This is a genomic window from Bradyrhizobium sp. Arg816, assembly GCF_029989365.1.
Classification (GTDB): domain Bacteria; phylum Pseudomonadota; class Alphaproteobacteria; order Rhizobiales; family Xanthobacteraceae; genus Bradyrhizobium.
Genome location: NZ_JAPRAQ010000017.1, coordinates 1 through 56,882, shown reverse-complemented (window position 1 = coordinate 56,882; position 56,882 = coordinate 1). Strand labels below are relative to the sequence as shown.

The following is a 56,882-nucleotide window of genomic DNA, read 5'->3' as shown; positions in this document are numbered from 1 at the left end:
CTCGGCATTCCCCTGGATACGAGAGCGGCTGTCGGCTCGCTGCCTTTCGCCTATCGTCAGATGACGGAGATCGCCAAGGCGCTGATGGGCGAGGTCCGGCTTCTGATCCTCGATGAGCCGACCTCCTCGCTGACATCGGATGAGGTCCGGATCCTGTTCGATGCGATCGGGAAGGCGACGCGCCGCGGAGTCGGCGTGATCTATGTGACCCATCGGCTCAATGAGGTGTTCGAGATCTCGCAGCGCGTCACGGTGCTGCGCGATGGCGCTAACGCAGGCACGTTTGTCACCGCCGAGACCGACATGAAGCGGCTGGTGAACGCGATCGTCGGAACCGATCGATCGGCGCCCACGGGCCCGCGCACCGAACCTGCCGCGAAGCGTGAATTGGATCCGTCGCCGGTTCTGTCGCTGTCCGATGTGTCCAACGACCGGCTTCGCGCCGTCGATCTGTCCGTGCTGAAGGGTGAGATCCACGGCCTCGCCGGATTGATCGGCAGCGGCCGCACGGAGATTTTGGAGACGGTGTTTGGCCTCCGGCCGCTCGACAGCGGCGCAATCCAGATCGAGGGCCGGCGATGGCTGCCGAGAGGGCCTGCCGATGCGATCGAGCAGGGTATCGCGCTGGTGCCGGAAGACCGGCATGTGCAGGGTCTGGTCCTGGACCATTCGATCGAGCGAAACGTCACCTTGCCGCGAATTCCCCATTTCTCGCGCTGGGGCTGGATGCAGCAACGCGCCGCCGCCAGGCGTGCGGAAACCGCGGTCGCCAGGCTTTCGGTGAAAGCGCCGGACGCGTTCAGCCTGGTCAGGACGCTCTCCGGCGGCAACCAGCAGAAGGTCGTATTCGGAAAATGGAATGATCCGCGGCCGCGCGTGCTGCTCCTGGATGAACCGACGGTCGGCGTCGACGTGGGCGCACGCGAGGAAATCTATGCCGTGATCCGGAATGCCGTCCGCGACGGCAGCGGGGTCCTGGTCGTCTCGTCCGATCTCGTCGAATTGATCGAGCTCTGCGACCGCATCTCCGTGATCGTCAACGGGCGTGTGGCTCGTACGCTGTCGCGGGGCGAGATCGATGATGCCGAAGAGCTGCATCATCTCCTCCAGATGTACCAGGCCTCCGGGCCGGGCCACTTGCAAGAGCTTCCCGCATGACCGAACTGACTGCTCCCAACGTGGTCGCCGCGTCGACCCGATCTGATCGCCGCCGCCAGATTCTCCAGAATTTGCTGCGGGGCGAGCGGCCGTACATGCTGTACATCGCCTTCGTGATCCTGCTGGTCGTGTTCAGCCTGTCTTCGCCCTGGTTTCTCTCGGTCGACAATTTCCTGAACATCGGGCGCCAGACCACGCTGGTGTCGATCATCGCAGTCGGCATGACCTTCGTTATCATCGCGCGTCAGATCGATCTGTCGGTTGCCTCGACGCTGGCGCTGTCGGGCATGGCGGCCGCTCTCGCGATGAGCCAGATCAACAACAGCTGGGTCGTGGGTGCCGTGGCTGGGCTCGGCACCGGTGCGCTGGTCGGGCTGCTCAATGGCATCCTGACCACGCAGCTATCGATCCCGTCGTTTCTGGTGACGCTGGGCTCGCTGAGCATGGCGCGGGGACTCGCGATGATGGTGACCAACACCAAGCCGGTGATCATCACCAACGAGACCTATTTCGCGATATTTGGCGAAGGCACGTTCCTCGGTATACCGGTTCCGATCGCCTGGACTTTGGCGGCGATGATCGTCGGCATCCTGCTGCTGCACTATAACGTGTTCGGCCGGCGCATCTATGCGGTCGGCGGCAACCCGACCGCGGCGCTCTATTCCGGCATCAACACCAAACGGATCACGACTGCGGCCTTTGTCCTGACCGGCACGCTGGCCGGATTGGCGGCGCTGGTGCTGTCGGCGCGTTCACATGCCGCGCGGCCGGATGTCGTGCAGGGCATGGAGCTCGACGTCATCGCCGCGGTCATCCTCGGCGGCTGCAGCCTGTTCGGCGGGCGCGGCTACATCCTGGGGACGCTGTTCGGCAGCTTGATCATTGGCACGCTCAACAACGGCCTTGTTCTGCTCGGCGTGAGCTCGCCGATGCAGCTCGTGATCAAGGGCGCGATCATCGTGGCCGCGGTTGCTTTCACGAAACGCTAGTCGAAGTCAGGCGCGGCGCATGAACAACAAGTTCATTGCGTTGCGTGGGTAGGGGCAAGGTCGCTGGCCCTCCGGTGAATCGGCGACCAAAAATGGAGGAAACAATGACACCAATTTTGCGACAAGCCTTGCCTTTGACTGCGTTGGTGGCCGCTGCCGCCCTCTCGACGATCCCGTCGGCTCGCGCCGAGGTGCCCGCGACCTGCGTCAAGGGTGTCGATCTCGTGAAGCTCGGGCCGAAGTCGATCGTCGGCCAGGGACCCCACGGCGAAAAGGCGGCCTCCCCCGAGGTGCTCGCGCTGTCGGAAGCCGACGCCGCCAAGATCAAGGAGAAAAACTTCAAAGTCGGCATCTCCATGCAGACGGTCAACCTCGATTGGTCGCAGCTCCAGATCCAGGGCATCACCGATACGCTGAAGAAGTACGGCGTGACGGTGACGGGCGTCGCGTCCGCCGAATATCAGGTGGACAAGCAGATCGCCGATATCGAGAACACGATCCAGCAGCATCCGGACGGCATCATTTCGATTCCGGTCGATTTCACCGCGACCGCGCCGACCTACAAGAAGATCGCCAAAGCCGGCATCAAGCTCGTGCTGATGGACAGCATCCCGACTGGTCTGAAGCATCCCGAGGAATATGCGACGATGGTCTCGGCCGATAGCCAGGGCAATGGCCAGATCGCGGCACAGATCCTGGCATCCTGCGTGGCGCAGGGTGGCACCATCGGTCTCGTCAATTTCGGCGTCGACTATTTCAGCACCAACGAGCGCACCAAGGGCGTGCGGGAGTGGATGAAGGCAAACCGCCCCGACATCAAGATGAAGCAGGTCGACTTCACCGATCCGCCGAAGGTCTCGCAGATCGCGGGCGACTTCCTGACCGGCAATCCCGACGTCAAGGGACTGTACGCGGTGTGGGATCAACCGGCGCTCGACACGCTGAGCTCGATGCGGGCTCAGGGCATCGATATTCCCATGACGACGGTCGACCTCGGTCTGCAATCGGCGATCGAGATTGCCAAGGGCGGGCCGCTCAAGGCGACCGGCTCGCAGCGTCCCTACGACCAGGGCGTCGCCGAGGCGATGGCGATGATGAACGCGCTGCTGGGTAAGGAAACGCCTGGCTGGATCGGTGTGCAGTCGCTGCCGGTGACGCAGTCGAATGTGCTGGAGTCCTACAAGACCGTATTCAAGAAGGACCCGCCGGCCGAGCTGACGGATGCCTGCAACAAGGCGAAGCCCGCCTGCAACTAGCCTGCAACAGCGATGCGCGATCCACCGAGACCGCGCATCGTTCAGGAGGCCTGATCCGGGCGAACCAGCCCCCGTCCGGATCAGGCTGTGCTGGTGACGTATTCGACGGGAAGACTGCGGAAGTGCTTGCGCGTGTCTGCCGGCACGGAGCCACCGACGATGATCCGCGAGAATGAGCCGACGTCGGAGAAGAACGCCGGCTTGAGGCTGCCGAGCTTGCTGGCGTCGACCACGAGGATGCTCTCCATCGCGGTAGCGATGACGGCCTGCTTGATGGCGACTTCGTGAAAGTTCGAGCAGCTGGCGCCGCGGGTCCAGTGCAGGCCGCCGGCCGAGATGAAAGCCTTGTTGACCCCGAGCCGTCGCAGGTAGGACAGGCCGTCATCCGACGAGAACGACTGCGAGGACGGATGGTAGAGCCCGCCCATCAACATCACCTGCGTCGCTGGCCGGTGGGTGACGATCGAGGCGACGTTCAGCGAATAGCAGATCACCGAAAGAGGCATGTCCTCAGGCAGACAATCCGCCAGCGACTGCATCGTGGTGCCGCAGTCGATGAAGATGGTGTCACCTTCCTTGATCGAGGCGGCTGCGGATCGGCAAGCGAGGCGCTTGCCCTGCGTGTGCTGGTCGATTTCCTGCTCGAATGTGTACTTGATCCCGGTCGGCGACGCCGCGTTGACGACGTAGCCGCCGAGCAGGGCGAGCGCCGCCTCGGGCCCGGCAAGATCGCGCCTGACCGTCATCTCCGACACCTTCAGCAGCTCTGCGGCGTCCTTCAGATGCAGTGCGCCGCTCGTCTCGACGGCGCGTCGCAGCCGTTGCAGCCGTTGGACGCGGGTCTCGCTGGGGCGTGCGGTCGGTGTTTCACTCATTTTCGTCACCGAGCTTGCTTATCCGGTTGACAATGATCTTACAATGATGTGAGTTTAGCAACGTCATTTTGTTACAATAATAACATCTGATCCGAAGAGCGTTTCGCTGTCAGCTTCGGCAGGCAGCAGAAGCTCCAGCGGGCAAGGGATGGGAGGATCGCATGTTGCAATCGGCACATTCAGTCTATCTGCCGTTTCTGCCGATTCGCTAGCATCGCACGGCGGACCGATGGCGCAGGGCGTCTTGATATCAAATCCATCCGCGGTGCCGGTGCAGCCGCATGCACGGGATCACAATCATCCGCATCCGATCGTGCGCAACAGCGGCCGCGCGCTCGAGATGGACTGGGTCGATGAGATCCGGATCAATCTGTCCGCCGCCGAGCGACGTGTTGCGAGCCTGCCGGGCCGACGCACCGTCAAGAAGGACGCGCAGGCGGCGTGGTTACTCAAGGCAATCACCTGCATCGACCTGACGACGCTCAACGGCGACGATACGGCCGAACGGGTGAAGCGCCTTTGTGCCAAGGCGAGGGCGCCATTACGGAGCGACCTCCTCGAAGCGCTCGGCTTTGCCGGTCGCGGGCTGCACACGGGCGCGATCTGCGTCTATCACCGTTTCGTCGCAACCGCGGTCGAGGCGCTCGATGGGTATGACATTCCAGTTGCTGCGGTTTCGACTGGATTTCCTGCGGGTCTCGTGCCGCACGATCTGAAACTCAAGGAGATCGAGGCGTCCGTCAGGGACGGTGCGCAGGAGATCGACATCGTCATCACGCGTGAGCATGTGCTGACCGGAGACTGGCGCGCTCTCTACGCCGAGGTCCGGGATTTCCGCGCAGCCTGCGGCGATGCGCATCTGAAGACGATCCTCGCAACCGGCGACCTCAAAACGCTGCGCAACGTCGCCAAGGCTTCGATGGTCTGCATGATGGCCGGCGCGGACTTCATCAAGACCTCCACCGGCAAGGAAGGCGTCAATGCCACGCTGCCGGTGACGCTGGCGATGCTGCGCATGATCAGGGTCTATGAAGAGCGGACCGGCTTCAAGATCGGCTTCAAGCCGGCCGGCGGAATCTCGACGGCGAAGGATGTGCTCAACTACCAGTTCCTGATGAAGGAGGAGTTGGGACGCGATTGGCTCGAGCCGGATCTGTTCCGCGTCGGCGCCTCGAGCCTGCTCGCCGACATCGAGCGTCAGCTTGAGCATCACGTCACCGGCCGCTATTCGGCCTTCAACCGTCATCCCGTGGGCTGAGCATGAGTATCGCACATTACTATGAGACCATGGATTATGGTCCCGCTCCCGAGGCGGACGGCGAGGCGCGCGCCTGGCTGAAGCGGCACGACGCGACGTTTGGGCATTTCATTGCCGGTAAATTCGTCGCGCCGGATTCGGGCAAGCATCTGACGACGATCGAGCCGGCCACCGGAAAGACGCTGGCCAAGATCGCGCAGGGCATCGCAGCGGATGTCGAGGCTGCCGTCGGCGCCGCGCGATCGGCGCAGTCGTCATGGGCAAAGCTCGGTGGTCACGGTCGTGCCCGTCATCTCTATGCGCTCGCGCGCATGCTGCAACGTCATGCTCGTCTGTTCGCGGTGCTGGAAGCGATCGACAATGGCAAGCCGATCAGGGAAACCCGCGATCTCGATGTGCCGCTCGCTGCGCGCCACTTCCTGTATCACGCCGGCTGGGCGCAATTGCAGGAGCGCGAATTCGTCGACCATGTCCCGGTCGGCGTGATCGGCCAGATCATCCCCTGGAACTTTCCGCTGCTGATGCTGGCCTGGAAGATCGCGCCCGCGCTGGCGACCGGCAACACCGTGGTGCTGAAGCCCGCGGAATTCACCTCGCTCACCGCGCTGCTGTTCGCCGAGCTCGCGGCGGAAGCCGGCCTGCCGCCCGGTGTGTTGAATGTGGTGACGGGTGATGGTGCTGCCGGCGCGTTGCTGGTCGAAAATCCCGGTGTCGACAAGATTGCCTTCACGGGGTCGACTGAGGTCGGGCGGTTGATCCGTCAGTCGACCGCAGGCAGCGGGAAGTCGCTGACGCTCGAGCTCGGCGGCAAGTCGCCGTTCATCGTGTTCGACGACGCCGACATCGATGGCGCCGTGGAAGGCGTGGTCGATGCGATCTGGTTCAACCAGGGCCAGGTCTGTTGTGCCGGATCGCGGCTTCTGCTGCAGGAAGGGATCGCAGAGACATTCCGCAAGCGTCTCATCCGCCGCATGGAGACGCTGCGCGTGGGTCCGCCGCTCGACAAGGCGATCGACATGGGAGCGGTTGTCGCACCGGTGCAGCTCGAGCGGATCAAGGCGCTGGTCGAAACCGGCGTCAAGGAGGGCGCTGAGAAGTATCAGGCGCCGGGGCCGATCCCCGCTGAGGGATGTTTCTATCCCCCGACCTTGCTTTGGAACGTACATCCGTCATCGACCGTGGCGATCGAGGAGATCTTTGGCCCGGTGCTGGTCGCGATGACGTTCCGCACGCCGGACGAGGCGGTGATGCTCGCCAACAACACGCGCTATGGCCTTGCCGCCAGCGTGTGGAGCGAGACCATCGGGCTGGCGCTCGATATCGCGCCGAAGCTTCAGGCCGGCGTGGTCTGGGTCAATGCGACCAATTTGTTCGATGCCAGCGTCGGCTTCGGCGGCTATCGCGAGTCCGGCTTCGGTCGCGAGGGCGGCCGGGAAGGTCTCTACGAATATCTCAAGCCGAAAGCCTGGAGCGGGCGGAAGGCGCGGGCGAAGGTGCCGCCGCCATCCCCGGCGGCCTCTAACGACGGCGCCGGATTTGGCACGCCGTCGATCGACCGAACCGCCAAACTGTTCGTCGGCGGCAAGCAGGTTCGTCCCGACGGAAATTATTCGCGCGCGGTGCTGTCGCCGAAGGGGAAGCACCTTGGCGAAGCCGGCGAGGGCAATCGCAAGGATATCCGTAACGCGGTGGCCGCCGCGCGCTCGGCCGAGGGTTGGGCGCGGGCTACGACGCATAATCGCGCCCAAATCCTCTATTACCTTGCCGAGAATCTGTCCGCGCGTGGCGACGAGTTCGCCCGGCGCATCGGTGATATGACCGGCGTTTCGCCCGCCAAGGCGCGCGCGGAGGTCGAGGCGGGTATCGAACGGCTGTTCAGCTATGGGGCCTGGGCCGACAAATACGAGGGGACGATCCATGCACCGCCGTTGCGCGGCGTGGCGCTTGCCATGCACGAGCCGATCGGCGTGGTCGGGGTGGCCTGTCCGGACGAGGCCCCGTTGCTGGGCTTCATCAGCCTGGTGGCACCGTTGATTGCGATGGGCAACCGCGTCGTCGCCGTCCCAAGCGAGCGGCATCCGCTTGCAGCGACCGATTTCCATCAGGTGCTGGAGACGTCGGATGTGCCGGCAGGCGTCGTCAATATCGTCACCGGCGAGCACGATGCGCTCATAAAGGTCCTTGCCGAGCATGACGACGTCGATGCGCTCTGGGTGTTCGGTTCGCAGGAGGCTTCGACGGCCGCGGAGCGACTGTCGGTCGGCAACCTCAAGCGCACGCTGGTCGACCACGGGCTGGCGCTCGATTGGTACGACCGGGTGGCGAGCGAAGGTCCGATCCTGCTCCGCCACGCGGTGCAGGTGAAGAACATCTGGATTCCCTACGGGGACTAAAGACGTCACCTTGCGGTGATACGGGTTGGCATCCGGACCATCAGAGTCCGGGCGATTTTTGAAGACAAGGGAGGGACGCAACATGCTCAAGGGCATCAATCCACTGCTCAATGCCGACGTGCTCTATGCCTTGCGCGCAATGGGGCACGGAGACCGCCTCGTGGTGTGCGACACCAATTTCCCTGCCGATTCGATCGCGCGCCAGACCGTGTTCGGCGAGCTGCTTCGCATCGACAACGTCAGTACGGCAAAGGCGATCGAAGCCATCCTCTCGGTGCTGCCGCTCGATACGTTCGTCGAGGATGCCGCGATCCGCATGGAGATTGTTGGCCAGCCCCAGGAGGTGCCGCCCGTGCAGCGCGAGGTGCAGGCCGCGATCGACCGCGCCGAGGGACGCTCCTGGCCGCTGGTCGGAGTCGAGCGCCATGCCTTCTATGAAAAGGCCAAGACGGCCTACTGCGTGATCGCCACGGGAGAGCGGCGCTTCTACGGCTGCTTCCTGTTTTCCAAGGGCGTCATCGCGCCGGACGGAGAGTGACGACCATGAGCAAGACTGGCGTCGCAGTGCTCGGCATCTTCGTCGTCGATCTGGCCTTCCGGGCCGGCAACATGCCCGCGATCGGTGAAACGATCGCCGGCTCGGGATTTGCCATGGGACCGGGCGGCAAGGGGTCGAACCAGGCCGTGGCCGCTGCGCGCGCAGGCGCAGACGTGACCTTCATCTCCCGAATCGGCCGCGACGCCTTCGGTGATCTCGCCATCAAGACGTGGGAAGCCGAGGGCATTCGGCCGCGCGTCGCCAGGACTGCGGAGGCGCCGACCGGCGCCGCCTTCATCTATGTCCACGAGACACGTGGCGACAACGCCATCATCGTGGTGAGCGGAGCGGCAGACGGTCTCAGCCCCACCGATGTCGACGCGGCGGCGGATGCGATCCGCACCAGCCGCGTCTTCGTGACACAGCTCGAGCAACCGGTCGCGGCCGCGCAGCGCGGGCTCGAGATCGCGCGCGCCGCGGGCAGCATCACTGTGTTCAACCCGGCACCCGCAGGCGCATTCGACGACAGCCTGTTTGCCTTATGCGACTACGTCGTTCCCAACGAGACCGAGGCCGAGGCACTGACCGGGATCGCGGTGAGCGATCTTGCCGGCGCCCGCCGCGCCGGGGACGCGTTGCTGGCCAAGGGAGCGGGCACCGCGCTGATCACGCTCGGCGAACGTGGCGCGCTGTTTCACGGGCAAGATCGCTCGCTGCACGTGCCGCCGTTCGCCGCCGGCAAGGTGGTCGAAACCGCGGGTGCGGGCGATGCATTCGTCGGTGGCTTCGCAGCAGCGCTTGCGGGCGGTGCCGATCCACTGGAAGCGGCGCGCTTCGGTTCGGCCACGGCGGGGATTTCCGTGACGCGTGCGGGGACTGCGCCTGCCATGCCGCGGCACGCTGAGATTGAAGCCCTGTTGAGGAAATGATCTGCTCATGATGCGGAACGATCCGATCAAGCATGTCTTCATCTGGCCGGCGGTGCTCGTCGTGCTGGCGATCTCGATCTTTCCGCTGATCTATTCGTTCACCACGAGCTTCCTCAGCTATCGCCTGATTCCACCGATCCCGCCGCGGGTCGTGTGGCTCGGTAATTATGCTACGCTGTTGCAGGAGCCGCGCTTCTGGAACGCCATCCTCACGACGACGCTGATCGCGTTCATCGCCGTCGGGTTGCAATACGTGATCGGGTTTGGCGTTGCGCTCGCGCTGAACGCGCGTGTGCCCGGAGAGCGACTGTTTCGTGTCGCCTTGCTGCTGCCCATGCTTCTGGCCCCGGTTGCCGTCGCGCTGGTTGCCCGCATGATCTTCAATCCGACCATGGGGCCGCTCAACCAGTTTTTGTCCATGTTCGGACTGGCGAACCTGCCGTTCTTGACCAACGGACATTGGGCGCTCGCCTGCATCATCGCGGTTGAGATCTGGCAATGGACGCCGTTCATCATTTTGATGATGCTGGCTGGCCTGCAAACGCTCCCCGAAGACGTCTACGAGGCGGCCGAGCTCGAGAACGCCAGCGCCTGGCAACAGTTCTGGGGCATCACCTTTCCGATGATGCTGCCGATCTCCGCCGCGGTCGTCTTCATCCGCCTGATCGAGAGCTACAAGATCATGGACACCGTGTTCGTGATGACGGGCGGTGGACCGGGGGTCGACACCGAGACCCTGACCTTGTTCGCCTATCAGGAGGGCTTCAAGAAGTTCAATCTCGGCTACACGTCGGCGCTCAGCTTCCTGTTCCTGATCGCGATCACGATCATCGGCGTCACCTATCTGGCGCTGTTGCGGCCCCATCTGGAGAAGCGCCGATGAGCGGGCAAGGTCTCACCGGACTGTCGCGCTGGAGCCGCCGCCTGGTCGCGGTCGGAGTTTTCGCATGGTGCCTGATCACGGCGTTTCCGCTCTATTGGGTGGTGGTGACGGCGTTCAAGACTCCCCCGGGCGTTGTCGGTGGCCCGACCTATATTCCGTTCGTCGATTTCACCCCGACCCTGCAACCCTTCATCGATCTCTATCAGGGCATCCGTGGCGAGTTCTTCCGAACCTTCCTGAACTCGACCATCGTCGGCTTGTCGGCGGCGGCGATCGCGACTGCGGTCGGCGCAATGGCGGCCTATGCGCTGGTGCGGTTCGAGTTCAGGGTGCGCTTCGGCGCCGGCCTGATCTTCTTCCTGCTCGCGCTCGGCGGCTATCTGCTGTTCAACAATTCGCTCGGATTTAACCGCGCGCAGGCGCTGCTGCTGGCGTTCCCGATCGCGCTTGCCGCTGCAGTCCTGGCCAACCGCCTGCCGCTGCCGGGGCCGATCCTCGGCAATGAGGACATCCTGTTCTGGTTCGTCAGCCAGCGCATGTTTCCGCCGATCGTCACGGCTTTCGCGCTGTATCTCCTCTACAGCGAAATCGGCCGGCTCGGCTTCCAGCTCATCGACAGCTATGTCGGTCTGACGCTGTGCTACGTCGCGTTCTCGCTGCCGATCGTGGTCTGGCTGATGCGCGACTTTTTCGAGGCCATTCCGATCGAGGTCGAAGAAGCCGCGATGGTCGACAACGTACCGAGCTGGCGTATCTTCCTTGGCATCGTGGTGCCGATGTCGATGAACGGACTGCTGGCGACTTTCATGATCACGCTCGCCTTCGTCTGGAACGAGTTCCTGTTCGCGCTGTTCCTGACCAATTCCAGATGGCAGACGCTGCCGATCCTGGTGGCGGGACAGAACAGCCAGCGCGGCGACGAATGGTGGGCGATCTCGGCCGCGGCGCTCGTCGCCATCATTCCGATGATGATCATGGCAGCTCTGCTCAGCCGCATGATGCGGTCGGGCCTGCTGCTCGGAGCAATCAAATAGCAAAACCTATGTAGGGAGGACTGGACGATGTTGCGACGGACGTTTCTGATGCTGACCACCTCGCTCGCGATGGCTTGCAGCGCGAGCCAGGCGAACGCTGCTTGTAGCCCGGATTACTCCGGCGTCACCCTGACTGTGGCGTCGCAGACCGGACCGTATATCGCCTCCGCGCTCAAGCTCGGCGCGGACGAATGGACCAAGAAGACCTGCGGCAAGGTCAATGTGGTCGAGTTCCCCTGGTCGGAGCTCTACCCGAAGATCGTTACATCGCTTACCGGATCGGACGCGACGTTCGATCTGGTCAGCTTTGCGCCGGCCTGGCTGCCCGACTTCGTCACCTATCTCAGCGAGATGCCGAAAGAGATGCAGTCCGGCAAGGATTGGGACGATGTCGAGCCGGCCTACCGTGAGCGCCTGATGGTGTGGGAAGGCAAGATCTATTCGCAATCAATGGACGGCGACGTTCACACCTACACCTATCGCACCGACCTGTTCAGCGATCCCAAGGAGAAGGACGCCTTCAAGGCCAAGTACGGCTACGACCTGGCGCCGCCAAAGACCTGGAAGCAATATCTCGACATCGCGGAGTTCTTTCAGCGCCCCGACAAGGGACTCTGGGGCACGGCGGAGGCCTTCCGTCGCGGTGGCCAGCAGTTCTGGTTCTTCTTCAGCCACGCGGCGGCCTATACCAACAACCCGAACTATCCGGGCGCGATGTTCTTCGACCCCGAAACGATGGATGCCCAGATCAACAATCCGGGCTGGGTGAAGGGACTGGAGGAATATATTCGCGCTTCCAAGCTTGGCCCGCCCAATGCGCTGAACTTTTCGTTCGGCGAGGTCAATGCCGCCGTGGCCGGCGGCCAGGTGGCCGAGTCGATCGGTTGGGGCGACACCGGCGTGATCGCCGCCGACCCCAAGCAATCGAAGATTTCCGGCAAGGTGGGCTCTGCAGTGCTCCCCGGCTCTGACGAGATATGGAACGCCAAAACCAAGAAGTGGGACAAGTTTCCGGCAGTGCTGCCGGCACCCTTCATGGCGTTCGGAGGCTGGCAGATTGCCGTGCCAAAGGTGGGCAAGAACCAGCAGGCGGCATGGGATTTCGTCAAGACGCTGACAAGCCCTGAAGTCTCCGGCCAAGCCGCGATTACCGGTGGCACGGGTGTCAACCCATACCGCAAGTCGCACACCACGAATCTGGAGTTGTGGAGCAAGATCTTCTCGCCGACGGAAGCCAAGGAATATCTCGGCGCTCAGGCCGACTCCATCAACGGCAAGAACGTTGCGCTCGACATGCGTTTGCCCGGCTATTTCTCCTACACCGAGGTTGTGGAGATCGAGCTTGGCAAGGCGCTGGCCGGCCAGACCACGCCGCAAGCCGCGCTGGACGCGGTCGCGAAGGAATGGAATCGCCTGACCGATGAGTTCGGCCGCGCGAAGCAGCTCGCCGCCTATCGCGCGGCGATGGGCCTCTCACCGAAGAACTAGCTTCTCGCGGAGACTGCCCCGGATGATGCGTGAGCATCATCCGGGCTTTGTTGGCCGTCGATATAGGGGACGGAAAAAGGAATCCATGGCGCACGTCGAGATCGAGAACGTCAGCAAGGCATATGGGCCCTACAAGATCATCGAGGAGCTTAATCTGAGTGTGGCCGACGAGGAGTTTGTCGTGCTTGTCGGACCGTCGGGCTGCGGCAAGACCACGACATTGCGTATGATAGCGGGACTGGAGACGGTTACCGGCGGAACCATTCGTATCGGTAATCGCGATGTGACGCAGTTGCGCCCGGGCTTGCGCAATTGCGCGATGGTGTTCCAGAATTATGCGCTTTATCCGCATATGACGGTTGGTGAGAACATCGGCTACGGCATGAAGGCGCGGGGCGAGTCGCGCGCCAATATCGCGAAAGCCGTCGAGGACGTGGCGCGGGTTCTCGACCTCGAGCAATACGTGGACCGTCGGCCCAAGCAGCTCTCCGGTGGGCAGCGTCAGCGCGTGGCGATCGGCCGTGCCATCGTGCGCAGCCCGGACGTGTTTCTGTTCGACGAGCCATTGTCGAACCTCGACGCCAAACTCCGCATCGAGATGCGGACCGAGATCAAGGCATTGCACCGCCGTCTCGCCAAGACGATCGTTTATGTCACACACGATCAGGTCGAAGCTATGACCATGGCCGATCGGGTCGTGGTGATGAATCGCGGCCGCATCGAGCAGGCGGCTGATCCGATCACAATCTATGAGAAACCAAGCAATCTCTTCGTCGCGGGCTTCATGGGCGCGCCCAGCATGAATTTTATCGACGGCGAGATTGCCGCTCGCGACGGTGCACTGATCTTCACCGAACCCTCGGGTACGGCGTTGAGATTGCCGAAATCCCGAGAGGCGGCCTATGCAGGGAGCATCGGCAAACCGGTTGTGCTCGGCGTGCGGCCCGACCACGTGCTGCGGCAAGATGCGCCAGCGGGCTCCTCCGTCCGCATGATGGTGAAAGACGTAGAGCCGCTCGGGCCGCATACTCTCGTGATTGGAACCGTGGGCGCATTTCCATTCACGGCGCAGATGCAAGTCGGTGTGTCTGCGGCGCCGGATCGCCCTATAGATGTCGCCATCGATCTGGAGCGAACGCACCTTTTTGACAAGGTTTCCGGGAAGGCCGTTTCATAGTCGGCGGTTCTCTGGCGGTGCAGGTAATCTGTCGCGCTTCGTTCTACCCATCCTGCAAGGCTGCTGTTTGAAAGGTCGATGCTATGGCTCAGCGCGGGCCGCTCTGTCCATCGTCCGGATCGCTCTCCGGCTCCCGGATCAGCACCACCGGCTCGTCATAGCCTTTGCGGCTGCTGTAAAACACCAGCGCCATCAGGCCGACGCCGACGACCAGCGAGAACACGACGCCGAGCACCAGCGCGACATAGCCGGACGCCGGCACGCTGGTATCCGTGCTGGTCCAGCCGAGATAGCCGAGGACGCTCGCGGCGACGAGCATGGCGCACAACGCCGCGATAACCAGCCATCTGGCGAGCTTGCTGTCTTGCGCCTGGGGCGGCGCCGGTTCCCCGTCGGTCACGTTCATGAACCTCTCCTCGCACGGCCGTCGCGTCGCGCTTACGGTGCGGTGGCCTTGGCCGCGATCGCATGCAGCGCGGCGGTCATGGCGGTGACGGCAGCCTTGGCCGGCTCGCCGACGCCGTGACGGCCGGCGAGATAGGCCGGATCGTTGTACGACAGCCAGGTCGCGCCTTGCTCGTCCTGCCAGACCAGCGCCTTCAGCGGCAGGTCGATGCCCGCGGTCTGCGCCTGCTGCATCAACGGCGTGCCGCCCTTGGCGTTGCCGAAGATGAGGAGATCGGTCGGCCGCAGAGTCATGCCGACGGCGGCAGCGCCCGCGGCGTGATCGACATGGGCAAACACGGTGAGGCCCTTGGCCTTCACCTCGGTCTCGAGCCGCGTCATCGTGTCCTGCGGGCCAAAACTGCTCTTGATGGTGATGAGTCCGTCCGTAGCCATTGCCTGCGTCTCCCAGAAACATGTCGCGACTAGCGCGAAGATACCGACCCGTGTGAAGAGCCTCATGATCTCAGGCTCACTTCTTGCGGAATAATCGCGCCGGATCGAATTCCGGCTCCGGAATGAAGCCGTCGCGATTGGGCATCCTGATCTTCGGTAAGGACTCCTTGTCGACCTTGCCGTCGGCGGCAACGATGCCGTTGAGGCTCAAGATGTAGGCGGTGACGGCATAGGTCTCGTCGGTGCTGAGCGAGCCCGGCGTCGGATATGGCATCGCGCGGTGAATGTAGTCGAACAAGGTCGTCGCATAGGGCCAGAAGCTGCCGACGGTCTTGACCGGCATGTTGGAGGCGAGCGTGCCCTGTCCGCCGGCGAGACGATCCTTGATGCCGCCCTGGCCGTTGTCGCCATGACAGGCCGCGCAATTATCAGCGAAGATCTGCTTGCCCTGCCCCGCCGTGCCGCTGCCGTCAGGTAGGCCGTTGCCGTCGGGGCCGACGTCGATGTCCCACAGCTTGATCTCGGCCGGCGTCGCCGGACGTCCGAAATCGAACGCCAGCGCGGGCGCGGCGAGCAGGCCGGCGGCGAGGATGCCGGCGAGAATGAGCTTGTCATGCGAGGACATTGCGGACCCTCCCGGCTTCGTCGATGCTCCAGGTCTGCTGGGCGTTGTAGTGAAACAGCGCGTTGGTCCCCATCGCGGCGATGAAGGACTGCCGGTCCGGCTGAACGTTGCCCTGGTCGTCGGTCGAGCGGCTCACGATCTTGGTCGGCTTGCCGTCCCACACCCAGTCCATCTGGAATCGCACCTGCGCCTTGGACAGCACCGGCTGGCTCAGCTGCGCGGGCTTCCAGGTCCTGGCGCCATCGGTGGAGATCTCGACCTTGGCGATCTTGCCATGGCCGCTCCAGGCAAGACCCGAGATGCGGTTGTAGCCCGACTGGATCTGCATCATGCCCGAGGGCTGCGTGATGACGGAGTTGGTTTCCATCCGCAGCTGGAACTGCCGCGCCTTGCCGTTGGCCAGCAACTGCGTGTAGCGCGCCGTCTCCCAGCGCGTCATCCAGGGCTCGGTGCCGAACTTGAGGCGGCGTAGCCATTTGATGTTGAGGTTGCCTTCGAAGCCCGGCATCACCAGCCGCATCGGAAAGCCGTGCGCGGGCCGCAGCGGCTCGCCGTTCTGCCCGTAAGCGACGAAGGCCTCGTTCACGATCTCGTCGGTGAGGGGAATGCTGCGGTCGACGCCCGCGCCGTCGCCGCCCTCCGCCAGCATCCAGCTCGAGCCCTCGTCCTTGGCGACGAGGTCGATCAGGAATTTGAGCGGAACGCCGGTCCATTCATTGGTGCTGACGAGGCCATGGGTGTTCTGGACCGTCACGTCGGGATCGGCCTTTTTCCAATTCTCCCAGCCGTTGCCGGTGCATTCGATGAACACGACGCGCGTGACTGACGGCATCCGCTTCAGGTCCTCGACATTGAACACCAGCGGCTTTTGCACCATGCCATGGATGAGAAGGCGGTGCTGCGCGGGATCGATATCGGGCACGCCGGAATGGCTGCGCTCGTAATGCAGGTCGGTCGGCGTGATGTTGCCGACGAGCTTCTGGTGCGGCGTTTTGGAATTGATGGCATCGCCGGGATCGACGTTGCGCTTGCCCGGCGTGGCCTCGGGGATGCGATCGAGTTTTGCAAACCGGGAGCGTTCGCTGTGCGCGCTGAGATCGGCGCCGGGCCCGCGATCGGGGACGTCGGCCAGCGTCTCGGCGCCGGCGGCCTCGCTCGCCACCGCGCCAAGGATGCCCGCCGACATGCCTCCCACGAAGCCACGGCGCGACACATTTGCAGGCCGTGGCAACAACTGAACTGGCGTCTTGGACGTCATATGATCTCCCCTTGATAAACGTATTCTTGGAAATCCCTGCCGCCTTCATGCCCGTGACACTACCGAACGCCGTGAGGATTGCTCGTTAGGATGTGTTAAAAGCCATGAGCACTGGGCCACTCCTGCACGGACGACCCGTCCGCACGTTAGATGCGCGCGGCCGTTCCATGGAATGGCCGGGCGGCTCGGCGACATGTCCGGGCGGATCAAGGGGAGACGGATGTCGGAAACGGACGCGGCGGAATTGTTGAAGGCAATGGTGCCGCTGTTCAGGATCCGTCCAATATTCGAGGATTCCTGCAAATTTGGCGGCAGCTGGGAGTCGCTACACGCGCCGAACGGCAAGGGATGGGCGCAGTTCCACTTGGTCACACGCGGCGCTTGCGTGGTCGAGCGGCCGGGCCTGGGCCCGCAGAGGCTCGAGGCCGGCGACATCCTTCTCCTGCCGCATGGCGACAGTCACGCGGTCCGCAGCCGGACGGGCGGCGCTGTCGGCCGTGTTACGACCGAGGTCCGCAATGGCGTCCGCCAGCGTGCAACGGTCGAGGCCGAGGTCGATACCGAACTGCTGTGCGGCCGTTTCCTGTTCGAGACGTCGGATGAGAACCCGCTGATCGCCGCGCTTCCCGACGAGATCGTCCTGCGCACGGCGGAGGAACCGCTGCTGGAACGGTTTCAACGCCTGCTGGTCGACATCCGCGAAGAGCTCGACTCTGGACGGGTTGGATCGGAGGTGGTCGCGGCCGACCTCGCGAGAGCGTTGTTCGTGATGATGCTCCGCGATCATCTTTCGGACGATGCCTCCGGGAATGGGACGGTGTCGCTGTTGCGCGACCGCGTGACGGCCCGTGTCGTGTCGGCGATCCTCAACGATCTCGCCCGGGACTGGACGCTCGACGACATGGCGGCGGTGGCGATCGCCTCGCGCGCGACGTTGGTGCGCGCTTTTCAAAAGCGCGCGGGGGTCGCGCCCATGACGTTCCTGTCCGATCTGCGATTGACGGTCGCGCGCAAGCGGCTGGCCGGCACCTCCGATCCGATCGCGAAGATCGCCGGCGAGGTCGGGTATGCGTCCGAAGGCGCGCTGAGCAAAGCCATCATGCGCAGATACGGCATGAGACCCGGCGCTTTGAGGGAGCCGGGTCCCCGGGCGCCCGTTGTCAAACCCGATACCAGCTCCCCAGATTCCAGGTCGTGACGTCCCAGCCCGAGATGTCGGCCATGAGGTTATTGACGCCGGCGCCGACGATGTTGCGGGAGAGCAGCGGCACCAGAATATTGGCTTCGCAGAAGATCTCGTTGACCTTGATCAGGAGCGCGGCGCGCTTGACCGGATCGAGCTCCTGCTGCGCGGTCTTGTAGGCCTTGTCGGCCTCGGGATCGGACCAGCGCGAGATGTTTCGGCCGAGCCACTTGTTCTCCTTGTTGGCGATCTCCCAGGAGACGCACTGGTTCAGGAACCGCTCCGGATCGGGCTGCGGCTGCGTCGTGTTGTACATCTCCATGTCGCAATAGAGTTTCGAGTAGGTGTCGGGGTTGCCGACGTCGGACGAGAAGAACACCGATGCCGTCACCGACTTCAGCTCGATGTCGATGCCGGCCTTCTGGCAGGCCTGCTTGATGATGGCCTGCGTCTTCTGGCGCGGGCCGTTGATCGAGGTCTGGAAGACGTATTTGAGCTTCTTGCCGTCCTTCTCGCGGATGCCGTCCGCGCCCCGCTTCCAGCCGGCCTCGTCGAGGATTTTGTTCGCCTTGTCGACGTCGAAGGCGTAGGTCAGCTTGCCCGACTTGAACTGCTGGGGCTGGTTGACGAAGCTTGCCGTGGCGATACCGCCGCGGCCGTAGATGAATTTCTGGATCGCCTCGCGATCGATCAGGAGGTTGAATGCCTGGCGAACGACCGGATCGGACAACGTCGGGTGCTTGGTCTTGACGCTGGAGCGCTCGCCGTCGATCTCGGTCCAGGGGTCCGTCGTGTTGAGGATGATGAACTCAACGTTGCCGGACGGCGTGATGTCGACCTTGCCTTTGCCGCTGGCCTCCATGCGCTTGAGGACCTCCTCCTCCACCAGCAGGTTCCAGGCATAGTCGTATTCGCCGGTCTGGAGCACGGTGCGCGCCGCAGAGACTGCGTCGCCGCCGCCCTTGACCTCGAGCGTGTCGAAATGCGGCTGGTTCTTGACGTGATAGTCCGGGTTGCGTTCGGCCCGGATCAGGTCGCCCGGCTTGAACTCGACGAATTTGTACGGGCCGGTGCCGACCGGCTTCAGATTGCCCGGCGCCTCGCGCGACCTCGCGCCGGCATAGTCGCCGAAATGATGCTTCGGCAGGATCTGGCCGACCGAGCCGACGAAGGGGTCAGCCCAGAACGGGGTCGGGGCCTTGAACAGCACCTTGACGGTGTGGTCGTCGATCTTCTCGACGGTGATGTCCTTGTAGGATCCCGTGCTGTAGGCGGCGGTCGCGAGGTCCGCTGCGTAGGCCCAGGTGAAGACGACGTCGTCGGCGGTGAAGGGCTTGCCGTCATGCCACTTCACGCCCTGCTTCAGCTTCCAGATGACGCTCATGCCGTCGGCCGCGAGGCTGCCGTTCGCCTTGGTCGGAATCTCGGCGGCGAGGCAGGGGATGAGGTTGCCGTCCTTGTCCCAGCCGGCCAGCGGCTCGAAGAAGATGCGCGATGCGATCTGATCCTTGGTGCCGATCGCGAAATGCGGATTGAGCAGGGTGGGGGCCTGCCACAGCAGGATCTTGAGCGGGCCGCCGCCGCCGGCCTTGGTCGGCTTGTATTGCAGCGTGGCGTCCGCCATCGCGACGTCGTTCCAGAGCAGGATCTGGCTCGCGACCGGCGCCGCGATCCCGGCCGCAGCCATGGTCCGGATGAACGAGCGTCGCGACAGCGTGCCTTGCTTCACCTCCGCGATGGACTTGCGAATCTCGTCTTCGTTCATCGAATGACCTCCACCTCGAAGAAAAATCGTCTCCGGCACCCCATCATGTTGCATCGTGCGCGAGGCGGCAATGCCGGCGAGGCCGCAAGGCCCTGCGACGAAATGGCGAACGTGGAGCTGGGCAGCTTCTGCCGGGACATTGTTGCCGGCGTGAAGGCTATGCCGGCCGGGTTTCGCGATAAGCCCTTGATGGCAATGAGGCTCTCATCTGGCATGCGCATTGCACGCAAAGCGTGCGTTGGCAATGACAGTGGAGTGTGCGTATGAGCGTCGGCAGCATGAGTAGCATTGGTGGTGGAAGCGCGGCGGGATCGCCTGCATCCACCAGCCAGTCGAAATCGGCCGGTTCACAAGACGGCGCCTCGATGTTCTCGTCTCTGCTGGAGAGCGGCACGCCCTACGACGAGGTCAAGGTGAGCCTGCCGAACGGCATGTCGATCGGCATCGTCCATTTCGGTGGCGGCGGCTTCGACAGCAGCGCGCTCAAGTCCATCGAGGATTTCGTGCAGAAGCTCGCGAGCCAGCAGATATCGGGTGATCCGGCGTCCAGCGCAGACCAGGGGCAGAACGGCGACACGCCCGACGCCGTCGGGATCGACAAGGTCCATGTCGATCTTCCGAACGGGATCTCGTTCGAGGTGCTGCATTCCTCCGGCGGCCATGCCACGAACAGCGACGCCGTCCTGAAGGAGCTCACCGAGGCCGCCGAAGAACTCGCCGAATCGCTGTCGCACTATTCGCCGGCATCGGCCGCAGCTTCCGCTTATGCCTCGCAAGCCAATTCGTCCGGCCGCAGCAGCCAGCTCGACGCGAGGACCTGAGCAACACGCAGGAAGCTCCGGGGCTAGTGCCCCTTCGCAAGCGCCAGCGCGGCATCGACCGCGTTCTCGAGAATCTCCTCCGACAATTGCGTGTCGCTCACCGCGCGCGACAATTGCAGCGCGCCGACCATGGTGGCGTAGGCCGCGATGGCGCGGCGGCGCCGTTCCGCCGGCGTGCCCTCAGGCATTTGCGCTGCCATCAGCGCGAGGATGTCGGACATCTTGCCGGTGAAGGCCGCGCGCGTCGCCTTCGGATGCCGCGCGATCTCGGAGACGAGGGCCGCGGTCGGACAACCGGTCGCCGCGCGATCGCGATGGCGCGGCGAGAGATAATCGCGGATCACGGTCTCGAGCGCGACGCCGTTTTCGAGATTGTCCTTGTGCCGCTGCTCGCGCCGCTCCAGCGCGTCGAGCAGCACCGCGCGCACCAGATCCTCCTTGGAGGCGAAGTGCGTGTAGAAGGCGCCGTTGGTCAGGCCCGCCTCCGCCATGATGCCGGCGAGGCCGACCGCGGCGATGCCGCTCTCGCGGAACTGCGATGATGCGACATCGAGAATGTGCCGCCGCGTCGTGTCCCTGTGTCCCTTGTCGTAGCGCGCCAATTCCGCCTCCTGCGAACCCGCCGCCCCCTATGCCACAAAATCGTGAGGTCTGTCCTATTGCATTACGATCATAATAATACATTATGAGCATAATACAATGGGCGGCCGACCGGCGGTCCGAGGGAACCACAGGATCGAACCCATGTCCGTCGACGATGCCGCCGCGCCGGCCTTGTCCGCCGCGCCATTCGTGGACAATGCCGCGGCGCCGCTTCGCCATGCGGCAGCGCCAAGCGCGGCTGAGCAAAGACGCGCGGCGCTGCTGACCGCGCCGATCCTCCCGACGCTGCTCAAGCTCGCGCTGCCAACCGTGACCGTCCTCGTCGCACAGACCGCGGTCAACATCGCGGAGGCCTATTATGTCGGCTATCTCGGCACCGATGCGCTCGCCGGCGCCGCGCTGGTGTTCCCGATCTTCATGCTGATGACCATGATGTCGAACGGCGGGTTCGGTTCCGGCGTTGCGTCCTCGGTGGCACGTGCGGTCGGTGCCGGCCGCCGCAATGACGCCGAGGCGGCGCTGTTTCATGCCGTGGTGCTCGCGATCATCGCCGGCGGCGTATTCACGCTCGGCGTCGTCCTCGGTGGTCCGCATCTGTATCGCGCCCTCGGCGGCACCGACGGTGCGCTTGCCGCCGCCACCACCTATTCCAACTATCTGTTCGCCGGCGCCATTCCGGTGTGGATCGTGAACCTTCAGGCGGCCGCGCTTCGCGGCGCCGGCAACGTCAAGGTGCCGGCCCTGGTGACGCTGGTCGGGGCCATCGTGACCATTCCGGTCTCGCCGGCGCTGATCTTCGGGCTCGGGCCGATCCCGCGGCTCGGCATCGGCGGCGCCGGCATAGCCTTCGGCCTCTACTACGGCGCGGCGATGCTGTTCCTGCTGCGCTACATGTCGACGGGCGCGACCGGCTTGAGGCTGCACATCGTGCCGTTGCGCGCAAAGATCTTCGGCGACATGCTGAAGGTCGGCATCCCCACCGCGTTCAACGCGGTGCTGACCAACCTCACCGTCATCCTCGTCACCGGTGCGGTCGGCCTGTTCGGCACCTCCGCGCTCGCCGGCTACGGCATCGCCTCGCGGCTCGACTACATCATGATCCCGCTGCTGTTCGGCATCAGCACGGCGACGCTGACCATGGTCGGCGTCAACATGGGCGCGGGCCAGACCGCGCGGGCACGAAAGATCGGCTGGATCAGCGGCGTGGTCGGCATGATCATGACCGGCACGATCGGCTTGCTGGTTGCGATCTTCCCGACGGCCTGGCTGCACCTCTTCAGCCATGACGCGGACGTCGTCAGCGAAGGCATGACCTATTTGCGCATCGTCGCGCCGGCCTATGCCGCGCTCGGCTTCGGCTTCGTCACATCGTTTGCCGTCCAGGGCACCGGCCGCGCGATGGGACCGCTGGCGTCGTCGGTCGCACGAATCCTGATCGCGGCCGGCGGCGGCTGGATCGCGGTGGCGAGCTTTGGCGCAGGCATGGCGGGGCTCGCCACCATGGTCACGGCCTCGCTCGCCGCCTATGCCGCGATCTGCGTCCTGATCATGCTGTCGCCGTGGACGTGGCGGACAGAGTAAGCAGGCATCACCGGATGCCGGCAATTTCGCTCTCCGGGCGCCGCTGCGCGGTGATGCGCGTCACGCTTGCGCGGGCGCAATCGTTCCCCACATGAGGGCGAATGGAGAAGCGTTGTCCGCGTCAGCCGACAAATATGGATTTCCATTTCATTGATTTCGCCCCGCGGAGAAGCGAATACGGTTCCATCATTGCCGCAGATCCACGGAGACCAAGATGTCGTTTCGCCTCCCCCTGATCCTCTCGACCGTGCTCGCCGTCTGGTCGGCAGCAAGCTCCGCCGAGACCATCAAGATCGGTGTGACGCCGGGCCCGCATGCGCAGATCTTCGAGGCGGTGAAGCCGATCGCCGCCAAGCAGGGTCTCGACATCCAGCTGATCGAGTTCTCCGACTACGTCGTGCCGAATGCCGCGCTCGATGCTGGTGAGATCCAGGCCAATTCGTTCCAGAACCAGCCCTATCTCGACAACCAGAAGGCCGACCGCGGCTACAAGATCGAATCCGTCGGGCTGACCGTGAACTTCCCGATCGGCGTCTATTCGAAGAAGCACAAGGCCTTCGCCGATATCCCCGAGGGCGGCAAGGTCTCGATCCCGAACGATCCGACCAATGGCGGCCGCGTGCTGCTGCTGCTGCGCGACAAGGGCGTGATCAAGCTGAAGGACGGCACGGGCTTCAAGCCGACGGTGCTCGACGTCACCGAGAATCCCAAGAAGCTGAAATTCATTGAGGTCGATGCGGCGCAGGCGCCGCGCGCGCTCGACGATGTCGATGCCGCCGCGATCAACACCAATTATGCAACCCAGGCGGGCCTCGATCCCGTCAAGGATCCGATCCTGCGCGAGGACCCGAAGGGCCCCTACGTCAACCTGATCGCGGTACGCACCGTCGACAAGGACAAGCCCTGGGTCAAGATCCTCGTGGACAGCTACCACACGCCCGAGGTGAAGGAGTTCGTCCTGACCAAGTTCAAGGGCGCGGTGCTGCCGAGCTGGTAGGCAATCTGCCTAGCCAAGGTCCAGCGCAGGGGGCGATCCGGCGGGCAGCCTTGCGGAATGCCCGCTTGTCTGGAGCTGCGGCAACCGACATCATCGGGGCCCATCCTCGCCCGACAGGGGTCGTATGAAACGCTTTGCAAACCTGAAACGACTGGGGTTCTTCACGCGGCTCCTCGATGAAGCCCCGCCCGCGGAGCGCTACCGCTTCGCCGCCGAGCAGATCGTGCGCGCAGAGAAAGCGGGCCTCGATTCCGCGTGGATCGCGCAGCATCATTTTCACGAGCGCGAGGGCGGCCTGCCGTCGCCCTTCACTTTCCTCGGCTACGTCGCGGCGCAAACCTCGCGCATCCGTCTCGGCACCGGCATCGTCACGCTGCCGCTGGAGAACGCGGTGCGGGTGGCGGAAGATGCCGCGGTGCTCGATCTGCTCTGCGACGGCCGCTTCGAGCTCGGCGTCGGCACCGGCGGCAATCCGTCGGCCTTTGCCGCCTTCGGTCTCGACAGTGCCCAGCGCAACGAGATCTTTGCCCGCAATCTGGACGTGGTCCGCACCGCCCTGGTCGGCAAGCCGCTCACTGGCGGCGATACGCTCTATCCGCAGCGGCCCCAATTGGACAAGCGGATCTGGCAGGCGACTTTCTCGGTCGCCGGTGGTGCGCGCGCGGGCAAGGCCAGCGATGGCTTGCTGCTGTCGCGCACCCAGCCCCGGACCAAGGAGGCGCCGAAGGCCACGCTCGCCGAGATCCAGAATCCGGTCATCGATGCCTATCTCGAAGCGCTGCCGCCGGGATGCGAGCCCCGCATCATGGCCTCGCGCAGCGTCTTCGTCGCCGACGACCGGACTGAAGCGATGCGCCTCGCCGATATCGGGCTGCGGCGCGCGCTGCCGCAGTTCCTCAAGGGCGGTCACGCCAGGCCGGGCGAGACGCTGGAGGAGATGATCACCGCATTCGACACCCATGTCGGCGCGGCCGACGACGTCATCGCCTCGCTCCGCGCCGACGCCACGCTGGAGCGGGTGACCGACCTCGTCTTCCAGGCGCATTCAGTGGACGCGCCGCATCCTCATATCCTGCGCTCGATCGAGCTTGTCGCGGAGAAGGTTGCGCCGGCGCTGGGCTGGACCCGGACGGCGGCTGACGTGGCTCTGGCGGGCTGATCGGAGTGAACATGATCGCGTTGCACGAGGCTGAATGATGGCTACGAAAGATATCATCGACACGCTTGCCGGGATTGAACCGGGTACGGCTCTGGATGGCATTCGCGCACGCCGCCTGCAGGCGCGCGAGAATGCGCAGAAGAGCTATCTCTCGCTGTTCGAGCCGATCGACGGCGGCGATTTTTCGCATGTGGAGCGTGCCGCAGTCGCGCTCTTCGTGATCGGCCTTCACCGCGAGCCCACCATGGCCGCCTTCTACCGGGCGAAGCTCACGGCGACCGCCGATGGTGCGCGCCTGGCCGAGGCGATCGAGGTCGAAATCGGGCGCGGCGAGACGTCAGGCCCGTACGGAGCGTATCCGGCCGGACCGCTGTCAGTCGAGAACACGGCCGGCCTGATCTATCGCGTGAGTGCGGAGGGCAAGTCCGTCCTTGGCGCCAGGCTCGCCGTCGCGCTGGAGCATGCGCATCTGCTGGTGTTCCGCCCGCGCGATGCAGCGTCCGCCGACATGAAGGCGCTGCTGGCCGCCGGCTGGTCCGACACCGGCATCGTCACTTTCTCTCAGCTCGTCGCGTTCCTGTCGTTCCAGGTGCGCGTCGTCACGGGCCTGCGCGTGCTCGGCGCTTCGCTAGGCACCGCAAGCGCTGCGGCCGGCGCGTAAGGAGACTGCATCATGAGCGCTGCAAACAATGTCAATCCGCCCGTCGTCTTCACCCAGGACGAACTCGGCTGGGTGTCGTGGATCGACCCGCTGCCCGAGGCCGAATTGACCGAGCGGCATTTCGCGGGCCTGGTCGATCGCGCCCGTGCCAAGTCCGAATACTTCCGCCTTCTCGTGCGTGATCCCGAGGTGCTGGAAGCCCGCACCAAGACCGACAAGGATATCTTCTACAACGTCGCCGATGGCCTGCCGCGCGCCGAGCGTGAGCTCGCGGCGGCCGCGACCTCGCGCTACAACGGCTGCATCTATTGCGCGTCCGTGCATGCGCGTTTCGCCAGTACCTATTCCAAACGCCGTGACGACGTGCAGCGTCTGCTCGACGAGGGCATCAAGGCCGATCTCGGCGAGCGCTGGAACGCGGTGGTCAAGGCCTCGGTGGCGCTGGCGGCAACGCCGATCGCGTTCAGCCCTGAGAATATCGCGGAGCTGCGCCGCGCCGGCCTGGACGATGCGGAGATCGTCGACGTCATCAACGGCGCCTCGTTCTTCAACTGGGCGAACCGGCTGATGCTGTCGCTCGGTGAGCCCTCGAAATAGGCAATCTCACCGGCACAAGAATTGCTGCTTGTTTCAACACTGGATGGAGCCGTGCATGAGCAACATCGATCGTCGTACCCTGGTCAAGGGCTCGCTTGCTGCCATGATGGCGGGAGCGGCCGGTTCGCGCGGCGCCTTCGCGCAATCGTCCGAGCCGATCCTGCTCGGCGTCAGCGGTCCCCTGACCGGGCCGAACGCGCAATATGGCACGCAATGGAAGCAGGGCTTTGACCTCGCGCTGGACGAGATCCAGGCGGCCGGCGGCATCAACGGCCGCAAGCTCACCTACAATTTCGAGGACAGCCAGAGCGATCCGCGCCAGTCGGTGGCGATCGCGCAGAAGTTCGTCTCCGATCCCCGCATCGTCCTGGAGCTCGGCGACTTCTCCAGCCCGGCGTCGATGGCGGCCTCGCCGATCTATCAGCGCGCGGGCCTGGTGCAGTTCGGTTTCACCAATTCGCACCCTGACTTCACCAAGGGCGGCGACTTCATGTGGAGCACCTCGGTCAGCCAGGCCGACGAGCAGCCGCTGCTGGCGTCCTATGCCGTGAAGCGCCTCGGCCTCAAGAAGCTCGCGGTGCTGCACCTCAATACGGATTGGGGCCGCACCAGCCGCGATTACTTCGTCAACGCCGCCAAGGAGTATGGCGCGGAAATCGCGGTCACCGAGGGCTATATCGCGGAGGAGCGCGACTTCCGCTCCACGCTGGTGCGCGTGCGTGACGCCAATCCGGACGGCCTGATCCTGATCTCCTACTACTCCGACGGCGCGCTGATCGCGCGTCAGGCGCGCCAGGTCGGGCTGAAGCAGGTGATCTGTGCGGCAAGCTCGGTCTACTCGCCGAAGTTCCTGGAGCTCGGCGGTGAGGCGGTCGAGGAGGTCCATGTCGGCACGCGCTACTTCCCGGAAGACCCGCGACCCGAGGTGCAGAAGTTCATCGCCGGCTTCAAGAAGAAGTACAACGGGCTCGAGCCCGACGCGTTCAACGCTTACGCCTATGACGCGATGAACATGGCGGCTGCCGTGGTGAGGATCGGCGGCACCGACCGCAAGGCGATCCGCGATGCCTTCACCAAGGTCAAGGACGTCCCGAGCGTGATCTTCGGGCAGGCGACGTTCGACGTCGCGACCCGCCGCGTCAGGGGCGCCATGAACGCCGAGCTCGTCGTACGCAAGGGGCAGTTCGCGCTCTGGGACGGCAAGCCGACGTGACCTGATGGCCGGAGCGGGCGCTCCGGCCGCTTTCCTCTCTACGCGGGGACAACTGCGTGTCTTCCTGGCTCGACTACACGATCAACGGGCTGATCGTCGGCAATGTCTACGCCCTCGTTGCGGTCGGGCTTGCGCTGATCTTCGGCGTCAGCCGGCTGATCAACTTTGCCCAGGGCTCGATCTATCTCGTCGGCGCCTATATCGGCTGGGTCGCGGTGGTGCAGCTGCATACGCCGCTGCCGCTCACCATCATCGTGGTGGCGGTGGCGGCCGCGATCGTCGGACTGATCATCGAACGGTTTGGCCTGCGTCCGCTCCAGAATTCGGTACGCATCGCGCCGCTGCTCGCGACCATCGGCATCAGCTTCGTGCTCGATCAGCTGGTGATGCTGACCTTCTCGCCGAACCCGCGTGCGCTGCCGAGCCAGCTGCCGGATGTCCGCTTCCAGGTCGGTGGCGGCACGATCGGACCTCTTGATCTCTTGATCGCCGGCGTCGGCCTCACCAGCGCGCTGCTGCTGTTCGTGTTCCTGCGCTACAGCAAGCTCGGCTGGGCGGTGCGCGCCACCGCGCAGGACCGCGACGCCGCGATGCAGATGGGCGTCGACGTCAACCACGTCAATCAGGCCGTGTTCGGCATCGCGGCTGCGCTCGGCGGCGTCTCCGGCCTGCTGGTCGGCATGTACTACAACCAGATCGACACCGCGATGAGCCTGCAGGCGACGCTGAAGGGCGTCGTCGCGGAAGTGGTCGGGGGCGCCGGCAACGTGCCGGGCGCCGTGATCGGCAGCTTGTTGCTTGGGCTGGTCGAGAGCTACGGCGTTGCCGTGTTCGGGACTAGCTACCGCAATCTGTTCGCGTTCCTGCTGCTGGTCATCGTGCTCGTGCTGCGCCCGAACGGCCTGTTCGCCAGCGCGCGGCAGGCGCCACCCGAGCCGCTCACCGGCACTTTCATCGCGCCGAGCCGCCCGGTGCGGATTCCGCGCTGGGCGCTGCTGGTCACCGCCGGCGTGTTCGCGATCCTGCCGTTCTTCCCGGTGTCCTTCTACGTGCTCCAGACCCTGATCAACGCCTGGCTGCTCGGCATGCTCGCGCTCAGCCTGACGCTGGTTGCGGGCACGGTGGGGCAGGTCTCGCTCGGACATGCCGCGCTGCTCGCGATCGGCGCCTACACCTCCGCGCTGCTGTCGCTGACTTTGTCCGTTCCCGTCGGTCTTGCCATCATCGCCGGTGGGCTGATGAGTGCCGCGCTTGGTACGCTGTTGATCTCGCCGTCCTTCCGTCTGCGCGGGCACTACGTCTCGATCGCCACGCTCGCCATCGGCGAGATCGTGTCGCTAGTGATCTTGAACTGGGAGAGCGTCACGCGCGGCCCGATCGGCATCTCCGGCATCCCGCCGCTGTCACTGTTCGGCTACGATCTGGTCAGCCCAACCTCTATCTACTGGTTCAGCTTCGTCGTGCTGGTCGTGCTGGCGCTGCTCCAGGGACGCTTGCTCGGCTCGCATCTCGGCCGCAGCTTCCGCGCTATCAGAGACGACGACATCGCCGCGCGCGCCTATGGTCTCGGCCTGAACCGCTACAAGTCGCTCGCCTTCATCTTCGGCGGGTTTGCAGCCGGCGTCAGCGGCGGCATCGCCGCGCATCTCTATTCCTACATCAACCACGAGACCTTCAACACGCAGCAATCCATCCTGGCGCTGACCGTCGTCATCCTCGGCGGCCTCGGCAACGTCGTCGGCGCCATCGTCGGAGCGGTCGCGCTGGTCGGCCTGCCGGAGGTGTTCCGGATCGCGGCGGAGTATCGCATCCTGATCTACGGCATCGTGCTGCTGCTGCTCGTGCGGTTCAGGCCGCAGGGCCTGTTGGGGACGATATGATGGCGGAGCAGCACACGCCCATGCTGTCCCTGCGCGGGCTGACGCGCCGCTTCGGCGGCCTCACCGCCGTCGACGCCATCGATCTCGATCTCACCAAAGGCGAGCTCATCAGCATCATCGGCCCGAACGGGGCCGGCAAGACGACGCTGTTCAATCTCGTGACCGGGCTCGATCGGCCCGATGCCGGCAAGGTCAGCTTTGAAGGTCAGGACATCACGGGTCTCTCACCCGAACGGCTCGCGGCCGGAGGCATCGCGCGCACGTTCCAGCTCGGCCGTGTCTTCGGCAATCTCAGCGTCATGGACAACGTCCTGATCGGCGCGCACACGCGGCTGCGCGCGGTGAAGCCCGCGGTGCCGGTGATCGGCCCGCTGCTGGAATTGGGGTTGGCGCTGTTGCGTCCGGCCAGCGTCAGGGCCGAAGAGGAAAGGCTGCGCGAGGAGGTGAAGGCCATTCTCGCGCGCTTTGGCGAACGGCTGCTGCCACGGATCGACCAGCCCGCCTATAGCTTGTCTTACGCCAACCGTCGCCGCGTCGAAATCGCGCGCGCGCTTGCGCTGAAGCCGCGCCTGCTGCTGCTCGACGAGCCGACCGCCGGCATGAACCCGACCGAGACCGCGGAGATGCAGGGCCTCGTCGCCGAGCTGAAGGCCGAGGGGCTGACCATCCTCCTGATCGAGCACAAGCTGGAGATGGTGATGCGCCTCTCCGACCGCGTCATCGTCATGGACGAGGGCAAGAAGATTGCGGAAGGGCCGGGCGAAGTCGTGCGTGGCGATCCCAAGGTGATCGAGGCCTATCTCGGCCACGGCCTGTCGGAGACGCCGGAGCGGGAGAGCGTGGTATGACGACTGGCGCATCCGAGCCGCTGCTCGCGCTCTCGAACGTCAACACCTTCTACGGCCAGGCGCAGGTGCATTTCGACCTGTCGATCACGGTCGGTCGCGGCCATATCGTCTGCCTGCTCGGCGGCAATGCCAGCGGCAAGTCGACCACGATGAAGATCATTTTGGGCCTGGTGAAACCGCGCTCGGGTGACGTGACCTTCGACGGCGCCTCGCTGCTCGGGCTCACCACGCCGCAGATCGTCCGCCGTGGTATCGCCTCCGTGCCGGAGGCGCGGCGGTTGTTCGCGGACATGAGCGTGCGCGAAAACATCCTGATGGGGGCCTTCGTGCGCAACGACCGCGATGCGGTGGCGCAGGATCTCGACAAGATGCTGACGCTGTTCCCGAAACTCGGCCAGCGGCTGTCGCAGCGTGCCGGTTCACTCTCCGGCGGCGAGCAGCAAATGGTCGCGATGGCGCGCGCGCTGATGAGCCGTCCCAGGATGATCGTGATGGACGAGCCGACCATGGGCCTGTCGCCGCTCTATGTCGACCGCGTGCTGGAGTTGATCCGCACCATCAATCAGGAAGGCGTGTCGGTCTTCATGGTCGAGCAGAACGCCAGCCTCGCGCTCGAGATCGCGCACGAGGCCTATGTGCTTCAGACCGGCAAGATCGTGCTCTCAGGCCCGGCGCGGGCGCTGAGGGACGACCCCCGCATCCGCGATGCCTATCTTGGCGGCTCCGAGGCCGCGTAGCTTGACCTCGGCCTGATGGTTCGCCCGGCGATGCAGAGCATCGTCCGGCCGCCCGCTGCGCGGGCTCCTCAACCATGAGGTCTGCTCGCAACGTGGCCGCGAATCCATCCTCATCCTGAGGAGCCCGCGCAGCGGGCGTCTCGAAGGATGGTTACAAGCATTCCTGCAAAGCGGCCCCCTGGAATTGCATTGGTTAGTGTGATCATTTTATGAAAAGATCATACCGTCGCCGCGAAGGGGCGTGCGGACGGAATGATTGTCGTGACGAAATGGTCCTTGCGGGCGGTCGAGCCCGCCACGGTGGTGCTGTTCGGCGGGCTCATCGCCGCCAATGTCGCCGCATGGGCCTGGGCCTTCGCGGCGTTCGGTGACCGGCCGACGGTGATGGCGACCGCGCTGCTCGCCTGGGTGTTTGGCCTCCGCCATGCGGTCGACGCCGACCACATCGCCGCCATCGACAATGTCGTGCGCAAGCTGATGCATGCGGGCGGTGCGCCGCGCAGCGTCGGTCTCTATTTCGCCCTCGGCCACTCCACCGTGGTCGTGATCGCGACCATCCTGCTGGCGCTCGGTGTGGTGAGCCTCGGCGGCGACAGCCTGCTCAGGGAGATCGGCGGCCTCATCGGCACATCGGTGTCGGCGCTGTTCCTGCTCGTGATCGCGGCCATCAATCTCGCCATCTTCGTCGGCCTGTGGCGGACGTTTCGCATCGCGCGCGCGCAGGGCATCCACGACGCCGCGCAGCTCGATGCGCTGCTGGCGAGCCGCGGATTCCTGGCGCGCCTGCTCGGCCCGATGTTCCGCCTGGTGACAAAGCCCTGGCACATGCTTCCGCTCGGGTTCCTGTTCGGGCTCGGCTTCGACACCGCGACCGAGATCGGCCTGCTCAGCATCTCCGCGACCGAAGCCGCGCGCGGCGCTTCGCTCGTCGACGTCATGGTCTTTCCCGCGCTGTTCGCGTCGGGCATGGCGCTGGTCGACACTGCCGACTCGGTGCTGATGGTCAGCGCCTATCGCTGGGCCTTCGTCGATCCTCTGCGAAAGCTCTGGTACAACCTCACCATCACCGGCGCCTCCGTCGCGGTGGCGCTGTTGATCGGCGGCATCGAGGCGCTCGGCCTGATCGCCGACCGGCTTGGTCTAAGCGGCGGCGTGTGGGCCCTGGTTGATAATCTGAACGAATCGCTGGCCAATGTCGGCTTCGCCGTGATCGCGCTGTTTGCGATCGCCTGGCTCGTTTCGGTCCTGCTCTATCGCCGCATGTTTGCGGGCGCTGCGTCCCGCGCGAATGGACTTCGGGGCGCCGATGCGACCGACGCGGCCTGAGTCTGGCCGTCGTTGCGGAGCGTTGACGGCATTTTCTGCCATCATGCTTCTCGCGGATGACGGCAGCGCCTTCGCGCAGAGCAGTGGCGCCTCGCGCGAACTGCCGCCGATCCAGGTCTCCGGCGGCGAGACGAAGCCGCACAAGAGACCGCCCGCATCGCGGCGAGCCAGCAAGCCGGTCCCGGCCAATCGCCGTCACGTGGCTCAGCCGACGCAGGCTCCGGCCTCGGACGCCCGCAGCGTCGCCTCCGGCGCAAAGGGCCCGCCGGACATGGCGAGCGAGATCACCGTCTCCGGTGAAGAGCTCAACACGCGCCCCTTCGCGCGGCCGGGCGAAGTGCTCGAAGCCGTGCCGGGGTTGATCGTGACTCAGCATTCCGGTGAAGGCAAAGCCAACCAGTATTTTCTGCGCGGCTATAATCTCGACCATGGCACCGATCTCGCGATCTATGTCGATGACGTCCCCGTCAACATGCGCACCCACGCGCATGGCCAGGGCTATGCCGATCTCAATTGGCTGATCCCGGAAACCATCAGCGCGATGGATGTGCGCAAAGGACCGTACTTCGCCGACGAGAGCGATTTCGCGTCCGTCGGCAGCGTGCGCATCGGCTTGATCGACCGCACCGAAAAGGGCCTCGCGCAGGTGACCGCCGGCAGCTTTGGCTATCGGCGCCTGCTCGGCATGGACTCAGCGAAAGTCGGCGACGGTTCGCTGCTCGTCGCGGGCGAGCTCGGCACCTACAACGGTCCCTGGGCAAATCCGGACAATGTGCGCAAGCTGAACGGCTTCGTGAGCTACAGCCAGGGCACCGCGACGGATGGTCTGACCATCACCGGCATGGCCTATGCCAACAAATGGAATTCGACCGACCAGGTGCCGCAGCGCGCGATCACCAGCGGTTTTCTCGACCGGTTCGGCTCGGAAGATCCAACGGACGGCGGCAACACCAATCGCTTTGCGCTCTCCGGCCGCATCGCGCAGAGCGACGATGTGGGGTCGTGGCAGGCCAACGCCTATGTCGTGAAGAGCCAGCTCGACCTCTTCAACAACTTCACCTATTTACTCAGCGATCCCGTGCTCGGCGACCAGTTCCATCAGCATGACGACCGCCTGATGGCCGGCGCCAACATCTCGCGCACGCTGAACGGGTCGTTCGCAGGCCTGCCGATGCAGACCACGATCGGCCTGCAATCGCGCTATGATTCGATCGATCTGGCGCTGAGCAACACGTTCCAGCGCGGCTTCCTCTCCAGCATCAGGGGCGACAAGGTCGGCGAGGGCAGTGTCGGTGTTTTCGCCGAGAACACCGTGCGCTGGACGGATTGGCTGAGGACCACAGTCGGCCTGCGCGGCGATTATTATGCCGCCGACGTCACCTCGCTGTTCAATGCCAACAATTCCGGCCGCACTGACGCCGCGCTCGGCAGCCCGAAATTCCGCATGGTGCTCGGCCCGTTCAACCAGACCGAATTCTTCCTCGGCGCCGGCACCGGCATGCACTCGAACGACGCGCGCGGCGCGACCACGACGGAAGATCCGAGCGATCCCGCCACGCGGCTGACGCCGTCGCCGCTGCTGGTCCGCACCAAGGGCGCCGAAGTCGGCGTCCGCAGCAAAATCGTTCCCGGCCTCGACACCTCGCTCAGCCTCTTCATCCTCGACCAGGATTCCGAGATCCTGTTCTCCGGCGATGCCGGCGATACCTCGGCGACCCGCGCCAGCCGCCGCTACGGCTTCGAGTGGACCAATCATTACCGCCCGCGCTCGTGGATCGACATCGATGCCGATCTCGCCATGACCCATGCGCGCTTTCGTGGCACTGACAGCGAGCAGGCGGAGGTCTACGCCTCGCTGGCGGGCTATCCCGAGGCGCAGATCGGCAACGCGCCCGGCAACTACATTCCGAACGCACCGGCGATGGTGGCATCGGCCGGTATCACGCTCGGCGAGAAGACCGGCTGGTTCGGGTCTTTGCGCTGGCGCTATCTGGCGTCGAGCCCGCTGACGGAAGACAATGCGTTCCGCTCGTCCGCGACCAGCATCTTCAACGGCCGCCTCGGCTATCGCATCGACAATGGCTGGCGCATTCAGCTCGACGTGCTCAATCTGTTCAACGCGCAGGCGAACCAGATCACTTATGCCTATGGCTCGCTGCTCAAGACCGACACGCTCTATAATCTCTGCACCGGCGGCGTCGCGCCGACGGCGGTCTGCCAGAATGGCGTGATGGATTACGTGCTGCACCCGGTCGAGCCGCTGACCTTTCGCATGACTGTCGCCGGGACGTTCTAGGCGATCTCAAGCCGAGGCTGCGCTCGGAACCGGCTCCGCCGGCAGATCGTCGCCGTTGGGATCGCCCGGCGCGGTGGCCCAGGCCAATTCCACCAGCGTCACGATCCGGCGCCCGCCGCCGTCGAGCTGGCAGACGATCAGGCCCTGCTCCTCCATGTAGCCAAGCAGGCGCTGGGCGCGGCGCAGCGAATGCGAGCCATAGGCGCGCGCGATCGCGGCATCGCCGGGGCAGGGCCAGCCTTCCTTCGCCGCGCGTGCGATCATCATGAACACGCCCTGCATGTCGTCGGGCAGGATCGAAGCGCGCAGCGACACGTCCTGCCAGGCATCGTCCTCGGCATGCTCGGCGCCGAGCCCGGCGCGCGCGCGTGTCAGCATGCGGCGGAATTCGTTCAGATCAGGCACCGCGGAGCCGAGCCCCTCGATGCGGCAGCGGACCACGAACTCCTGATAGAGCACGCCGACGGCGCGGAAGCCGGCATCGGGTTCGGCGAGCACGGCGCGAAGCGTACGATCGACGCGCTCGCGCCGCTCGGCGAGCTCCTCGGCACTGATCGGAACCTCGGCCACCTCGGGCCGGATCTCCGGCGCGGCCGCCTTCGCGGCGCGGAGCTGCTCGAGCAGATCGGGCGCGGGCCGGCGCTGCGGGCGGCTGGCATCGGGCGGCGGCGCGGCCAGGATGACGGCGCGCATATCCTCGAGTGCGGCTTCCGGCATCGGCATCAGCCGCGGCGTGGAATTGCGCGCGTGGGTGTCGGTCGGGCCGATATGCAAACGCAGGGGGCGTCGCGACAGCGCCGGGCCGAGCGCCATGAACTGTCCGCGTTCGAGATCGCGAAAGGATTCGGCCTGCCGCCGCTCCATGCCGAGCAGGTCGGCGGCGCGCGCCATGTCGATGTCGAGGAAGGTCCGGCCCATCAGGAAATTGGAGGCTTCCGCTGCGACGTTCTTGGCGAGTTTTGCCAGGCGCTGGGTCGCGATGATGCCGGCAAGGCCACGCTTGCGGCCGCGGCACATCAGATTGGTCATCGCGCCGAGAGAGAGCTTGCGCGCTTCGTCCGAGACTTCGCCGGCGACCGCCGGCGCGAACAGCTGCGCTTCGTCGACCACCACCAGCATCGGGTACCAATGGTCACGGTCGACGTCGAACAGGCCGCCGAGGAAGGCCGCGGCACGCCGCATCTGGTTCTCGGCGTCCAGCCCTTCGAGATTGAGCACGGTGGAGACGCGATGCAGCCGCGCGCGCTCGCCGGCGACCTGAAGGCCGCGTTCGGTGTGGTCCTCGGCCTCGATCACCAGATGGCCGAATTGCTCGGCCAGCGTGACGAAGTCGCCTTCGGGATCGATGATGGCCTGCTGCACCCAAGGCGCGCTCTGTTCGAGCAGCCGCCGCAGGAGATGCGACTTGCCGGAGCCCGAATTGCCCTGCACCAGGAGCCGGGTCGCCAGCAGTTCCTCGAGGTCCATGGCGGCCGCGGCGCCTGCCGTGGTCTGCCCCATCTCGATCGCAACTGTCATGTCCCCGACTCAAGTCCCCATCATTCGCGGACAGGGGCTTATCAACCCGGCCGGGGCGCGTCGAGCGGCACCGTGCGAATCATGCGGTGTTGCCCACGGCGGAGTTCAGGCGTGATTCGATTGCCGTAAAAGTGCGGGCCGATAGGGCGCCCGCGGATCGTCGTCCTCATTCTCAGGGATCGCACAGGAGCCGAATTCCTGCCGGATACGCTCGATCTCGGCGATGCGCTCGTGCAGCCGCTGCAGATGCTCGGGCGATGTCGCGCGCCAGAACCGGAAGGTGTCGGCGGTCAGCGGCAGGAACGCCGTTCCGAACAGCGTAGGCTCGGGAACGATGGTGCGTCCGAGCAGCAGGAACCGGTTCTCGCCGGAGACCACGAGGGTCGCGTAGCCGCGGTTACCGATCCGCCTGATCCCGTTCAGCGACCATTCGGCGAGCTTGCTGAAATAGGGCTCCTCGCGCCAGCGATCGGGGCAGTGGTCGTCGACCGTCACGTTCACCGCGTCCTGGCTGAAATGCACGATGATGCCGGACGTCGCCGGAAACCACGCGTCATCGAGATGACCTTGCAGCCAGGCGCAGACGAAGGACCGGCACATTTGCGGACGGCGGTCGTAGATGGTGCACCCGGTTCCCGTCTGCCAGTGTCTGCACAGCTGATTCACCGGCTTGTCGACGGCGGCGACCTCGAGGATATCGCAGCAGGCGTTGCACGAGCCGCACTGCCGGGTGAGCGGCGGCGGCGTTTGCCGGTTAGCCGGCCGAAATCCTTGGCCGTCGCGAATGAGGAGCTTTTGCTTCTCCAGCGTGCTCAGCGCGCGCTCGACCTTGAGGCGGGACAATCCGGTCGCGTCAACGATCCCCTTCATCGTCGTCGCGCCGGCCTCCACCGCGCGAGCGACCTGCAACGCCGTCTGATCCATCGTCTTCTACTTGTTTGTCAGCCCTTCGATCCGGCCATCGCGCTGCCACGGAACCTGCGGAAGTCGGCGCCCGTGTGACGGCTAGCAGTCGCATGTATGCGGGATTTACGCAAACGGACTGATGAGCAGGATGGGCCGTATTGAGCCAAATCGTAAGCCCATGCCCAAGGGCGATCCGGTCTGCATCGACAAATCCGGTCGATCAGTGCAAGCCGCCGCGACCTGTGACGGCAGCGCCGGCACGCTGCTATTGCGCGCCAGATCCGCCCTGCACGATCTTCTCGTTCAGCTTCAGGTCCACGGTCTCGACCGTGCGGTCGATCTCGGCATTGGGGGTGCCGAGCTGATGCGAGATCAGCTTCACGAGCAGGTCGACGCGCTCGATGAAGGGCGCGCCGCTCGCGACCGCGCGCGCGGCCGATGACGGCTTGAGCAGGCTTTCGGCGGCCTTGGCGTATTTCGCGAACGGCACCTGGTCCTGCGGATCGGCGCCGAGACGGCGGGCGATCGCATCGACATGGTCGTAGATCGTCTGCGAGCGCGCCAGATCGCCGTGCACGGCGTCGCGGATCGATTGCGGCTCGTGCGGCGTGATGCAGCGATAGTTGCCGGTCAGCAGCATCGACCATTTCGCCAGCGGCACGAACAGCGAAGAGAACACTTTCAGCTTCACCGGCACGTCGTGACCGTCGAGCGTCACCGCGTCGATGTCGGCTTCGAGCTCGCGCAGCACCTTGTTGTGCTTCTCGTCGGCGAAGGCCGATGCCTTGAAATTCGTGGGCAGGCCGACATGGAGCACGTTGGCGGCTTCTTCCGGCGGACGGAAGGCCTGCGGGTCGGGCGAGCACAGCGTCACCAGGCCGGGCTCGAAGCGCTCCCACACCTGCGCATTGGTGTAGGCCTCCTCGAGATCCATGTCGGCGAGCGACGGGATCCGCTTCAAATAGGGCAGCGGCGGCATGTTCATGATCGACAGGCACGGCAGCTTCGCCGCGGCGATCTTGACCATGAGAACGCGGACCGTGTGGTTGGTGTATTGCGGCTCCTGCATCGCCAGGCCGACCATGTCGTAGCGCGAGAGGTCGACATTGCCCGGCGTCACCGCGTCGAGCTTGCCGGGCAGGTCGCGCGAGAAGATCGCCCGGTGCACCGCCTCGTCGCGCAGCTTGATGCGCACCTCGGTACCGTCACGGTTGATCAGCTCGGCGGTCTTGGCGCGGCAGACCAGGGACACGTTATGGCCCGCCATCAGCAGCTTCGTGCCCAGCAGGGAACCGTAAGAAGCCCCGAGAATCAGGATGTTACGCGCCATATTCCGTCCCTTTGAAAATGTGTGTGATTTTTGAGCCCCGGCCGTCATCCGCGGGCGAGTTGCCGGCATGTAAAGCGAAGTCCGCGGGGATGGCAACTGGGATAATGCATACAAGGCGGGACTGCCGGGCGGGCGCGGTGATCCGTCGCCCGGATGGAGCGCGGCCCGATCGGGGGCTGCTCGTCCGGTGCGCGCGCTTTTCCCGGATGGCGCGGAGCCTGCCATCGGGCGGCGCTTCGCGCCGACCCCGTTGGCGCCATCCGGGCCACGCTCCTTGTTGTCCCCAGAAGGGAAAATACCCGCCGACCGGCACCGAAAATATTCGCCTATACAGAAATCATAATTATCGAATGTTTCGGTCGTCGCGGCTGGTCGAGACGAAAATGTATCGCCGCGGCCGATCGCTGCTCCCGGGAATCACTTTCAAGCGCAACCAGACGAGCGATGTCGTCCGGCAGAGCGGGGCGGCGGGGGCACGGCGCCCGTCGGGCAAAACACCCGAGAGGGCGTCAAGCCGCGCGCGCGAAAATATTCCACTTTACCGAAATTCGGAAACGGCGTATGTGTCGCCCATCCCGGCTCACCAAGAGGGGCGATCTTGTGTCGTCACGTTTCGCGAGCCGGGCTTGCGGTGGACGCGGCAGCGTCGGGCGCGAGAGGTCCAGGGCAGGGCGGATTGCTCTCCGTGAGCCCAAAACTTCGTGCTGGATGAGCGGCGCTGTCAGGTTCGTCTCGTCTGCAAGTTTCCGGCTCCGTCGACAGGGCTGGAAAAACTGCGGCGAAATGGCGGGCCGTGCGTACGGCAAAACCGTGTGGTCCTGGCCGTCGTCGCTACGGTCAAGTGCTTGCGGATGCGGCAGTCGCGTCAACCGGCGCGGTGCTGGTGACTTTCGCAAGCGTGAGGGAGGCCAGAAGGAACTCGGCTCCCGGGAGAGCACGGCATAAGCCGTCCAACCATCGCGCAGGGAAGGCCGAGTGATTGGCACCACCTGTATGCTGCTGTGCGGTTTCCTTGCGCTACCTTTCGCGCAGCGGACCGCGGGTGCGAGGTCAGCACCCGGCCTTCCCTGCGCCCTCTTGGCTTCGAGGGTGGAGTGAGCAAGCAAAGCTCGGGCGAAATGCGCCGCGAGGACGCGAAGGTGTGTCTGAGGGGCCGTAGCAACGTCGTAGCAAGGATGGGTAGAGAACTTGCGAAACCCATCATGTTTCCGCGTTGATGAGAGAGGATGGGTTTCGCTTCCGCCTTCGCCCTTCCGCCTTCGTCCTTCGGCGGACAGGTCGCTCCACCTATCCTACGCGTGCATGTCTGAGAACTGCAGTACATCTCCTTGCTCCGTCATTGCGAGCGCAGCGACTTGTCCGCCGAAGCTTGGTCAGCGCGTCCGGGAGAGCGGAGAAAACGAGCGTGTTTCAAAGAACGATGCTGTTGAGAAACTTTACGCAAGCGCCGGCGATCGCATCCGCGCGAAACTTGCGCGTTCCATCACGTCGCAAATTCCCGCCTCATCCCTGGCTCGCCATGCGCGCGCGGTCGAGATGCTCCTCGATCTTCGGGCGGTCGCGGGTGCGCTCGAAACTGGTGCAGAGGAGTTCGGTCTCCTCGAGGGAAACCGGGGCGCGGTACAGCCGGCACATGAATTCGGCGCTCGCGCGTCCCTTGCCCGTGCCGGGACTGCGTTCGGCGAGGAACATGCAGTCGCGGCAGATACTGGCATCGAGCCGCTGATGGGCCGCGTCGAGGTGATTGAGGATCTCGCGCAGCGAGTCGCGCAGCCTGATGCATTCGTCGGTGCCGAGAGACGTGACCGCGTTCACAACGTGATTGATCGGGTCGTGCTGGCTCAGGCATTTCTCGCCTTGCGCGGTGACGTGGAGCACGACGGACCGCTTGTCCTCGTGCGACGGCTTTCGCACCAGGAAGGACTTGGCTTCCAGCGTCTTCACGATCTGCGATGCCGTGGCGCGGGTCGCGCCGATGAAGCCGGCCAGCGCGGACGGCGTGCGCGAGAACCTGTTGGCACGGTGGAGAAACCGAAGCGCCATCCATTCCCGGTCGCGTAACCCGTGCTGATTGCCTTCAAAATACCAGGCTCTGGCCGCCTGAACCAGCAGCTCGACGGCCTCGCGTGCCAACGGCATGAATTCCTACCTTGCCCCGGGTATCACGTCTGCGGCGCCCCGGAGCCGCCTTCCGTCGTTGCGCACGAGTCCTTCGCGAGAAGCCGTACCAACCACAATATCCGACACATACGCACGGCCCGGCTCTCGCGCGAAAGCACGGACCGTTCTGCCACCGGCCTCGACAGATGGACCCTGCGAGATACGGCGCGAGAAGCTGTGTCGATGATGGTGTGCCAATCGTGGCGTCGTCGAACGAAAGCCCGAGTTGCCGTCACAGCCGGACGATGGATCGGTATTGTTCAACCTTAGCCTCTGAAGTTCAAGTCACACGCAGACGTTTCTTGTATTCCACCGAAACGATGAATGAGCTTCTCAACAAAAGCAAGCAGAGACGCTCTTGGAGACTGGATGTCGCCGCAGGCGAATGTAACGTTCAAGACAATCTCGCCTCCAGGGACACATGATGGTGAACACAATACACTGTCCCTCACGCACCATGCACGCAACTATACGACGGTTTGATTGCACGGCATGTTGATGTCTGCCGTTGATGCAAATTGATCGAAGCTTGTGCATGACAGAGGCGATCTGCGTTGATGAGTCATCCACAACTTGTGCGATCTACGGGAGAGTTTCTCGGGGGAACCCACAGGGATTACACGCGGCGGTTGTTGTGGGCGCGATTCGGAGAATCGACGGTTCGTCTGCCTGCCACGCGGCCGACCACGCGCCTCCGAACGGTTGAAACGCTCCCGAGAGGAAGCGGTGGCAGCCATGGGTGTGCATGCGCCGGCAGCGTGGCGGCATGCGCCAACGGCTGTCGAAGTAACGAGCAATGCGAAATCGCGGGAGCCGCGCGCCCGTCCCGGCCCGGCTAGTCGCCCTTGAGCATGTCTCGCAGCTCGCGGAATGGATCGGCGCTCGGCCCTGCGGAGGCGTCCTGCCGCATGGCGCCGTAGATTTTCGGAACCATGTCGACGGCCTGGTCGAGGCCCGAATCACGCCCCGACTGATATCCGCCCATCAGGCGAAGGTCGCGCGTGTCCTCGTATTTGGCGATCATGGTGCGCAGCTTGCTCACCAATTCGCGCTCCTCGGGGTCCCAGACGTTGTGGGCGAGGCGGGAGACCGAGGCCAGAACGTCGACGGCGGGATAGCGCGCCTGGTCGGCGATGTGCCTGGAGAGCACGATGTGGCCGTCGAGGGTGCTGCGGATGGTGTCGGCGATCGGCTCGTTGTGATCGTCGCCGTCGACCAGCACGGAGAAAATGCCGGTAATCGTCCCGGATCCCTCCTCGCCGGGGCCGGCGCGCTCCAGCAGGCGGGGCAGGTCGGTGAAGACCGTCGGTGCGTAACCGCGGGCGACCGCAGGCTCGCCGGCGGCGAGGGCGACCTCGCGGGCGGCATGGGCGAAACGGGTGATCGAATCGACCACCAGCAGGACCGATTCGCCCCGGTCGCGGAAATATTCGGCGACCGCCATGGCGGTCTTCGGCGCCAGCCGCCGCATCATCGGGCTTTCATCTCCCGTCGATACGATGGTGATGGCGCGGCTGCGGTTGGCGCCGAGCACGTCCTCGATGAATTCGCGCACCTCGCGGCCGCGTTCGCCGACGAGCGCCAGCACGACGGTGTCAAAGCCCTGGCTGCGGGCCAGCATCGCCAGCAGCGTCGACTTGCCGACGCCGGAGCCGGCAAAGATGCCGACGCGCTGGCCGGCGCAGATCGGGGCGAACAGGTCGATGACGCGCACGCCGGTGCGCAGCGGCTTGTGGACGCGCGCCCGCTTCATGGCCGCCGGCGCCTCGGCCTCCGCCGAGACGGTGCGGGATCCCGGGGTGAGGGGACCTTGTCCGTCAAGCGGCGCGCCGAGCGCGTTGATGACGCGGCCCTTCCAGCTCGGATCGGGCGCGAAGGACAGTGGCGGCATCCGGTAGGCGACCGAGCCGAGGCCGCCGGCGAACTGCCGGTCGAACGGCTTGGCGATGATGCCCTCGTTGTCGATCCGCACCACCTCGCCGATCTGGGGCTTGCCGCCGGAGTTGACGCCGATCAGTTCACCAAGCCTGACGAAGCGCGACAGGCCGGAGACGCGAAAATGCGTCGGAGCGATCTCGGAGATCGCGCCGCTGACGCTGGCCAGGGGAGTGCTCTGCTGAAGCTCCAGCAGCGCCCACTCGAGTTGCCGAAGAGCGTTCAAGGAAACCGTCCACCCTCAATGCGCATGCAGCGCAGTCTACTTGCAAGTCTATTTGCCCGGCTCGCCCAGCGTCCGGATTGCGTTCTGGAGCGAGCTCTCGGTGCCCTCGATCATCGAATTGGTGCCGTCGAAGGCGCGCGAAGCCGCGATCAGCTTCGTCAATTCCATCATCGGATTGGCGCTGGAACCCTCGACATAGCCCTGCTTGAAGCCGTCGCGGGAGAAATCGGCGATGGCGGTCGCGGGCCGGTCCGGCGTGATGCCGGAATTACCGTAGCGCTCGAGATTGGCATCGGCGGGAATGTTGAACAGGCCGATGGAACCGATCTCGTTGTTGTCCTGGGTGATCGCGCCGCTGCGGGCGATCGCGATCGGTCCGCCGTTCGGATCGAGCGTGATCTGCGCGCCGCCGGCATCGATCACGGGGAAGCCGGACACGGTCTGAAGATCGCCGTTGGGGGCGATCTGGAGTCGGCCGTCGCGCGTATAGACCGTGCCGTTCGGGCCGGCGAAGGCGATCCAGCCCTGTCCGACCACGGCGACGTCGAGCGGGTTGCCGCTCTCGGTGATGCTGCCCATCTCGCGCGAGATGATGTTGTCACCGGGCGAGGAGAAGGCGACCGGGTTCGCGCCGGCCTTCGACAGAACGGTCTCGAACTTCACGACGTCGGTGCGGAATGCCGCCGTGTTGACGTTGGCGACGTTGTTGGCGATCGTCTGGAGGCGCTTTTCGAGGGCGACCTGCGCCGACAATCCTACATAGAGAGCCGATTGCATGACTTACTTTCCGAGCCGGATGGACTGAAGCTTCGTGAGCATGTCGGTATCCATGCCGGCCATCGACGACGCGCCGCCGATCAGGACCAGCGCGGAGTTGGTCGAGTTGCCATTGTTGATGTCGTTCTGGGCCTGGGTCGCATCCCACATCGCGGCGAAGCGCTGCACGAACTTGGTGACCTTGGCCGGGTCCTGGAAATCGCTGAGGTCGATCTTGCTCGCGATCAACTTGGCCTGGGCGTCGATGTTCGCCGCGCTGATGGTCGACGGCAGGCCGAGCGCGGTCTGGACCACCTGCGTCAGCGCCTTGTCGGCGAGGATCTGGTAGGAGGTGCTGACGGTGGAGGCCTTGCGGGTGAAATAGAGCGCCAGCCGCAGACCCTCGTTCTGGTCGCCGGCCTTCTCCTCCATCGTCTGCGTGACGTATTGGGACGCCGTACCGGTGGTGGCCGCGGCGGTCTGGGTCGCCTTGTCGCCGAGGGCGGCGAAATTGAAGGCGGCGGCGAATTGCCGGTAGCGGGTGTCGGTCAGCTTGTTGGCGAAGCTCTTGGAGTCGGAGACACCTTCGGTCAGCACCTTGCGCATGAACGCCTTGGCATAGGTCATATCGCTGAGACCAAAGGCCTTCATCGCGTAGGAATAGAGGCGATAGTCCTTCAGGAAGTCGTCGATCGTCTTCACATTGCCGATATGGCTGAGAAAATAATCGGTGTCGCGGCTGACGTCCGGCTGGGTCGCGACCTGCGTCAGCGATTTGCCCATGTCCTTGGTCAGTCTGGTGTAGTCCGCGATCGTGGATAGCATTGCACGCGCCCCTCTGGCCGCCGTTGCGACATCGTCTCAAGCTGCCGCGAAATGCTTGCGCGGGGCTGGCGACCACGAAGCCAGCCTCGCGCAAGCGTCGCCGACTAGATATTCCCGGTGGGATCGGCGATGGAGTGGCGCGTTGCTCAGTTTCGTGGGGATTTTCATCACGGTAGCGGCACTGCTCGGCGGATTTGCCGCCATGGGCGGGCATCTGGCCGTGCTCATGCAGCCGTGGGAATTCGTGATCATCATGGGCACCGCGATCGGCACCTTCATCGTCGCCAATCCGTGGAAAACGGTCGTTGATACCGGCGTGGCCTGCATGCAGGCCATCACCGGCGCGGTGCCGAGTGAGCGCTATTACCTCGATCTGCTCGGAGCGCTCCATGCCCTGATGCGGGAGCTGCGGGGCAAGGGCCGCAACGAGGTCGAGGCGCATATCGACGATCCCTCGTCCTCGGAGATCTTCAAGGCGTTTCCGAGCGTGCTCGGGGATCCGCCGTTGCTGCAGTTCATCTGCGACTATGTCCGCCTCATCATCATGGGCAATGCGCGCACGCACGAGATCGAAGCGTTGATGGATGAAGAGATCCACACCATCGTGAAGGCCAAGCTGGCGCCCTACAATTCGATGGTGGTCGTGTCCGAGGCGCTGCCGGCTCTCGGCATCGTCGCCGCCGTGCTCGGCGTCATCAAGGCCATGGGCGCGCTCGACCAGTCGCCGAAGCTCCTCGGCGGCTTCATCGGCGCGGCGCTCGTCGGCACCTTCGCCGGCATCTTCCTGTCCTACGGCGTCCTCTCGCCCTTCGCGCTCAAGATCAAGATGACGCGAGAGAAGCGCTGCCGGCCGTACATCATCGTCAAGCAGACGCTCCTGGCGTTCATGAACGGCGCCATGCCGCAGATCGCCGTCGAGCACGGTCGCAAGATGATCGCGAGCGGCGAACGGCCGTCGATCGACGTGGTCGAGAACGAGACGATCGCAGGTCCCAAGGCCGTCGCGACCGAGGCTGAACCGAAGGCTGCCCGCGCATGATGACGGAAGACCTCGACGTCGATCAGCGGAAGCAGCTGCCGAACTACCTGCTGGACGCCGCCGGCATATCGATCGAACGCATGCCGATGCTCAATGTGATCTTCGATCGCATGGCGGCATCGTGCACCGACAGCCTGCAGCCGATGGCGGGAACGCCGTGCTACTTCTCCGTCAACGGCATCACCAACGACCCGCTCGGCGACATCATCAAGGACTACGAGGGCAACGCGGTTGCCGCCGTGCTCTATGCCGAGCAGTGGGACTCGCGCGTCATCATCATGCTGGATCGCGACTTCGTGTTCACGATGGTCGAGGCGATGTTCGGCTCCGACGGCGCCGAACCGCCGCTCGACGTCGAACGCACCTTCTCGAACATCGAGATCCGGCTGGTCCAGGCGCTGTTTGAGCGGTTCGCCAAGGCGCTGCAGGGCGCCTTCGCCGGCACCTCCAATGTCACCTTCCGTGTCGAGCGAGTCGAGACGGCGATGGCGTCGCTCGCGATTGGGCGCGCCAGCAATATGTCGATCTGCGCGAACATGATGGTGCAGGCGCTCTATCGCGGCGGCCAGATGTTCCTGATCATTCCGCACTCCGCACTCAATCCGCTCAGGCAGAAGCTCGCCCACGTCGTCGTCAGCGACGGCCGCGCGGCTGATCCGCGCTGGCGCGAGCAGATGGAGAGCGAGGTTCACCGTACCGAAGTGACGCTGAGCGCGGTGCTCGACGAGAAGATGATTTCCCTCGAGGACGTCGTGCAATTCAAGGTGGGGCAGGTTCTGGAGCTCGAGGCCACGCCGCGCACGCTGGCCCGGCTCGAGAGCAACAACCAGGTGCTGTTCTGGTGTCAGATCGGCCAGCTCGATGGCTATTACGCCATGCAGGTGGCGGATCCCGTCGATCAGAAGCGGGAGTTCGTCGATGATATCCTATCTCGTTGATGCCGTGCTGCTGATCGCGCTGGCGTTCACCAGCATGAGGGTGACCCGGATGCACCGTGAATTGGCGCGGCTGCGCAGCTACCAGGGCGAGTTCTCGACCATCGTTCACGAGACGGCGGGTGCCTTCGACACCGTCATCACCGCCGCGCATGATTCCACCGCAAATCTCAGCCGGCTCGCCAATGTACTGAGCACGAAGATAGATCAGGCCCACGAGGCGATCGCGGCGCTCGATGCGCGGAGCGGACTCCAACCGACCGCAACAGTGAGCGGCGCCGAAGCGAACAAGCATTGAATTCGGGACTTGCAGGACACGTACGATCGGAACGTCGCGGCGCTCCGGGAGCGGAAATACCAAGAGGCGATACCAAATGGCGCAATCTTTCGAATATGAGTCTGCATCGGCATCGGGAGAGACCGATGCGTCTCCGCTGGAGCGGCTGGCGGAGATCGCCGCGCGCACGGCGGAGGAAACCGGCAAATTCGCCAACGTCGATGCCATCCTGCGCATTCCCGTCACGATGCAGGTGGTGCTGGGATCAGCGACCATTCCGGTCGCGAACCTGATGAAGCTTGGCCGCGGCGCGGTGGTTCCGCTCGATCACCGCGTCGGCGAGCCCGTCGACGTCGTGGTCAATGGCCGCGTCGTTGCCCGCGGCGAAGTGGTTGTCGTCGAAGAGGATAATTCCCGCTTCGGCGTCTCGCTCACGGAGATCGTCGGACCGCTGGGGCAGGGTGATACCTGATCATGGCGGCACAGGTCGGCGTCGCTCCTATCAAGCAGCGAGGCGTTGCCACGCTGGGCGGAACGGAAAAGGTCGCGGCACTCCTGCTGGCCATGGGCCGGCAGGCGGCCGCGAGCGTGCTCTCGCAGTTCGAGCCGCAGGATATCCGCATCGTCACCAAGGCTGCGGCCGAGCTGCGGCCGATCACCGCGCAGGAGCTCGAGTCGATCGTCGAGGAGTTCGCGCAGCAATTCTCGATGGGCGCCAACATTCTCGGCACCATCGGCGGTCTCGAAGCCGTGCTCGGCGACGTGCTGCCGGCCGACCAGGTCTCGGCAATCATGTCGGACCTGCTCGGCAATTCGAGCCGGTCGGTGTGGGACCGCGTCTCGTCGGTGTCGGAAAACTCGCTGGCGACGTACCTCTCCAAGGAGCATCCGCAAACCGCGGCGCTGATCCTGTCCAAGGTCAAGCCGTCTTGCGCCGCCAAGGTGATGAGCCAGCTGCCGTCGAGCCTGCGTAACGAGCTGATGCGGCGCGTCCTCAGCCTCAAGCCGATCGTCGACGACGCCATGAAAGTCCTCGAGAAGACCTTGCACGAGGACCTGACGCTCAATTTCGCCCGCAACCTCGGCGCCGACACCTACGCGCGCGTCGCGGACATCATCAACAAGATGGAGCGCGGCCATATCGAGGACATGCTGAAGAGCCTGTCGGAGAAGCGTCCGAAGTCGGCCGAAGTTCTGAAGGAACTGCTGTTCACCTTCGACGACGTGGTCAATTTGACCCCGAAGGCGCGCACCATGATCTTCGACCAGGTGCCGACCGATCGCATCGTCATCGCGCTGAAGGGCACGGACAAGCATTTCCGCGAGCTTATCCTGTCCTCGGTTGCCTCGCGCGTCCGCCGCGTCGTCGAGCACGAACTCGCCATCGGCGAGCCGTCGAACCAGCGCGACGTGCTGGAGGCGCGCCGCGTCATCACCGACCTTGCACTCGACCTGGCGGAAAAGGGCGAAATCGAGCTCAACCCCGAGCAGGAGGATGAGCTGGTCTTCCGCTGACCGCTGAACGGGCATGGCAGAAACATCCGATCAGGAGAGCAAGACAGAAGAGCCGACCGAGAAGAAAGTCCGCGATTCGCTCGAACAGGGCAAAATCCCGGTCTCTCGGGAGGCTTCTATCTTCGCCTCGATGGCCGCGCTGATGGTGATCCAGGCGTTCCTGATCGGCCAGGGCGTACAGCAATTGACGCCGACGCTGAAGAGCCTGCTCGACGATCCCGAGGGCTTCCCTCTCAGCAACGGTGCGGAGGCGCGCAACCTGCTCACGGTGGTGGGGCTCGAGGCGCTGCGATTCCTGGTGCCGCTGGTCGTCACCCTGGCGGTGTTCGGCCTCGCCGCATCGTTGCTGCAGAATGCGCCGCGCCTGGTGCTGGAGCGCATCAAGCCGCAGCTGTCGCGAATCTCCCCGATCAGCGGCTGGAGCCGGCTGTTCGGAACCCAGGGCCTGGTCGAATTCGCCAAGTCGCTGTTCAAGCTCGTCTCGGTGACGGTCGTCGTCGTGTTCGTGCTGCGCTCGTCCGAAGCTAGGGCGTTCGAGGCGATGTACACGGATCCGGTCGCGCTGCCAGAGATGATTCTCAACATCGCGATGCGGATCGTCTCGGCGATCTGCATCGCCACCATCGTCCTGGTCGCGATCGATCTCGCCTGGGCGCGGTTCCACTGGCGGCGCGAACTGCGCATGACCAAGCAGGAGATCAAGGACGAGCACAAGCAGGCGGAGGGCGATCCCCTGATCAAGGCGCGCCTGCGCTCGCTGGCGCGCGACCGTTCGCGCCAACGCATGATCGCGTCTGCCTCGCGCGCGACGCTGGTGATCGCGAACCCGACGCACTTCGCGATCGCGCTGCGCTACAAGCGCGAGGAAAACGCCGCGCCCATGGTCGTCGCCAAGGGCATGGACGTGATCGCGCTCAAGATCCGCGAAGTCGCGGAGCAGAACCGGATCCCGGTGATCGAAAACAAGGCGCTGGCGCGCGCGCTCTATGAGGCGGTTCAGGTCGACCAGGTGATCCCGGCGGAGTTTTTCCGGCCGGTCGCCGAGATCATCTACTTCCTGCAGTCCAAGCAGGCGCCGCGGACCGAGAAGGTTCAGTAGATTTCCGAGCATAGCGTCGGCTGCATCAGCCTGACGAAAGCTTGCGGCCCTAAACTTAATCTTAAGAAATCAGCATGGGGCCGTCGTGGGACCGCTTTATCTCTTCGAACTCGCATCGTCGCAGGCGCGCTACCTCGAGCTCCGCCAGTCGACCATCGCGACCAACGTCGCCAACGCCAATACGCCGGGCTTCAAGGCGCGCGACGTCGAGCCCTTCAACAAGGTGCTCGACGCCACGCCGGTCAGGCTCGCGACGACGTCGCCCTCGCACATGCAATTGTCCGCGGCCGAGTCCGATACGCGGAAGACCGCGAAGAAGGACAGCTGGGAAGTGGTTCACTCCGGCAACTCCGTCAGCCTCGAGCAGGAAATGATCAAGGGTAGCGACGTCAGTCGCGACTACTCGATGAATTCGGCAGTCGTGCGGTCGTTCCACCGCATGCTGCTGTCGAGCGCGAAGAGCTGAGGTGAATTGACATGCTGGACTCACTGCAGGCGTCATTGACGGTCGCGAGCTCCGGGCTCGAAGCGCAGTCGACGCGCATGCGCATCGTTTCGGAAAACCTTGCCAATGCGACCTCGACGGGGCGCACGGCCGGCGCCGATCCGTATCAGCGCAAAACCATCACCTTCGATGCCGCCATGGACCGTGCCTCGGGCGCGCAGCTTGCGAAGGTCAAGGAGATCGGGGTCGACACCACGCCGTATCGCGTGGAGTACGAGCCGGGACATCCCGCCGCCGACAAGGCCGGTTACGTCAAGCTGCCGAACGTCAACATGATGATCGAGATGGCCGACATGCGGGAAGTCAATCGGTCCTATGAAGCCAATCTCCAGGTCGTGAAACAGGTGCGGTCGATGCTGGGCATGACCATCGACCTGCTGAGGAGCTGACAATGCTTGAGGCAATTTCATCCACCGCGATTTCCGCCGGGCAAGCGGCGAGCCGCGCGACCGAGACGCAGGCCATTGCGCCGGCAGCGCCGACCGCCATTCAGTCCGCCGACGATGTAGGATTCGAATCGGTGATGAAGCAGGTGACGACGGACGCGATCGGGACGCTGAAGGCGGGCGAAGCGGCGTCGATCTCGGCGATGCAGGGCAAGGAATCGACCCGGAAGGTCGTGGAGGCGCTGATGTCGGCCGAGCAGGCCTTGCAGACCGCGGTCGCGGTTCGCGACAAGGTCGTGCAGGCCTACCAAGAAGTCGTCCGGATGTCGATTTGATCTGAGGGAATGAAGCTGTGAAATCGCTCGCCATTGCGGCCACGGGCATGAACGCCCAGCAGACCAACATCGAAGTCATCGCGAACAACATCGCCAACATCAACTCGACGTCGTACAAGCGTGCGCGGGCGGAATTCACCGATCTGTTCTACCAGATGGACCGCATGCAGGGCGTCGCGAACGCCAACGGCTCCTCGCCGATCCCGGAAGGCTCCAATCTCGGCCTCGGCGTCAAGTCGACGGCCATCCGCAAGCTGCACATCCAGGGCGCGCTCACGCAAACCGGCAACCCCTACGATCTCGCGATCAACGGCCGCGGCTGGTTTCAGGTGCTCGGCCCGAACAACGAGGTGCAATACACTCGCGCCGGCTCGTTCAGCCCCAACCCCAACGGCCAGCTCGTCACCACCGACGGCTATCTGCTGGATCCCGCAATCACGATACCGCAGGGAACGGTTCAGGTCGTCGTCAACCAGACCGGACAGGTGTTTGCCAAGCTGGACACGGAAGTGAACCCGCGGCAGATCGGCCAGCTCAACCTCGCCAATTTCGCCAACGAAGCGGGCCTCGAGCCGCTTGGCAGCAACCTCTATCGCGAGACGCCGGCGTCCGGCACACCGGTTGTCGGACTGCCGGGCGATTCCGGCTACGGCAAGATCAACCAGCAATATCTCGAGGCCTCGAACGTCGACCCGGTCAAGGAAATCACCGAGTTGATCTCGGCGCAGCGCGCCTACGAAATGAACGCCAAGGTCATCCAGGCCTCGGATGAAATGGCCCAGACGGTCTCGAAGGGCATGCGCTAGTTCCGGTGTTCTCGATGTCGAACAGGGTGGGCTTGATGGTGCGCGGGTTGGCCGCCGTGCTGCTGGTTCTCGTCTCGGCGCGCCTCGCTGCGGCCGAGGAGAAGCGGCTTCCCGTGCCGGCGGTCTCGATCCGAGCCGGCGAGCTGATCCGGGACGACATGATCACGGAACGCGCCTTCGCGCCGAACGTGCTCGGCGTTGCCATGTTCATCGAAGGACGCCAGATCCTGGTCGGACGCATGGCGCGGCGCACGCTATTGCCGGGTCAGCCGATTCCGACCAATTCGGTGGAGGATCCCTGGACGGTTGCTCGCGGCGCCATGGTCAAGGTCGTGGTGGAAGACAGCGGCCTGTCGATCGTCACTTACGGCGCGGCGATGCAGTCGGGCGCGACCGGCGCGCTCATCCCGGTGCGAAACACCGACACCGGCGTGATCATCAGGGGCGTCGTCCAGCCGGACGGCACCGTCAAGGTCGTGGATGGATCATGACCAGATTCCTGCTTGCGCTTGTCCTGCTCGTTTCCGCCGCCAGCGCCCAGGCGGCCGTCCGCATCAAGGACATCGCGGACATCAAGGGGTTGCGCGAAAACCAGATCGTCGGTTACGGCCTCGTCATCGGCCTGAACGGCACCGGCGACACGCTCCGCAACGCTCCGTTCACGGAGCAGTCCCTGCAATCGATGCTCGAGAACATGGGCATCAACGTCAGGAACGAGACCACGAGCACCAACAATCCCCCGCGTCCGACGACGCTGCGCACGCGCAACGTCGCAGCCGTTATGGTGACCGCGGATTTGGCGCCCTCGATCGGAGCGGGCGAGCGCATGGACGTGACCGTATCGTCGCTCGGCGATGCGACCTCGCTGCTCGGCGGCACGCTGGTGATGACGTCGCTGCGGGCGGCGGACGGCGCAGTCTATGCGGTGGCGCAAGGCGCGGTCACGGTCGCCGGTTACAGTGTGGGAGGGCAGGCGCAGAGCGTCAGCCAGGGCACGCCGACCGCGGGTCGCATCCCGAACGGTGCGCTGGTGGAGCGCGAGGTGCAGGGAAGCCTCCACGAGATGGAGTTCCTGGTGCTGGAGCTCAAGAACCCGGATTTCGTCACTGCGACGCGCATCCTCGACGCCATCAACGGTTACGCCGGTGGCCGCTACCGCGCGCAGATCGCCTTCGAGCGCGATTACCGCACCATCGTGCTGTCTAAGCCGCGCCATATCGGCCCCGTCCGCTTCCTCGCCGAAATCGGCGAGCTGACCGTCGAGCCGGACACGCCGGCGCGAGTGGTGATCAACGAACGGACCGGCACGGTGGTGATCGGGCGCGACGTGCGCATATCGACCGTCGCCGTGACGCACGGCAACCTGACGGTTCGTGTCACCGAGCTTCCCGTGGTGTCGCAGCCGGCACCGTTCTCGCGGGGGCAGACGGTGGTCGTTCCCCAGACCGTGGTCGAGGCCAACGAGGCCGGATCGCAGGTGGCGATCCTGAGCGGCGTCGACCTCCAGCGCCTGGTGCGCGGGCTGAACCAGATCGGCCTGAAGCCATCGGGCATCATCGCGATCCTCCAGGCGATCAAAACGGCCGGCGCACTCCAGGCCGACGTCATTGTGCAATGATGCACAAGCGTCGTGCAAGCTTGGTCGCTCAATGCTCAGGTCTCGACCGAGAATCGCACGCGGCCCGATGCTGAAGCTGGATCACAAAGCCAAACTCCTCCTCCTGGTCGCGGCCTGCGCGTTCGGATGCGCTTCGCCCGTTCTGGCGCTGGACGAGGCCAAGCCGTCGAAGCCGCTCAACCTGCTGTCCTTCGCGCGTGCCCGCGCGCCCGGACCGCAGAAGCCGAATGCGCCAACCTCGCCGATACCGGGCGACAATGCGTCGATCCGGGCGACGGCGTGGGCCGCCGAAGATTCCGGACCCGCGATCACGGGTGCCGTGCCGGTTCCCGAGAAGCCGGCGCCGGCGCCCGCGGTCGCGCCCGTGCGCCCGGCCAAGCCGGGCAGCGTCACGGCGCCGCCGAAGCCCGCACCGGCACAGGCTGCGGTACCTGCGGACAATGAGGTCGCCTTGTTCTGCAGCAATGTCGCCGACCCCGCCGTCGATGCGCGGCTGGCCTGGCAGCTCAGGGAACTGGAGAAGGCCGAGACCCAGCTCCGGGAGCGGATCGCCGAGGTCGAGGCCAAGCGCGCCGAATACGAGAAGTGGATGGCGCTGCGAGACGACTTCCTGAAGAAGGCCGAAGCGAGCGTCGTCGAGATCTATTCGCGCATGAAGCCGGACGCCGCGGCGACCCAGATCGCGGGGATGGCGGACGAGACCGCCGCCGCCGTGCTTGCAAAACTCAGTCCGAGGAGCTCGAGCGCGATCTTCAACGAGATGGATACGGCACGCGCGGCGCACCTTGCCGATCTGCTCGGCGGAATGCGTCGCGTGGATGACGGAAAGACCAAATAGATGAAGAATCTGATCCTCATCCTGTCGCTGCTATCGCTTGCCGGATGCGTCAATGATCCGGCCGAGGTCCTGAACGGTCCGCGCTTGTCGCCGGTCGGGAGCGGCCTGCGGACGCAGGCCGATCCGATTCCCGTGACGCCCCGGCTGCGCTCGCCCGTCAGCTATCGCTCGACCTGGGACGACGGCACCGATCTCTACCGTGACCCCCGCGCCCGGCGCACCGGCGACGTCGTGACGGTGATCATCTCCATGCAGGACAAGGCCAAGCTCGACAACAAGACCGGTCGCTCGCGCGATTCGCAGATCAAGTTCGGGCTGGACTGGCTGATGGATGCCGCCGGATGGCACGACAAGGGCCAGACCAACGCCAACCTCAGCACCAACACCCAGATCAAGGGCAACGGCCAGATCGACCGCACCGAGGACATCAAGCTGTCGATCGCCGCCATCGTCACCGACGTGTTGCCGAACGGCAATATGATGATCAGCGGCTCGCAGGAGTTCAAGGTCAATACCGAGATGCGCGTGCTCAACGTCGGCGGCATCGTGCGTCCGCGCGATATCTCGCGCACCAACACGATCTCCTACGAGAAGATCGCCGAGGCACGCGTGTCCTATGGCGGTCGCGGAAATCTGTCTGACGTGCAGCAGCCTGGATGGGGACATCGGATCTATGACGCCGTGGCACCATTCTGAGAATCGCGCCGGCCGCGCCGCGCCGCGAGGGCAGGGGACGTGATGCGCCTGATTGCGGCCATTGTGGTGCTGACCCTGATCGCGATCGGTGCGGGCGCGGTTGCCGGCCTGCATCTGTTCGCGGCCGCGGAGCGCGTCGCCGACGCAAAGAAGACCGCCACGCCGCCGCCCCTGGCCACGAGCTACGCCGGCAGCGCACGGCTGAGAAAGCTGTCCCCGATCGTGACCAATCTCGCCGCGCCGGCCAACAACTGGGCCCGTGTCGAAGCCTCCATGGTGACCGAGAGCATGAGCGACGAGGATGCCGGCATCCTGGCCGCCCATATCAGCGAGGACATCGTGACCTATCTGCGGTCGGCATCGGTTGGCCAGTTCGAGGGATCGCGCGGGCTTCAGCATCTGCGCGACGACCTGACCGAGCGCGCCAATATCCGCTCGTCGGGCAAGATCCGCGAATTGATCATTGAGACCCTGGTGATTCAGTGAGAGTGAGAGTCCTGCTGCTCGCGTTGGTTCTGGTCGTGCTGCCCGAGGTGGCACTGGCCCAGATTCCGGACCTCAACTCGCTGCTGCCGCCGGGCAACGGCTCGACCAGCGGCCGCATCATCCAGCTGATGGCGGTGATCACGGTGATGTCGGTGGCGCCGGGGCTGCTGATCATGGTGACGAGCTTCACGCGATTTGCGGTGGCGCTGTCGTTCCTGCGCTCCGGTCTCGGCCTCCAGACCACGCCGGCCAATCTGGTGCTGATCAGCCTCGCGCTGTTCATGACCTTCTACGTGATGGCGCCGACCTTCGACCGCGCCTGGGAAACCGGCGTCCAGCCGCTGATGAAGAACGAGATCTCGGAGGAAGAGGCCTATCTGAAGATCACCGATCCGTTCCGCGAGTTCATGCTGGCCCATGTCCGCGACAAGGATCTCCAGACCTTCGAGGCGCTCGCCGCGGAGAGCTTCCGCAAGAAGTTCGACGACAAGCGCATCGACATGCGCGTCATCATTCCGGCCTTCATGATCTCCGAGCTCAGGCGTTCATTCGAGATCGGATTTCTCATCATCCTGCCGTTCCTCGTCATCGACATGATCGTGGCGACGCTGACCATGTCGATGGGCATGATGATGATGCCGCCGACGATCCTCGCGCTGCCGTTCAAGATGCTGTTCTTCGTGTTGATCGACGGCTGGAACCTGCTGGCCTCCGGACTGGTGCGGTCGTTCTCATAGCTACCGAGATCGCCGGCCGGTTATGGTTAGCGAAAAGTGCCGGTCTATGGTTAGCAGAGGGTAGCGTTAACTATATGATATTACAGAGAAATTCAAGCCGATCTTAATCTCGGCGCAAGATTCGACGTGCTAGCAATGCGGCACGGCGGGTTGGACCCCACCCACATCAGTCCAAAGGCATGATGCCGCCCCTCCGTACCGGTGAAAGCCCGGTATGTCCCCTCGTGAAAATGTAACGCGTACATAAAGGGACATTCGCAATGTCAAGCCTGCTTACGAACTCGACCGCCATGACCGCGCTCCAGACCCTCCGGTCTGTGGGCTCGCAGCTCGCCACCACGCAGACCCGGATCTCGACCGGCCAGCGCGTCTCGACCGCGTCCGACAACGCCGCCTACTGGTCGATCGCGACGTCGATGCGCGCCGACAACGCCGCGCTCTCCGCCGTCTCCGACTCGCTCGGTCTGTCGGCTGCGACGGTCGACACCGAATATACCGCTCTGACCACGGTTATCGGCGACAAGAATGGCGGCCTGACCAAGCTCCAGGCGCTGCTGGTCGAAGCCAAGACCGCCGGTATCGACCGCGTCAAGATCCAGGCTGACGTCACCCAGATCCAGCAGCAGATGAAGGCGACAGCCAGTGCGGCGACCTTCAACGGCGTGAACTGGCTGAGCGCGACCGCCGCGACGGGTACCGTCGACCTGGTGTCGTCGTACTCGCGTGTCAGCGGCACGCCCACCGTCGGCAAGATCACCCTGACGGTTGCGAACTACACGCTCTACAACACCGCCGGCAACACCGGTATCCTGGACAAGGTGAGCGGTGGTGCGTCGGTCGACACGATCGCCATCGGCGCGCTGCAGGACACCGTCCCGGCCGACATGACCACGCTCGATGGCTACATCGCGCAGGTCACCGCCGCGATCAATACGGTGGCTGGCGCTGCTGCCGATCTTGGCGCCGTCAAGAACCGCATCTCGACCAACACGGACTTCGTGAAGTCGCTGATGGACTCGGTGGATCGCGGTATCGGCCAGCTCGTCGATGCCGACATGAACCAGGAGTCCACCCGCCTGTCGGCCCTCCAGGTCCAGCAGCAGCTCGGCGTGCAGGCGCTCTCGATCGCCAACAACAGCAGCCAGAGCATCCTGTCGCTGTTCCGCGGCTAAGCCTCAAAACGATCCGGGGAGGGCCGCGCTTCTCGCGAAGCGCGGCCCTTTCGTTTGGCGTGATGCCGCACACACGCCCCGTCATTTCAGCTGCCTGTTGCGGCCGGGGCACAGAGCCACAAGCCTCGCACAAGCTTCGCGCGCTATCGTCGCCGTTACGACAGGTTGGGCCCGCTTTTCTGCCGCGCCCAAAGGCATGACGCCGCCCTGTCGTACCGGTGCAAGCCCGGTATGTCCCCAAACTCAATTCAATCTTCAAAGGGACATCAAAAATGGGTTCTAGTCTCCTCACCAACTCGTCTGCAATGACCGCGCTGCAGACCCTCCGGAACGTCAGCTCGCAGCTCGCGACCACGCAGAACCGGATCTCGACCGGCCAGCGCGTCTCGACCGCGTCCGATAACGCCGCCTACT

55 protein-coding genes and 1 pseudogene (1 of these 56 running past the window's edge) are annotated in these 56,882 nt (G+C 64.6%); 42 read left to right on the top strand and 14 right to left on the bottom strand.

Annotated elements, in window-relative coordinates:
* The 3 genes from OWC48_RS31965 to OWC48_RS31955 form a co-directional block, all read left to right on the top strand.
* Nucleotides 1–1,158 carry the 3' portion of a sugar ABC transporter ATP-binding protein gene (locus tag OWC48_RS31965; protein ID WP_404979843.1) on the top strand. It extends 468 nt beyond the left edge of the window, so 1,158 of the gene's 1,626 nt are visible here — the last part of the coding sequence; the start codon falls outside the window, past its left edge; it ends in the stop codon at nt 1,156–1,158.
* Entirely contained in the window at nt 1,155–2,147 is a 993-nt protein-coding gene (locus OWC48_RS31960) for an ABC transporter permease (protein WP_282523545.1), read from the top strand. Before OWC48_RS31965 ends, OWC48_RS31960 begins: the two co-directional genes overlap by 4 nt.
* 104 nt (nt 2,148–2,251) lie before the next feature.
* Complete coding sequence (locus OWC48_RS31955; RefSeq protein WP_282523544.1) at nt 2,252–3,403, top strand: substrate-binding domain-containing protein; 1,152 nt, start codon at nt 2,252–2,254, stop codon at nt 3,401–3,403.
* Between the two features lie 80 nt (nt 3,404–3,483).
* On the opposite strand, the gene OWC48_RS31950 is transcribed toward OWC48_RS31955, so the two are convergent.
* Nucleotides 3,484–4,278 carry a DeoR/GlpR family DNA-binding transcription regulator gene (locus OWC48_RS31950; protein WP_282523543.1) on the bottom strand — a complete coding sequence of 265 codons (795 nt, stop codon included), beginning with the start codon at nt 4,276–4,278 and terminating at the stop codon, nt 3,484–3,486.
* 229 nt (nt 4,279–4,507) lie between these two features.
* On the opposite strand from OWC48_RS31950, the gene deoC reads away from it, so the two are divergent.
* The 8 genes from deoC (at nt 4,508) to OWC48_RS31910 (ending at nt 13,978) form a co-directional block, all read left to right on the top strand.
* Nucleotides 4,508–5,536: a deoxyribose-phosphate aldolase gene (gene deoC / locus OWC48_RS31945; RefSeq protein WP_404979842.1), complete on the top strand. Its 1,029-nt coding sequence runs from the start codon at nt 4,508–4,510 to the stop codon at nt 5,534–5,536.
* 2 nt (nt 5,537–5,538) lie between these two features.
* Complete coding sequence (locus OWC48_RS31940; RefSeq protein WP_282523542.1) at nt 5,539–7,929, top strand: aldehyde dehydrogenase family protein; 2,391 nt, start codon at nt 5,539–5,541, stop codon at nt 7,927–7,929.
* 82 nt (nt 7,930–8,011) lie between these two features.
* Nucleotides 8,012–8,467 (top strand): RbsD/FucU family protein, encoded by a 456-nt coding sequence (locus tag OWC48_RS31935; protein WP_282523541.1) that lies wholly within the window; start codon nt 8,012–8,014, stop codon nt 8,465–8,467.
* A 5-nt stretch (nt 8,468–8,472) separates the two neighbouring features.
* The gene (gene rbsK / locus OWC48_RS31930; RefSeq protein WP_282523540.1) at nt 8,473–9,396 is read left to right on the top strand and encodes a ribokinase; all 924 of its coding nucleotides are present in this window, start codon (nt 8,473–8,475) and stop codon (nt 9,394–9,396) included.
* 7 nt (nt 9,397–9,403) lie between these two features.
* Complete coding sequence (locus OWC48_RS31925) at nt 9,404–10,279, top strand: carbohydrate ABC transporter permease (RefSeq protein WP_282523539.1); 876 nt, start codon at nt 9,404–9,406, stop codon at nt 10,277–10,279.
* On the top strand, nt 10,276–11,313 hold the full coding sequence (locus OWC48_RS31920) for a carbohydrate ABC transporter permease (protein WP_282523538.1): 1,038 nt from the start codon (nt 10,276–10,278) through the stop codon (nt 11,311–11,313). The genes OWC48_RS31925 and OWC48_RS31920 overlap by 4 nt, the downstream gene beginning before the upstream one ends.
* Before the next feature lie 48 nt (nt 11,314–11,361).
* On the top strand, nt 11,362–12,801 hold the full coding sequence (locus OWC48_RS31915; protein ID WP_306664573.1) for an extracellular solute-binding protein: 1,440 nt from the start codon (nt 11,362–11,364) through the stop codon (nt 12,799–12,801).
* Between the two features lie 85 nt (nt 12,802–12,886).
* Entirely contained in the window at nt 12,887–13,978 is a 1,092-nt protein-coding gene (locus tag OWC48_RS31910; protein WP_282523536.1) for an ABC transporter ATP-binding protein, read from the top strand.
* Between the two features lie 88 nt (nt 13,979–14,066).
* Here OWC48_RS31910 and OWC48_RS31905 read toward each other — a convergent pair whose 3' ends face one another.
* From OWC48_RS31905 to soxC, 4 genes are all read right to left on the bottom strand, one after another.
* Nucleotides 14,067–14,384 (bottom strand): hypothetical protein, encoded by a 318-nt coding sequence (locus OWC48_RS31905; protein ID WP_282523535.1) that lies wholly within the window; start codon nt 14,382–14,384, stop codon nt 14,067–14,069.
* Between the two features lie 32 nt (nt 14,385–14,416).
* Nucleotides 14,417–14,818 (bottom strand): DUF302 domain-containing protein, encoded by a 402-nt coding sequence (locus OWC48_RS31900; RefSeq protein WP_282523534.1) that lies wholly within the window; start codon nt 14,816–14,818, stop codon nt 14,417–14,419.
* 76 nt (nt 14,819–14,894) lie between these two features.
* Nucleotides 14,895–15,443 (bottom strand): c-type cytochrome, encoded by a 549-nt coding sequence (locus tag OWC48_RS31895; RefSeq protein WP_282523533.1) that lies wholly within the window; start codon nt 15,441–15,443, stop codon nt 14,895–14,897.
* Complete coding sequence (gene soxC / locus OWC48_RS31890; RefSeq protein ID WP_306664567.1) at nt 15,430–16,701, bottom strand: sulfite dehydrogenase; 1,272 nt, start codon at nt 16,699–16,701, stop codon at nt 15,430–15,432. Before soxC ends, OWC48_RS31895 begins: the two co-directional genes overlap by 14 nt.
* A 220-nt stretch (nt 16,702–16,921) precedes the next feature.
* On the opposite strand from soxC, the gene OWC48_RS31885 reads away from it, so the two are divergent.
* The gene (locus OWC48_RS31885) at nt 16,922–17,899 is read left to right on the top strand and encodes an AraC family transcriptional regulator (RefSeq protein ID WP_282523531.1); all 978 of its coding nucleotides are present in this window, start codon (nt 16,922–16,924) and stop codon (nt 17,897–17,899) included.
* On the opposite strand, the gene OWC48_RS31880 is transcribed toward OWC48_RS31885, so the two are convergent.
* Nucleotides 17,862–19,649 carry a peptide ABC transporter substrate-binding protein gene (locus OWC48_RS31880; RefSeq protein ID WP_282523530.1) on the bottom strand — a complete coding sequence of 596 codons (1,788 nt, stop codon included), beginning with the start codon at nt 19,647–19,649 and terminating at the stop codon, nt 17,862–17,864. The genes OWC48_RS31885 and OWC48_RS31880 overlap by 38 nt on opposite strands.
* 278 nt (nt 19,650–19,927) lie before the next feature.
* Between OWC48_RS31880 and OWC48_RS31875 the strand changes: the two genes are divergently transcribed.
* A complete protein-coding gene (locus OWC48_RS31875) occupies nt 19,928–20,470 on the top strand; it encodes a hypothetical protein (protein ID WP_282523529.1) in 543 nt (180 codons plus the stop codon).
* A 23-nt stretch (nt 20,471–20,493) separates the two neighbouring features.
* Here the strand turns inward: OWC48_RS31875 and OWC48_RS31870 are convergent, their stop codons facing one another.
* The gene (locus OWC48_RS31870) at nt 20,494–21,072 is read right to left on the bottom strand and encodes a TetR family transcriptional regulator (protein WP_282523528.1); all 579 of its coding nucleotides are present in this window, start codon (nt 21,070–21,072) and stop codon (nt 20,494–20,496) included.
* A 142-nt stretch (nt 21,073–21,214) separates the two neighbouring features.
* On the opposite strand from OWC48_RS31870, the gene OWC48_RS31865 reads away from it, so the two are divergent.
* The 11 genes from OWC48_RS31865 (at nt 21,215) to OWC48_RS31815 (ending at nt 34,368) form a co-directional block, all read left to right on the top strand.
* Complete coding sequence (locus tag OWC48_RS31865; protein WP_282523527.1) at nt 21,215–22,654, top strand: MATE family efflux transporter; 1,440 nt, start codon at nt 21,215–21,217, stop codon at nt 22,652–22,654.
* Nucleotides 22,655–22,868: 214 nt separating this feature from the next.
* A complete protein-coding gene (locus OWC48_RS31860) occupies nt 22,869–23,651 on the top strand; it encodes a MetQ/NlpA family ABC transporter substrate-binding protein (protein ID WP_282523526.1) in 783 nt (260 codons plus the stop codon).
* 124 nt (nt 23,652–23,775) lie between these two features.
* The gene (locus OWC48_RS31855) at nt 23,776–24,810 is read left to right on the top strand and encodes a putative FMN-dependent luciferase-like monooxygenase (protein ID WP_282523525.1); all 1,035 of its coding nucleotides are present in this window, start codon (nt 23,776–23,778) and stop codon (nt 24,808–24,810) included.
* Nucleotides 24,811–24,847: 37 nt separating this feature from the next.
* Nucleotides 24,848–25,471 (top strand): CMD domain protein, encoded by a 624-nt coding sequence (locus OWC48_RS31850; RefSeq protein ID WP_282523524.1) that lies wholly within the window; start codon nt 24,848–24,850, stop codon nt 25,469–25,471.
* A gap of 12 nt (nt 25,472–25,483) precedes the next feature.
* A complete protein-coding gene (locus OWC48_RS31845; protein ID WP_282523523.1) occupies nt 25,484–26,068 on the top strand; it encodes an alkylhydroperoxidase domain protein in 585 nt (194 codons plus the stop codon).
* 55 nt (nt 26,069–26,123) lie between these two features.
* Nucleotides 26,124–27,281, top strand: a complete 1,158-nt coding sequence (locus OWC48_RS31840; protein ID WP_282523522.1) for an ABC transporter substrate-binding protein — start codon at nt 26,124–26,126, stop codon at nt 27,279–27,281.
* A gap of 56 nt (nt 27,282–27,337) precedes the next feature.
* Nucleotides 27,338–29,161 (top strand): ABC transporter permease, encoded by a 1,824-nt coding sequence (locus OWC48_RS31835; protein ID WP_282523521.1) that lies wholly within the window; start codon nt 27,338–27,340, stop codon nt 29,159–29,161.
* Nucleotides 29,161–30,009 (top strand): ABC transporter ATP-binding protein, encoded by an 849-nt coding sequence (locus tag OWC48_RS31830; protein WP_282523520.1) that lies wholly within the window; start codon nt 29,161–29,163, stop codon nt 30,007–30,009. Before OWC48_RS31835 ends, OWC48_RS31830 begins: the two co-directional genes overlap by 1 nt.
* Nucleotides 30,006–30,746 carry an ABC transporter ATP-binding protein gene (locus OWC48_RS31825; protein WP_282523519.1) on the top strand — a complete coding sequence of 247 codons (741 nt, stop codon included), beginning with the start codon at nt 30,006–30,008 and terminating at the stop codon, nt 30,744–30,746. Before OWC48_RS31830 ends, OWC48_RS31825 begins: the two co-directional genes overlap by 4 nt.
* Before the next feature lie 252 nt (nt 30,747–30,998).
* Nucleotides 30,999–32,072, top strand: coding sequence for a HoxN/HupN/NixA family nickel/cobalt transporter (locus tag OWC48_RS31820; RefSeq protein WP_282523518.1), 1,074 nt, complete (start codon nt 30,999–31,001; stop codon nt 32,070–32,072).
* Nucleotides 32,053–34,368: a TonB-dependent receptor gene (locus OWC48_RS31815; RefSeq protein WP_282523517.1), complete on the top strand. Its 2,316-nt coding sequence runs from the start codon at nt 32,053–32,055 to the stop codon at nt 34,366–34,368. The genes OWC48_RS31820 and OWC48_RS31815 overlap by 20 nt, the downstream gene beginning before the upstream one ends.
* Before the next feature lie 6 nt (nt 34,369–34,374).
* On the opposite strand, the gene OWC48_RS31810 is transcribed toward OWC48_RS31815, so the two are convergent.
* The 7 genes from OWC48_RS31810 to OWC48_RS31780 form a co-directional block, all read right to left on the bottom strand.
* Nucleotides 34,375–35,886, bottom strand: a complete 1,512-nt coding sequence (locus OWC48_RS31810) for an ATP-binding protein (protein WP_014492622.1) — start codon at nt 35,884–35,886, stop codon at nt 34,375–34,377.
* 105 nt (nt 35,887–35,991) lie between these two features.
* Nucleotides 35,992–36,810 (bottom strand): YkgJ family cysteine cluster protein, encoded by an 819-nt coding sequence (locus tag OWC48_RS31805; RefSeq protein ID WP_282523516.1) that lies wholly within the window; start codon nt 36,808–36,810, stop codon nt 35,992–35,994.
* Between the two features lie 247 nt (nt 36,811–37,057).
* Nucleotides 37,058–38,122, bottom strand: a complete 1,065-nt coding sequence (locus OWC48_RS31800) for a ketopantoate reductase family protein (protein WP_028160778.1) — start codon at nt 38,120–38,122, stop codon at nt 37,058–37,060.
* Nucleotides 38,123–39,625: 1,503 nt separating this feature from the next.
* Entirely contained in the window at nt 39,626–40,261 is a 636-nt protein-coding gene (locus OWC48_RS31795) for a MarR family winged helix-turn-helix transcriptional regulator (protein WP_282523515.1), read from the bottom strand.
* Between the two features lie 856 nt (nt 40,262–41,117).
* The gene (gene fliI, locus OWC48_RS31790) at nt 41,118–42,443 is read right to left on the bottom strand and encodes a flagellar protein export ATPase FliI (protein ID WP_282523514.1); all 1,326 of its coding nucleotides are present in this window, start codon (nt 42,441–42,443) and stop codon (nt 41,118–41,120) included.
* A 48-nt stretch (nt 42,444–42,491) separates the two neighbouring features.
* Nucleotides 42,492–43,220, bottom strand: a complete 729-nt coding sequence (gene flgF, locus OWC48_RS31785) for a flagellar basal-body rod protein FlgF (RefSeq protein WP_282523513.1) — start codon at nt 43,218–43,220, stop codon at nt 42,492–42,494.
* A gap of 3 nt (nt 43,221–43,223) precedes the next feature.
* Nucleotides 43,224–44,024: a DUF1217 domain-containing protein gene (locus OWC48_RS31780; RefSeq protein WP_282523512.1), complete on the bottom strand. Its 801-nt coding sequence runs from the start codon at nt 44,022–44,024 to the stop codon at nt 43,224–43,226.
* Between the two features lie 142 nt (nt 44,025–44,166).
* On the opposite strand from OWC48_RS31780, the gene motA reads away from it, so the two are divergent.
* From motA to OWC48_RS31690, 18 genes and pseudogenes are all read left to right on the top strand, one after another.
* Entirely contained in the window at nt 44,167–45,063 is an 897-nt protein-coding gene (gene motA / locus OWC48_RS31775) for a flagellar motor stator protein MotA (protein ID WP_282523511.1), read from the top strand.
* A complete protein-coding gene (locus tag OWC48_RS31770; RefSeq protein ID WP_028153460.1) occupies nt 45,060–46,001 on the top strand; it encodes a flagellar motor switch protein FliM in 942 nt (313 codons plus the stop codon). Before motA ends, OWC48_RS31770 begins: the two co-directional genes overlap by 4 nt.
* Nucleotides 45,982–46,296, top strand: a complete 315-nt coding sequence (locus tag OWC48_RS31765) for a hypothetical protein (protein ID WP_282523510.1) — start codon at nt 45,982–45,984, stop codon at nt 46,294–46,296. The genes OWC48_RS31770 and OWC48_RS31765 overlap by 20 nt, the downstream gene beginning before the upstream one ends.
* A gap of 76 nt (nt 46,297–46,372) precedes the next feature.
* Nucleotides 46,373–46,747 (top strand): flagellar motor switch protein FliN, encoded by a 375-nt coding sequence (gene fliN, locus OWC48_RS31760; protein ID WP_014492655.1) that lies wholly within the window; start codon nt 46,373–46,375, stop codon nt 46,745–46,747.
* Between the two features lie 2 nt (nt 46,748–46,749).
* Nucleotides 46,750–47,790 (top strand): flagellar motor switch protein FliG, encoded by a 1,041-nt coding sequence (locus OWC48_RS31755; RefSeq protein WP_014492656.1) that lies wholly within the window; start codon nt 46,750–46,752, stop codon nt 47,788–47,790.
* A 13-nt stretch (nt 47,791–47,803) separates the two neighbouring features.
* Entirely contained in the window at nt 47,804–48,889 is a 1,086-nt protein-coding gene (gene flhB, locus OWC48_RS31750; protein WP_282523509.1) for a flagellar biosynthesis protein FlhB, read from the top strand.
* A gap of 85 nt (nt 48,890–48,974) precedes the next feature.
* The gene (gene flgB, locus OWC48_RS31745) at nt 48,975–49,355 is read left to right on the top strand and encodes a flagellar basal body rod protein FlgB (protein ID WP_282523508.1); all 381 of its coding nucleotides are present in this window, start codon (nt 48,975–48,977) and stop codon (nt 49,353–49,355) included.
* An 11-nt stretch (nt 49,356–49,366) separates the two neighbouring features.
* Entirely contained in the window at nt 49,367–49,783 is a 417-nt protein-coding gene (gene flgC, locus OWC48_RS31740; protein WP_014492659.1) for a flagellar basal body rod protein FlgC, read from the top strand.
* 2 nt (nt 49,784–49,785) lie between these two features.
* The gene (locus tag OWC48_RS31735; RefSeq protein ID WP_282523507.1) at nt 49,786–50,115 is read left to right on the top strand and encodes a flagellar hook-basal body complex protein FliE; all 330 of its coding nucleotides are present in this window, start codon (nt 49,786–49,788) and stop codon (nt 50,113–50,115) included.
* A gap of 17 nt (nt 50,116–50,132) precedes the next feature.
* Nucleotides 50,133–50,921 carry a flagellar basal-body rod protein FlgG gene (gene flgG, locus OWC48_RS31730; protein ID WP_282523506.1) on the top strand — a complete coding sequence of 263 codons (789 nt, stop codon included), beginning with the start codon at nt 50,133–50,135 and terminating at the stop codon, nt 50,919–50,921.
* Nucleotides 50,922–50,956: 35 nt separating this feature from the next.
* Nucleotides 50,957–51,412, top strand: a complete 456-nt coding sequence (gene flgA / locus OWC48_RS31725; protein ID WP_282523618.1) for a flagellar basal body P-ring formation chaperone FlgA — start codon at nt 50,957–50,959, stop codon at nt 51,410–51,412.
* Nucleotides 51,409–52,539 carry a flagellar basal body P-ring protein FlgI gene (gene flgI / locus OWC48_RS31720; protein WP_282523505.1) on the top strand — a complete coding sequence of 377 codons (1,131 nt, stop codon included), beginning with the start codon at nt 51,409–51,411 and terminating at the stop codon, nt 52,537–52,539. The genes flgA and flgI overlap by 4 nt, the downstream gene beginning before the upstream one ends.
* 67 nt (nt 52,540–52,606) lie before the next feature.
* Nucleotides 52,607–53,377, top strand: coding sequence for a MotE family protein (locus tag OWC48_RS31715; RefSeq protein WP_282523504.1), 771 nt, complete (start codon nt 52,607–52,609; stop codon nt 53,375–53,377).
* A complete protein-coding gene (gene flgH, locus OWC48_RS31710) occupies nt 53,378–54,073 on the top strand; it encodes a flagellar basal body L-ring protein FlgH (protein WP_282523503.1) in 696 nt (231 codons plus the stop codon).
* A 42-nt stretch (nt 54,074–54,115) separates the two neighbouring features.
* Nucleotides 54,116–54,559 carry a flagellar basal body-associated FliL family protein gene (locus OWC48_RS31705; RefSeq protein WP_039153358.1) on the top strand — a complete coding sequence of 148 codons (444 nt, stop codon included), beginning with the start codon at nt 54,116–54,118 and terminating at the stop codon, nt 54,557–54,559.
* Nucleotides 54,556–55,296 carry a flagellar type III secretion system pore protein FliP gene (gene fliP, locus OWC48_RS31700; RefSeq protein ID WP_282523502.1) on the top strand — a complete coding sequence of 247 codons (741 nt, stop codon included), beginning with the start codon at nt 54,556–54,558 and terminating at the stop codon, nt 55,294–55,296. The genes OWC48_RS31705 and fliP overlap by 4 nt, the downstream gene beginning before the upstream one ends.
* A gap of 260 nt (nt 55,297–55,556) precedes the next feature.
* A complete protein-coding gene (locus OWC48_RS31695) occupies nt 55,557–56,468 on the top strand; it encodes a flagellin (RefSeq protein ID WP_282523501.1) in 912 nt (303 codons plus the stop codon).
* 272 nt (nt 56,469–56,740) lie between these two features.
* Nucleotides 56,741–56,882, top strand: a pseudogene (locus OWC48_RS31690) (flagellin); the annotation flags it as partial.

Coding starts and splice junctions, on each gene's coding strand:
- OWC48_RS31715 (WP_282523504.1), top strand. CDS start 52,607: ATGCTGAAGCTGGATCACAAAGCCAAACTCCTCCTCCTGGTCGCGGCC.
- OWC48_RS31885 (WP_282523531.1), top strand. CDS start 16,922: ATGTCGGAAACGGACGCGGCGGAATTGTTGAAGGCAATGGTGCCGCTG.
- OWC48_RS31880 (WP_282523530.1), bottom strand. CDS start 19,649: ATGAACGAAGACGAGATTCGCAAGTCCATCGCGGAGGTGAAGCAAGGC.
- flgF (WP_282523513.1), bottom strand. CDS start 43,220: ATGCAATCGGCTCTCTATGTAGGATTGTCGGCGCAGGTCGCCCTCGAA.
- OWC48_RS31875 (WP_282523529.1), top strand. CDS start 19,928: ATGAGTAGCATTGGTGGTGGAAGCGCGGCGGGATCGCCTGCATCCACC.
- OWC48_RS31940 (WP_282523542.1), top strand. CDS start 5,539: ATGAGTATCGCACATTACTATGAGACCATGGATTATGGTCCCGCTCCC.
- soxC (WP_306664567.1), bottom strand. CDS start 16,701: ATGACGTCCAAGACGCCAGTTCAGTTGTTGCCACGGCCTGCAAATGTG.
- OWC48_RS31860 (WP_282523526.1), top strand. CDS start 22,869: ATGTCGTTTCGCCTCCCCCTGATCCTCTCGACCGTGCTCGCCGTCTGG.
- OWC48_RS31905 (WP_282523535.1), bottom strand. CDS start 14,384: ATGAACGTGACCGACGGGGAACCGGCGCCGCCCCAGGCGCAAGACAGC.
- OWC48_RS31795 (WP_282523515.1), bottom strand. CDS start 40,261: ATGCCGTTGGCACGCGAGGCCGTCGAGCTGCTGGTTCAGGCGGCCAGA.
- OWC48_RS31915 (WP_306664573.1), top strand. CDS start 11,362: ATGCTGACCACCTCGCTCGCGATGGCTTGCAGCGCGAGCCAGGCGAAC.
- flgH (WP_282523503.1), top strand. CDS start 53,378: ATGAAGAATCTGATCCTCATCCTGTCGCTGCTATCGCTTGCCGGATGC.
- OWC48_RS31950 (WP_282523543.1), bottom strand. CDS start 4,278: ATGAGTGAAACACCGACCGCACGCCCCAGCGAGACCCGCGTCCAACGG.
- OWC48_RS31920 (WP_282523538.1), top strand. CDS start 10,276: ATGAGCGGGCAAGGTCTCACCGGACTGTCGCGCTGGAGCCGCCGCCTG.
- OWC48_RS31845 (WP_282523523.1), top strand. CDS start 25,484: ATGAGCGCTGCAAACAATGTCAATCCGCCCGTCGTCTTCACCCAGGAC.
- OWC48_RS31755 (WP_014492656.1), top strand. CDS start 46,750: ATGGCGGCACAGGTCGGCGTCGCTCCTATCAAGCAGCGAGGCGTTGCC.
- OWC48_RS31850 (WP_282523524.1), top strand. CDS start 24,848: ATGGCTACGAAAGATATCATCGACACGCTTGCCGGGATTGAACCGGGT.
- OWC48_RS31705 (WP_039153358.1), top strand. CDS start 54,116: ATGCGCCTGATTGCGGCCATTGTGGTGCTGACCCTGATCGCGATCGGT.
- OWC48_RS31825 (WP_282523519.1), top strand. CDS start 30,006: ATGACGACTGGCGCATCCGAGCCGCTGCTCGCGCTCTCGAACGTCAAC.
- OWC48_RS31925 (WP_282523539.1), top strand. CDS start 9,404: ATGATGCGGAACGATCCGATCAAGCATGTCTTCATCTGGCCGGCGGTG.
- flgC (WP_014492659.1), top strand. CDS start 49,367: ATGCTGGACTCACTGCAGGCGTCATTGACGGTCGCGAGCTCCGGGCTC.
- OWC48_RS31910 (WP_282523536.1), top strand. CDS start 12,887: ATGGCGCACGTCGAGATCGAGAACGTCAGCAAGGCATATGGGCCCTAC.
- fliN (WP_014492655.1), top strand. CDS start 46,373: ATGGCGCAATCTTTCGAATATGAGTCTGCATCGGCATCGGGAGAGACC.
- OWC48_RS31820 (WP_282523518.1), top strand. CDS start 30,999: ATGATTGTCGTGACGAAATGGTCCTTGCGGGCGGTCGAGCCCGCCACG.
- OWC48_RS31735 (WP_282523507.1), top strand. CDS start 49,786: ATGCTTGAGGCAATTTCATCCACCGCGATTTCCGCCGGGCAAGCGGCG.
- OWC48_RS31800 (WP_028160778.1), bottom strand. CDS start 38,122: ATGGCGCGTAACATCCTGATTCTCGGGGCTTCTTACGGTTCCCTGCTG.
- OWC48_RS31900 (WP_282523534.1), bottom strand. CDS start 14,818: ATGGCTACGGACGGACTCATCACCATCAAGAGCAGTTTTGGCCCGCAG.
- OWC48_RS31770 (WP_028153460.1), top strand. CDS start 45,060: ATGATGACGGAAGACCTCGACGTCGATCAGCGGAAGCAGCTGCCGAAC.
- OWC48_RS31830 (WP_282523520.1), top strand. CDS start 29,161: ATGGCGGAGCAGCACACGCCCATGCTGTCCCTGCGCGGGCTGACGCGC.
- OWC48_RS31935 (WP_282523541.1), top strand. CDS start 8,012: ATGCTCAAGGGCATCAATCCACTGCTCAATGCCGACGTGCTCTATGCC.
- OWC48_RS31955 (WP_282523544.1), top strand. CDS start 2,252: ATGACACCAATTTTGCGACAAGCCTTGCCTTTGACTGCGTTGGTGGCC.
- OWC48_RS31840 (WP_282523522.1), top strand. CDS start 26,124: ATGAGCAACATCGATCGTCGTACCCTGGTCAAGGGCTCGCTTGCTGCC.
- OWC48_RS31810 (WP_014492622.1), bottom strand. CDS start 35,886: ATGACAGTTGCGATCGAGATGGGGCAGACCACGGCAGGCGCCGCGGCC.
- OWC48_RS31765 (WP_282523510.1), top strand. CDS start 45,982: ATGATATCCTATCTCGTTGATGCCGTGCTGCTGATCGCGCTGGCGTTC.
- OWC48_RS31815 (WP_282523517.1), top strand. CDS start 32,053: ATGCGACCGACGCGGCCTGAGTCTGGCCGTCGTTGCGGAGCGTTGACG.
- OWC48_RS31855 (WP_282523525.1), top strand. CDS start 23,776: ATGAAACGCTTTGCAAACCTGAAACGACTGGGGTTCTTCACGCGGCTC.
- flgI (WP_282523505.1), top strand. CDS start 51,409: ATGACCAGATTCCTGCTTGCGCTTGTCCTGCTCGTTTCCGCCGCCAGC.
- OWC48_RS31865 (WP_282523527.1), top strand. CDS start 21,215: ATGTCCGTCGACGATGCCGCCGCGCCGGCCTTGTCCGCCGCGCCATTC.
- OWC48_RS31895 (WP_282523533.1), bottom strand. CDS start 15,443: ATGTCCTCGCATGACAAGCTCATTCTCGCCGGCATCCTCGCCGCCGGC.
- flgA (WP_282523618.1), top strand. CDS start 50,957: ATGGTGCGCGGGTTGGCCGCCGTGCTGCTGGTTCTCGTCTCGGCGCGC.
- OWC48_RS31695 (WP_282523501.1), top strand. CDS start 55,557: ATGTCAAGCCTGCTTACGAACTCGACCGCCATGACCGCGCTCCAGACC.
- rbsK (WP_282523540.1), top strand. CDS start 8,473: ATGAGCAAGACTGGCGTCGCAGTGCTCGGCATCTTCGTCGTCGATCTG.
- deoC (WP_404979842.1), top strand. CDS start 4,508: ATGGCGCAGGGCGTCTTGATATCAAATCCATCCGCGGTGCCGGTGCAG.
- flhB (WP_282523509.1), top strand. CDS start 47,804: ATGGCAGAAACATCCGATCAGGAGAGCAAGACAGAAGAGCCGACCGAG.
- OWC48_RS31780 (WP_282523512.1), bottom strand. CDS start 44,024: ATGCTATCCACGATCGCGGACTACACCAGACTGACCAAGGACATGGGC.
- OWC48_RS31805 (WP_282523516.1), bottom strand. CDS start 36,810: ATGGATCAGACGGCGTTGCAGGTCGCTCGCGCGGTGGAGGCCGGCGCG.
- OWC48_RS31960 (WP_282523545.1), top strand. CDS start 1,155: ATGACCGAACTGACTGCTCCCAACGTGGTCGCCGCGTCGACCCGATCT.